Source organism: Paraburkholderia sp. A1RI-2L, from assembly GCF_048957375.1.
Classification (GTDB): Bacteria; Pseudomonadota; Gammaproteobacteria; order Burkholderiales; family Burkholderiaceae; genus Paraburkholderia.
The window spans coordinates 286264-342957 of sequence record NZ_JARBTA010000003.1; the positions used below are offsets into that span (position 1 = coordinate 286264).

Genomic DNA, 56694 nt, shown 5'->3' on the forward strand with positions numbered 1-56694 from the left:
AAAATCTGTATCGTGACCGTGATTGAGAAACAAAACTGAAAGATTGTTGGCGCGTGCAGCGGCGATTGTTGTCGGCGCAGTCATAGAGTGATGCCGCGCGCGACGGTTGTGCTGAGCCGTCTGGTCAGCTAATCTGTGCATATACACAGAAATGCCCGACGCTTTTGCGCGCACTGCGTCCGCTCCTGTGCAACGCTCTGGTGAAGGACACGGCGGGCGCAAGCGATTGCCGCCGCCGTCGCTTCGCACTTGCGCCGGCGGGCCTTGCGCGGCTTGGCGAGCGGGTGTGCATTGGCGCGCGGGGCAAGACGAGTTCGAGCAGCGCTTCGGACCGATGCGTGCCGCTGCCGCCTGTCGCGTGGCTGCGGCGCGAGCGTAATTACGCGCGTGGTCGGAAGTTTCCGGTGATTCACGCATGGACCGCTTTCAGTTGTTCGGCGGCTTTTTTTAATTTTTAAAGTGCATATACACAGGTAATCGTCATGTCGAGTCCTTCCACACCCGCGCCGGCTGAATCGCGGCGCGAGCGCGTCGGCCCGCCCTGGAGGCGCCTCGCGGTGGGCGCGGTGGCGCTCGTGCTCGCGATCGCGGGTGGCTACTGGTTTTTCGTGTTGCGCTTCATACAAACCACCGACGACGCCTACGTGGGCGGCAACGTCACGGTGATGGCGCCGCGCGTGAGCGGTTTCGTCTCCGGGATCTTCGTGCAGGACAACCAGCGCGTGCATGCGAATCAGGTGCTCATGCGGCTCGACGCGCGAGACTACGACGCGAAGCTCGCGCAGGCCGACGCCGAGCTCGCGAGCGCGCGCGCCGCAGTGACGGAGCTCGAAGCGCAGCGCACGCTGCAGGCCGCGGTGATCGGCCAGCAGCAGGCCGAAGTGCGCGCCTCGGACGCGGAGCTCACTCGCAGCGCGCAGGATCAGACGCGCTACCGCGAACTTGTGAAAGACGATGCCGTGTCGAATCAGCTGGTCGAGCGCGCCGATGCTGATTATGCGAAAGCGCAGGCCTCGATGGCGAAGAGCGGCGCAGCGGTGGTGGCCGCGCAGCGCCAGCTCGACGTGCTCGCCGCGCAGATCGCCGACGGCGAGGCGCGCGTGGCGACCGCCGAAGCGAACCGGCGTCTCGCCGCGCTCAACGTCGATTACACGACGATCCGCTCGCCGGTGGACGGTTACGTCGGCAACCGCACGGCTCGGGTGGGCATGCTCGCGAACGCGGGCGCGCCGCTGCTCACGGTGGTGCCGGCCACCGACCTCTGGGTGGACGCGAACTTCAAGGAAGACCAGCTCAAGAAGATCCACGCAGGAGACCGCGCCGACGTCGCACTCGACGCCGCGAGCGGCACGCTGCACGGCACGGTGGAAAGCCTCGCGCCCGCCACGGGCGCGACCTTCAGCGTGCTGCCGCCCGAGAACGCCACGGGCAACTACACGAAGATCGTGCAGCGCGTGCCGGTGCGCATCCGCGTGAAGGTGCCGCAAGGCATGGAAGGCGTGCTGCGGCCCGGTCTTTCCGCCACGGTGACGGTGCATCTGGGCGACGGCGCGCAGACCGGCGCATCCGCGCGGTGAACGAGGGCGCCACGCCATGAACGACACGACTTCCATCATCGAAGTACGCCCTGTAACGGCCGGGCACGAGGCCCGCGCGGCGCACCTCAAGCTCGCGCCGCACGAGCAGCCCATGGCGCAGCGCGCCTTCGCCTTTGCGCTGATGTGCATCGGCTTTTTCATGGCCACGCTCGACATCCAGATCGTCGCCTCCTCGCTGCGCGATATCGGGGGCGGGCTTTGCGCGAGCCAGGACGAGCTGTCCTGGGTGCAGACCGCCTACCTGATCGCCGAGATCATGGTGATCCCCCTGTCCGGCTGGCTCTCGAAGGTGTTCTCCACGCGCTGGCTGTTCGTGGCCTCGGCGGTGGGCTTCACGATCACGAGTATGCTGTGCGGTCTCGCCTGGGACATCCAGTCGATGATCATGTTTCGCGCGCTGCAAGGCGCGCTGGGCGCGGCGATGATCCCCACCGTGTTCACCACGGCCTTCGTGCTGTTTCCGGGCAAGCAGCGGCTCGTGGCGTCCACGACCATCGGCGCGCTCGCCTCGCTCGCACCCACGCTCGGCCCCGTGATAGGCGGCTGGATCACGGACCAGTGGTCGTGGCACTGGCTGTTCTACCTGAACCTCGTGCCGGGCATCGCCGTGGCCGCGCTCGTGCCGAAGTACGTGCATATCGACGAGCCCGATCTCGCGCTCATCAAGCGCGGAGACTATCTCGGCATCGTGCTGATGTGCGGCTTTCTCGGTTGCCTCGAATACGTGCTCGAAGAAGGCCCGCGCAAGAACTGGTTCGGCGACGACGCCATCGTGGCCTGCGCATGGATCTCGGCGATCTGCGGCTTTCTCTTCGTCGTGCACGCACTCACCGCGAAAGATGCGGTGGTCGACCTGCGCGCGCTCGCGGTGCGCAATTTCGGCATCGGCAGCCTGCTCTCGTTCGTCACGGGCATCGGCATTTTCGTGGCGGTGTTCCTCACGCCGCTCTTTCTCGCCGAAGTGCGCGGCTTCAACTCGCTGCAGATCGGGCTTTCGCTGCTCTCGGTGGGCGTGTTCCAGATGCTCGCGCTCGGCGTTTATGCCTTCGCTACGCGCTTTTTCAGCCTGCGGGTGTTGATGCTGTTCGGCCTCGTTTGCTTCGGCCTCGGCTGCTATCTGTACGTGCCGATCACGCACGACTGGGGCTGGCAGCAATTCCTGCTGCCGCAGGCCCTGCGTGGCGTGGGCCAGCAGTTCGCGATTCCGCCGATCGTCACGATGTCGCTCGGCTCGCTGCCGCCCTCGCGGCTCAAGTCGGCAAGCGGCCTGTTCAACCTGATGCGCAATCTGGGCGGCGCAATCGGCATTGCGGTCAGTTCGACCATGCTCAACGACCGGCTCAACTTCCACTATCTGCGCCTGAACGAGCACGTCGTGCAAGGCGTGCCACAAGTCCAGACCTTGCTCGCGGGAAGCACGGGCCACTGGGCCTCCGTAGCAGGCAACACGCTCGACGCGTCACAAGCGAGCCTTGCGCAACTGCATGCGCTCGTGCTGCGCGAGGCGCAGGTGATGACGTTCTCCGATACGTTTTTCGTACTCTCGCTGTGTTTCGTGGTTGCCATTGCCTGTGTGGCGTTCTCAAATCCGATCCATGGGGCGCCGCCGCCCGATGCTCACTGAGTTCATGAGGTTTCCTGTGCAATCGATAAACCAACGTTTCCGGAGCTCGGCACGCATGGGACTCGCGGCGCTAGCGGCGGCCGTGTTGGCCGCCTGCGCCGTGCAGCCCGCGCAGCACGCCGACCTGCCTGCCGCCGTGCAGGCGACGGCTCCTGCCGCATGGCGCATCGACGCGCCTGCGGATGCCATCGACGTGCGCGCGTGGTGGGCCCAGTTTGGTGACCCGACGCTCGACGCCCTGCTGTCGACCGTGCTGAGCGGCAATCTCGACCTGCAAGCCGCCGCCGAGCGTGTGAAGCAGGCGCAATCGATCACGACGCAGAAGCACGCCGCGCTGCTGCCGCAACTGGACTTCACGGCGCGCGGCGCGTACGCGCGGCAGAATACGCCGCCGCCGCTCGGCTACGTGAAGCAGGCGGGCGCGGGTCTGGCGTTGGGCTGGTCGCCCGACGTATTCGGCGGCGAGCGCCTCGAACTGCTCGCGGCTCAGGCGAATCTGGTGGGCCAGCAACACGCACTGGACGCAGTGCGGCTCGCGCTGGCGGCGGACACCGCGTCGGCGTATGTGGACTTGCGTTGGGCACAAGCCGAATTGAAGATACTCCAGGATAACGTATCGATCAGGCAACGCACGTGGCAGCTGACTCAAGACCGCCTGAAATACGGCCTTTCGACGCAACTCGACGTATCGCGCGCGCAAACGCAGTTGAGCGAGTTGCAGGCACGCATTCCGCGTGCGCAGGCGAGCGTCGATCATCAACTGAACCTGATCGCGGTGTATACGGGGCGCACACCCGAATCGGTTGCGCAGCTTGCGCTGGCTGAGCCCGCGCCGATTCCCGCCGCGCCCGCGAGCGTGCCGCAATCGCTGCCCTCGGAGGCCCTGCTGCGCCGCCCCGACATCCAGGCCGCTTACGCGACCGTGCAGCAGCGCGCTGCGGAAGTGGGCGTCGCGCGCGCGGAGCGCTATCCGAAGTTCACGTTGAATCTCACGGACGGCGTGCTCGCTTCGTCGTATCTCGGCCTGCCCACGCTTACCGACAATCTTTTCAGCGCGGCACTCAGCGCCACGAGCCCGATCTTCAACGCGGGCCGCATCACCGCCGACATCGAGCAGAGCGAGAGCCGCATGCGCGAGTCGCAACTGAACTTGCAGCAGACGATGTTGCAGGCGCTGCGCGAAGTGGAGGACAGCCGCGGCGACCTCGTGAGCACGGCGGGACAGACGCAGCAGTTGCGCGACGCCGTGGCGTCTTCCGGGCAGGCGCTCAAACTCGCGAATCAGCTATACAAGGGCGGCGCAACCGACTTTCTCGACGTGCTGAGCGCGCAGCAGACCTGGCTTGCCGATACCGATCTGCTCAACGACGCGCAGCGCGAGCGCGCGCTCGCGGCGGTGGCGCTCTACCGGTCGCTGGGTGGCGGCTGGAGTCAGAGCGGCGAGGTGGTCGCGGCGGGCGCAAGTATGGCGGCCACGCGCGCGGCTCGAGGCGGATGACCATGCGCGCCGCCGTGCGAATCTGCGTGCGGCCGGAGCAGTCGTTTGGGTCATGGCGCTCATGTACCCGCGCGCGCTGTAGCGCGCCATTGCGCGGGTGTCATCCCCACGTGTCGCTTGAAGCTGCGCTGAAACGCGGCATCGGACTGATAGCCCACGAACTCGCCGATCTCGGCTACCGGCTGGCCACCTTGCGCGAGCAAGCGGCCGGCGAGCGTCATGCGGATGTCGGTGAGCACCTCGGTTGCGCTGCGCCCGATTGCTTCGTCGAAGTGGCGCGCGAACGTCGCGCGCGACATGTGGCACAGCGCGGCGAGCTCCGGCAGTGTCCACGGCTTGCCGGGCGCATCGAACATGGCGTCGATAGCCGGTTGCAGGCGCGGTTGCCGTGCGAGCGCGAGCAGGCCGCGCGGCGGCACATCGGCACGGCTTGCATAGCGCAGCGTGAGCGCGAAGAGCGCACCCGAAAGATGGTTGACGAGCGATTCGCTGCCGGGCTGCGCGTCGAGCGCCTCGTCGCGCAGCAGCGCGATCAGGCGCACGAGACGCTCCGGCGGGTTGTCGCCGGCACTGGCGCTGTGCACCACGAGCCGCGCGGGCAGATTCTCGCGCAGCAGGCGCTGCGGCACGGCGGGCAACAGGAAGCTGCCGCAGAGCACATCGGCGGCGCGGTTTTCGGCAAGGTTGGTTTCGACCGCATGACCGTGCTCGAAGCGCCGTTCGACAGCGGCCGGCGGCGCGCCGCTGCCATCGTGCAGCAGATGGGGCGCGCCCGAGGGATACAGCACGATGTCGCCCGCATGCAGGGCCGTGGGTGCGCCGTGCGCATCCTCGACGATGGCCTTGCCGCTCAACATCACGTGATAGCGGATCTCGCGCGCGTCGGCGGCGGGCTGATCGATGCGCCACGGCGCGCCGAAGTGGCAGCGCACGTCGAGGCGGCCCGCGACGGGCATGAGCGTGAGCAGGCGGCTGAGGATGTCCATGGGCGGCATGGATGAGACGAATGGGCATGAAGTCGCGTCATTCTGGCATTAAAAGCGTGGGGGCGCGCGACTAAAGTGACTGCATGCCATCGACGATGGCTACGCAACGCAGTCAGTGCAATTCAACTCAAGGAGTCGATTATGTCCCGTCTTTCCGCCATTCGTCCCGAAGCCGCCACGGGCGCAGCCGCCGAAATCTTCGCGAAGATCCGCAAGGCCATCGGCAAGGTGCCGAACGCTTATGCCACCATCGGCACGCACAGCCCCGAAGCACTCGGCGCGATGCTGGCCGTTGATGCGGTGCTGGCCGGCGGCTCGCTTACGAAGCCCGATATCGAAGCCGTCAAGCTTGCGGTGAGCGAAGTAGCGGGCTGTGACTACTGTATCGCTGCGCATACGCTGGCAGGCAAGGCCGCGGGTCTTTCCCCCGAAGCCATGAAGCAGCTTCGCGCCGGCGCTGCAACCGGCGACGCGAAGCGCGATGCGCTGGTGCATTTCGTGCGCGTGCTGGTGCGCACGCACGGCACGGTTGCCGAAGCCGAGGTGAATGCGATTCGCGACGCAGGCTATACGGAGCGCCAGATCGTGGAGATTGCGCTTGCCATCACGTCGATCACATTCACGAACCTCGTAAACCGGGTCAACGATACGACGCTTGATTTCCCGGCAGTGGCGTAATCGCATAGCGACGCTCGCGCGCTGGAATTTCGCACTGCCTGGATGGCGTGCCATAAAACGTGCCACGAATCACGGGCATCGATTCGGCGAAAGCAGCCTGCCACCCGGTACGTACCGTCATCGGCGCATACAATGGCGCGCAAAAAGGCGTGCAGGCGACGGAACTGGGCGCGATTTGGTCGTGACGTTTTGCATCGGCGGCGGCCAGGGTATCGCGCTCGTGCTCGAGACAGTATGATGGCCGGGCGCGGACGGGGCCGAGCGAGGCGAGCAGGGCGCATGATGGACGAAGCAAATCGAGGTAATCACAGATGGCAAAGCGAGTGGCACGTGAGGAATGCAATTGTTTCGCGTTGCGGCAGGCGGCGCGCTTCGTTACGCAGCTTTATGAGCGCCATCTTTCGCAGGCGGGCGTGACGGCTGCGCAATTCACGATTCTTTCGCGTCTTGCGGGCCGTCCGGACGCCACGGCTGCGGAACTCTCCGACGACCTTGTGATGGACCGCACGACGCTCGTGCGTGCGCTCAAGCCCTTGCAGCGCGACGGCCTCGTGCTCGCGTTCGCGGCGGAGCACGACACGCGCACACTGGTCTATCGTCTTTCGGCGGACGGCGTGCGCCGCTACGAGAAGGCGCACTCGCTGTGGCTCGACGCGCAGGCTGAATTCGAGCAGCACATGAAGCGCGACCGCGCCAAGGCGCTGCGCGCAGAACTCTTCGCGCTTACCGGCGCTGCGGGATGAACGTTCGAGGTTCACCCGGCGCACTGGGTGGGGTCGGAAGGTTGTCGCCGGCGTCCAGACGTACCGGGTAAAACCACGATATTGTGGTGGGTCAGATGGTGGTCCAACAATTGCACGAACGCCCACGTCCAATACAGATAAGACTTTGACGGGAATAGCAGGCTTTCGAATGAAAATCCTCATCGCGCGCATGAATCACGAGACCAACACGTTCTCGCCGGTCGCGACGCCGCTGGCCGCGTTCGGCGGCAACGCCCCCGCGTGGGGCGAGGACGCGTATCGCGAGAACAAGGGCATGCGCACGGCGATGTCGGCGTTCATCGACGCGGCCGAGCGCGAGGGCGCGCAAATCGTCACGCCGGTGTCGGCATCGGCGAATCCGAGCGGGCCGGTGGCCGCCGATGCCTATGCGGCGATCTGCGAGGCGATCGTTGCGGCCGCGCCGGGCTGCGACGCGGTCTTGCTCGACCTGCATGGCGCAATGGTTGCGGAGCAAACGCCAGACGGCGAAGGCGATCTGCTCGAACGCGTGCGCGCGACCTTGCCCGATGCGCCGATCGCAGTCGCGCTCGATCTGCACGGCAACGTCACGCAGAAGATGATCGAAAACGCGGACGTGATGGTGAGCTTCAAGACCTATCCGCACGTGGACATGTACGAGACGGGCGAGCACGCCGCGCGCCTGCTGTTCGCGCGCGTGAAGGGGCGCGCGCGCCCGGTGCTCGCATGGCGGCGTCCGCCGCTGCTCACGTCGACCCTGCGCAGCGCGAGCGCCGATGGCGCGATGCGCCGCGCCGTCGAGGCCGCGCGCGCTGCCGAGGCCGAGGGCATGCTGGCCGTATCGGTGCTCGCCGGCTTTTCTCTCGCGGACATTCCCGCGCCGTGCATCAGCGTGGTAGTGGTGGGCGACGGCGATGCCGCAGCGGCGGAAGCGGTGGCCGAACGCATTGCGCGGCAGATCTGGGACGAGCGCGGCGAGTTCGTCTATCGCAGCCCGCCGCTCGCGGAGTCGGTCGCGCAAGCGGCGCGGCTCGCGCAGGACGCGCACGATGCCGAAGGCACGGGCAAGCCCGTGCTCCTGCTCGATCACGGCGACAACTGCATGTCGGGCGGAACATGCGACACGATGGATCTGCTCGAAGCGGCACTCGCGCAGGGGCTGACGGGCATGGTGAGCGGTCCGCTGTGCGATCCCGAGGCCGTTGCCGCGCTGATCGAAGCGGGCGTAGGCGCGCGCGTGACGCTCGGCATCGGCAACAAGCTCGCGCGCGAGGGCGCTGCGCCGCGCGCGCCGTTCATGGTCACCGGCGTCGTGCGCGCCATTACCGATGGCGAATACGTAATCACCGGCCCGACCTATACCGGCCAGCGTGCGTATATGGGACGCGCGGCGGTGCTCGACACGGGCGCGGCGACGCTGGTCGTGACCGAGCGCACGCATGAACCGTGGGACCTCGGCGTGTTCGAGAGCGTAGGCATCGATCCGCGCCGCGCGCGCTTTCTGCTGCTGAAGTCGCGCATGTATTGCCGGCCGGTATTCGTGCCGATCGCGGCGGGGCTGGTCGAATGCGACAGCCGTGGCGTCACGGGATCGGACTATGGGCTCTTCCGCTACACGCGGCTCGGGCGCCCCGTCTATCCGCTCGACGAGGACACCGCGTGGCGCGAGCGCTGAATGCGTTCAGCCCGGTCGATACGCGTGCGAATCTCTACGACGATATCGCGAAGCACGCTTCGGCGAGGCCGGGCAAGAAGCGCAGCGTGTAGAAGGCCGCAAGGGTCTTCACGAACACGAAGTACGCCGAGAGCGGGCCCCCCGTCACCATGATGCGGCCGATCCAGATCTTCGCGCCGAACCAGGTGCAGCGCGAGATTACTTGGTACTTCGAACAGAAAACAGCCGATGAAGAAAATGCGGTGGTTTCCGCCGCGTCTCCCTTGTCCTGTTATCAGGTACGTCAGTGCTGCCGCGCCGGTCCTCGGGGTGACCAGCGAGAGCATCCACAAATGAGTCGAATTGGATTTTGCATGCAATATACATTTTTATAAACATGCGGCTCCTGCTAGCCCCACGTTAGACCTTAGGCTGAATGGACGATGGCGCGGCAGGGGCGTCCCACTAACTTGTCTACATTCGGCGCGATGCCGAATCGCCACTGGCTCGAAGCCACGAATGCCCCGCACGTTTGAATCGGGAGACGGTCCATGAAGCTGACGAAAAAGGTGTGCACGCTTACCGTTGCGGCACTCGCTACTGTCGCGGCCGTGAGTTACTCGATGGGCGCGCCCGATCAGGATCGGTATGCCGCCGGCGCATCGCCGTGCCGTCCGGCCGATGCCAGCGGGCAGCCCCAGGGCTGCGCGCCGCTCGACCGATCCCGTCTGACCATTGCCGCGCTGCACGGCATGTGACGCACGCCGCGGTCCCGGCGTGTGATTTCTGCCTGATCTGAAAACCCGCCGGGAGCGCATTGGCGCGCTCGGCAGATTATGCTTTCCGCGAGGCAAACGACTTGGCCCGCCTCGTCCGCGAGTGCTGGACGAGGTGGGCCGGTGCTTGCCGCTTTAACGATGCAGGAGCCAGTCGACGATTCTGCCGGCCGCGTGCTCTGGCGTGTCGGCGGTCGTGTCGATGCGGATCTCGGGATGCTCGGGCGGCTCGTACGGCGAGTCGATGCCGGTGAAGTTCTTCAACTCGCCGCTGCGCGCCTTCTTGTAGAGCCCTTTGGGATCGCGCTCTTCGGCCACGGCGATCGGCGTATCGACGAAGATCTCGACGAAGCCGTCCGGTCCCGCGAGCGCGCGCGCCATGTCGCGTTCGGCACGGAACGGCGAGATGAATGAGACGAGCGCAATGAGCCCGGCGTCCATCATGAGCCGCGCCACCTCGGACACGCGCCGGATGTTCTCGACGCGATCGGCTTCGGAGAAGCCCAGGTCCTTGTTCAGGCCGTGTCGCACGTTATCGCCGTCGAGCAGATACGTGTGCTTGCCGAGCGCATGCAGCTTTTGCTCGACGAGGTTGGCAATCGTCGACTTGCCCGCGCCCGAGAGCCCCGTGAACCACACTACGCGCGGCGTCTGATGTTTGAGCGTAGCGCGTGCGCCGGCGTCGACGACCGTGGCCTGCCAGTGCACGTTCTGCGAACGCCGCAATGCGAAGTGCAGCATGCCCGCGCCCACGGTGTTGTTGGTGAGCCGGTCGATCACGATGAAGCCGCCCGTTTCGCGGTTTTCTGCATACGGATCGAACGCCACGGCGCGGTCGAGATTCAGGTGGCACACGCCGATTTCGTTCATCTCCAGCGTGCGCGCGGCCAGGTGCTCGAGCGTATTCACGTTCACGCGGTATTTCGGCTGCTGGCAGGTCACGCCCACGGTGCGCGTGCCGATCTTCAGCAGATAGGGGCGGCCGGGCAGCATCGGCTCTTCGTTCATCCAGACCAGCGTGGCTTCGAACTGGTCGGCGACGGCGGGTGGCGCGTCGGCGCGCGCGATGACGTCGCCACGGCTGATGTCGATTTCGTCTTCGAGCGTGAGCGTGATGGCCTGGCCGCTGCGCGCGCTGGCCGCTTCGCCTGCAGCAGTGATGATCGACGCGACGCGGCTATCGCGGCCCGACGGCAGTACGCGCACGCGTTCGCCGCGGCGGATCTCGCCCGCCGAAATGTTGCCCGCGTAGCCGCGGAAATTCAGGTTTGGACGATTCACCCACTGCACCGGCAGCCGGAACGGCTGGTTCAGGCGCGCGTCGTCTTCCACGGGCACGCTTTCCAGATACGCCATCAGCGAGGGACCGCTGTACCACGGCGTATTGGCGCTGGAGTCGGTGACGTTGTCGCCCGCGAGCGCCGAAAGCGGAATGCTCACGATGTCGTGCAGCCCGATCTGCGCCGCGAACGCGCGATATTCATTCGTGATCCTTTCGAATATCTCCCGCGAATACCCGACCATGTCGAGCTTGTTCACGGCGAGCACGATGCGGCGAATGCCGATCAGCGAGACGAGATAGCTGTGGCGGTGCGTTTGCGTGAGCAAGCCCTTGCGCGCGTCCACGAGAATCACGGCCACGTCCGCCGTGGAAGCGCCCGTGATCATGTTGCGCGTGTACTGCTCGTGGCCCGGCGTGTCGGCCACGATGAACTTGCGCTTGTCCGTCGCGAAGAAGCGGTAGGCGACGTCGATGGTGATGCCTTGCTCGCGCTCGGCCGCGAGGCCGTCCACGAGCAGCGCAAAGTCGAGATTGCCGCCCTGGCTGCCGACCTTCTTCGAATCGGCTTCGAGCTGGCTCAGCTGGTCTTCGAACACCATCTTCGATTCGTAGAGCAGGCGGCCGATCAGCGTGCTCTTGCCGTCGTCCACGCTGCCGCAGGTGATGAAGCGAAGCAGGCTCTTTTCCTGCTGCGCGCTCAGGTATCGCGCGATGTCGTCGGCGATCGCGGTGGTGACTGTGGACATTAGAAATAGCCCTCCTGTTTCTTCTTTTCCATCGATCCTGCCGAGTCGCTGTCGATCAGCCGGCCCTGGCGCTCGGACGTCTTCGCCAGCAGCATTTCTTCGATGATGCCGGGCAGGGTGTCGGCCTCGCTTTCGATCGCGCCGGTGAGCGGGTAGCAGCCGAGCGTGCGAAAGCGCACGTTCTTCATGTGCGGGACTTCGCCTTCGCGCAGCGGCAGGCGCTCGTCGTCAACCATGATGAGGGTGCCGTCGCGTTCCACCACCGGGCGCTTCTTCGCGTAGTAGAGCGGCACGATGGGAATGGTCTCCAGATAGATGTATTGCCAGATGTCGAGCTCGGTCCAGTTGGAGATGGGAAAGACGCGAATGCTTTCGCCTTTGCGTTTGCGGGCGTTATAGAGATGCCAGAGCTCAGGGCGCTGCATCTTCGGGTCCCAGCGGTGCTGCTCGGAGCGCAGCGAAAACACGCGCTCTTTCGCGCGTGATTTTTCCTCGTCGCGGCGCGCGCCGCCGAACGCGGCGTCGAAGCCGTAGTGGTCGAGCGACTGCTTGAGGCCTTGGGTCTTCCACACGTCGGTGTGGACCGCCGAGCCGTGCGTGAACGGGTTGATGTCCTTTGCGACGCCTTCCGGGTTCACGTGAACCAGCAGGTCGAGGCCGAGGCGCTGCGCAGTCTGGTCGCGAAACTCGATCATCTCGCGGAACTTCCACGTGGTGTCCACGTGCAGCAGGGCGAAGGGCGGCTTGGCGGGGTAAAAGGCCTTCATGGCGAGATGCAGCATGACGGAGCTGTCCTTGCCGATCGAATACAGCATGACCGGCTTCTCGCACTCCGCCACGACCTCGCGCATGATGTGGATGCTCTCGGCTTCGAGGCGCTCCAGATGGGTCAACGTCGGGCTCAACATCGATAGTCTCCTGTTTTTCATGCATCGCTCGCGGTTCGGGTTGATCGACGGGGGAATCGAAACACGCGGCTGCATGGAGGAGAACTTACCGGTTTGGGGGCTGTGAATTCTTCGTCCGACCGGACTAAAAGATCCGGCGGTCCGCGATCGGACGGGCAGGATCAACTTGCGGCGAGTTGCTGCGTGAGCGCGGGATCGTTGGCGGGGCCGAGCACGCAGCTCACGCCTGCCGGGTCGTAGATTCTCGCGACGCAGGCGTTGCAGCTATTGCACGCGGAGCGCGTGACGGTGCCGTCGCGAAAGTGCGTGACCAATGCGGGATCGTGGATCAACGCCCGCGCGAGCGCCACGCAGTCGAACCCTTCGGCCATCAACTGCCCGACGCCGTCGATCGACAGAACGCCACCGACATAGGCAAGCGGCATTTTCACGGCATCGCGTATCGTTCTGGAATCCTCAAGGAAATAGTGCTCGCGGAAGCGCAGATCCCGCGGCGTGCGCGTTTCCAGCACCTTCACCCCGAAGCGCGCGAACGCATGCGGCGCGGCGGCCTTCATCGCTGTAGTGGGCATGGGACTGCCGAACAGTACCCAGGGGCTTTCCACATTGCGCCCGCCGCTCAGCGTGAGGAGATCGGCGCCGGCCGCTTCCAGCAGGCGCGCGGTCACCGCCGAGTCGTGCGCGGTGTTGCCGCCCGGCACGCCGTCGTTCACGCTCAGCTTGCACGTGACCGCGAGTTGCGCGCCCACGGCGTCCTTGACCTGATTGAGCACGTGCACGGGAAAGCGGCTGCGCTGCTCGACGCTGCCGCCAAAGCCATCGTGGCGGCGATTGCTGAGCGGTGAGAGAAACTGGTTGAGCAGATAGCCGTGGCCCATATGGATTTCCACGGCGTCGAAGCCGCTCTCGCGCGCGAGTTGCGCAGCTCGAGCGAACTCGGCGGCCGTGCGCACCATGTCCACCTCGCTCATCGCGCGCTGGAAATACACGCCGTAGAGCATGCCGAATGCGTTCAGTCCTCCGGACGCCGAACCCGGCGCACGGCTGCCGCCGTGGCGCATCATCGTGAACGAGCCAGCATGCGTCAGTTGCAGGCACGCGGCAGCGCCTTCGCGATGCACCGCATCGGTCAGCGCGCGCAAATGCGGCACGATGCCTGCGTGCATATGCATTTGATGCGGGAACGTCAGGCCGTCGGCGGCCACGGCCGCATAGGCCACTGTCGTCATGCCGATGCCGCCGGCAGCCAGGTCGCGATGGTGTTTGAGCAGCGCCTGGGTGGGCAGTCCGGCGGGTGTCATGCCCTCGTTGGCGCCCGCCTTGATGAAGCGGTTGCGCAGCGTGAGCGGGCCGAGGCGCACGGGAGAAAATGGCGAGGGCGGCGGGTCGCCAGCGTGTTCTATGTGCATGTTGCACTCCGTGGTGATATCAGAAAGCGTCCGGGCGCACCGTCGCGTCGTGGCCGCCGTCGATAAAGAGCACGCTGCCGTGCATGAACCCGGCCTGTTCGCCGCAAACGTAGTGGATCAGCGAAGCGATTTCGCCGGGCTCGGCGCGGCGCCCGACCGGTGGCACGAACTGGCGGATGGCCTCGCCGTAGCGCACATCGCGCAGGCCCGCTTCGAGTAGCGGCGTTTGCACCGCGCCCGGTGCGACAGCGTTCAGGCGCACGCCGGCGCGGCCCCATGAGTCGGCGCGGCGGCGCACCGCGACGGCGAGGGCGTGCTTGGAGCTGGCGTAGGCAAGGTAGCCGGACTGGTCGGCGGGGCTCGCCTCGACGAGCGCGTGCACGCGAGCCTCGTCGCCATCGAGAAAGGCTTCATGCAGCGGATGACCGCTCCACGGCTGCAGTACCGCTGAGTTCGACGACACCACCACGGCCGCCGGCTGGCTGCCGCGCTTGAGCGCTTCGAACAGGCCGTCGAGCAGCGCAAGCGCGCCGAAGTAGTTGACGCTTGCGACCAACGTAGCGGGCTCGGCCTGCGGGCCCAGGCCCGCGCAACAAACCAGCGTATCGATGGCGCCGCCGCTGCGCGCGAGCACGGCGTCGAGGGCGGCTGCGCGGCCCGCGGCGTGCGAAAGGTCGGCGCATACGTCGGCGCGCGCGCTATCGACGCCGATCACGTGCATGCCGGCATCGGCGAATTGACGATGAACGGCCGCGCCGATGCCCGAGGCGCTGCCGGTGATGACTGCGGTTTTCATGTGTGGGCTCTTCGGTTGGAGTGGCGGGATGAGGGGGAAGCGCCGCGCCTGGTCCGCCGACCGTGCGCGCGGCGCATGAGCTGGCTGCGTGCCTGGCAATCAGGCGGTTTGTGCCGCGCGGGCCGCGCGGTACAGCGTTTGCGCGCGCTGCTTGAGCGCGTGTGCGACGGCGGAGAATCCCTGACGCACCCATTCACCGTGCTGCGCCATCACGGTGGGCGCGGTCGGCCCGAGGAACAGATCGGTGGAGTGATAGCGGCAACGCGCTTCGTCCAGCACCTCAATGATCTGGTCGCGGCGTGCCGCGTCGGGATTGTCCGCGCTTGAAATCATTTCCCACGAGAGCAGTTTCGGGTGGTCGAATGCGGCCAGGTGCTCGACCACGTGGAGCAACTCGCCGTTGCGCGTGGGGTCGGGCAGATACAGGTTGACCGGCTCGCCCATGCGCAGCGTCGATTCGACTTTCACGGTATAAGGGTTCCACTCGGGATAGCGCGGGAGATCGATCAGGATGTCCCAGACGAACGATGCGGGCGCATCGATTTCGACTTTGTCCGAGATGACGAGGTAGGGCGAGTCGGGCATGCAAGGCTCCTTGGGGTGGAAAGGGGTTGTGCGAGGCGTGCCCGCCTCACGCGTCGACATCGTGTCACCCGAAGGGCCGCGCCTTCCTCGTCCGGACGGACTAAAGGCGGGCAAACCCCAGGAGGCTGTGGCGTGGTGGTGATCGGGGAGGCAAGCCGGGTGGCCTGGTACACGAAAATGCTTCGTATAAGAGGCGTTTAAGAGAATCAGAGTCCATTTGTCCTACATTTACGAGGCACAAGGAGATGATCCGCGGATTGCACCCTGCAAATATTCCTGAACGGTCACTGGGTCGATTGTGCGCAGGTCGAGCCCGGCGGCAGCCGTTGCCAGTGGAATTCCTGGTGCCGTCCATCGATACGCAGGTCCGACAACTCAAAGCCCTTCAACCGCCAGAGGATCATCATGCCGCGCCGGACACGCCCCACCCATGAAGAGCAGAATGCCCTGCGCACGGCCTTCCACGAAAGGATCAATCGGGGTGACATGAGCATTCCCGAGGCGACGAAGGCGATGCGCAAGATGACTGGCCTGACTCAGGCGGAATTTGCCGCGCACCGTGGCGTGAGCCGCCGTGTCATTCAGGACATCGAGCGAGGCACCCGGAATCCGACCGTCGACTCTCTTAACAGCATTGCAAAGCTATTCGGCTTGCAGGTCGGGTTCGTTCCGGTCCGGCACAACGAACCCCGCAGCGCCCCCCTTTCTTCGTCCACGAACTGAGTGGTCTGGGCGCTCCGCGTGCACACCCATTTTCCCGGTGATTTATCCATCGATTTATTTATGTTTTTTTTAACCACCGGCGCAGGTAGGCTCCATGCCATTGACTAGCAAAAGGGGCACATCATGTCCGGAGCGCCTGCGTCCCGCGCACCGTCGGCCAAATCGCTGAAGATCGACGCGATCCGGTTCATGGCGGCGCTCTGGGTGATGCTCTATCACTTTGGTCCGCCGCCGTTCAAGGCATTCTTTCCGGCCTCGCTGGCGGGTGTCGGCGGCGCGTTGTGGTCCGGCTCCGTGCTGTTGTTCGCGGGACCGGCTGCCGTGATCGTTTTTTTTGTTATTTCCGGCTATTGCATTCACAACGCATATCACCGCGACGCCACGCTGCGGCCCATTAATTATTTCGCATCACGCTACGTGCGTATTGGGTTGCCGCTCGCCGTTGTTGCGCTGCTCTGCCAGCCGCTCGGCAATGCGGCCAATCTGCTGGAATCGGTGCTCTGGTCCCTTTACTGCGAGATCGGCTATTACACGATTTACCCGTTGCTGCGCAGCCGCTTTCGCTATGTGGGCGAGATGATTGTCGGCGTGGCGCTGGCCGCTGCGGTGATGGTCTGGTACCGGCACACGCATACCCAACTCGTGTGCGCGCACTGCGTCTACGAAAACTATGGCGTGGCGGGTACCGCGTTCCTGTATCTGCCGGGCTGGCTGCTCGGCTGTCTCGTGGCCGAGATGCACCGCACCGCCCTGGACGGCCGCTCGAGCTTTCGCGCGTCGGCGCTCACGGCGGGCATTGCGCGATGCATCGGGGCTGTGTCGGGCTGGCTCGCGAAGCATCTGGCTGCTGCGCGCGTGGTGATCGTGGCCGCTGGGTCGTGTACGTTCCTGCTCGCGTCCACCTCGCATATCAAGCCGGCTTTTCTGCCGTTCATCGGGCCGGATATCACGCTGCCGGTGTTTCAGTTCGTCGTGGCTGGCTGGATCGCAGCAGAAACGGCCACCCAGGGTAACAGTGCGTTCTGGCGATATGCGGGCGCGCTCGGAGCGTGGTCGTATAGCCTGTATTTGTGCCATAAGCTGGCGCTTGCCATTCTTGGCGTGACCGGCTATCCGCAGGGGCAGACGCTCGCATGGCTTGCAACTGTAGCTGTTGCGAGCGCAACGAGCTATGCGTTTTATTGCGCCGTCGAACGGCCGTCGCACAAGCTCGCGCATCGCCTGCGAAAATTCGTTGCCAAGGCGCCTGCGCAATCGGTGGCCGATTGAGGGAGTGGGGCGCAAACCCCACGAATTAACGCACTCACACCATCGACACCACGCTGTTGAGCAGCGTTTTCACGAGCACGGCCTGGCGCGTCGCGCCGGTCTTTCCGAAGATGCCGCGCAAATGCGCCCGCGCGGTATTCTTCGCGATTCCCAGCGCTTCCGCCGCTTCGTCGAGCGTCAGCCCATCCACGAGCAATAGCGCCAATTCCGTTTCCGTCGGTGTGAGCCGATAAAGCGAGCGCAGCATCGCGCGCGAATGCTGCGGCGAAGAAGCCGGGTCGCGGATGAAAACAGCCACGGCCGGACGGCGCGCGCGTTCATCGGTGCGGTAGTTCAGTGGAATCGGCCGCAGCAGCACGCTGAGCGGGATTTCGCCGGAGGCCCGCGACAGCGTGGTGGCCTCGATGCACGAGGTCGCGGCCATCAGGTGGTGATGGATCGCCGCTTGAATGGCCTTCTGCAGGCGGCGATCCTCCACCGGGCAGCGCGCGCGCAGCCCGTCGTTCACGAGCGTGATGCTGTCGGCGGCGGCAAACAGGCGGTTGGCCGCGCCATTGCTCTTCATGCTCTTGCCGTGTTCGTCCAGAATCACGGTGCCCACCAGCATGCGGTCCATTGTGCCGGCGTACAGCGTGCGCTCCGATTCGAGCACGTCGAACGTCGAATGCAGGTCGACCGCGCGTTGCAGATGCGGCAGCAACACGGCCACGAGCGCTTTGTCGGCTGCATCGTAATCGTGTGCGTCGTGGCGACGGCTCACGAAAAAGGCGCAATCCACGGCATCGTGCGTGCGGATGTTGGCCACGAGGATATAGCGCAGGTCGAGCGCCTTCAGGTATTGCTGATAGAACTTGTGCTCGCACCATGCCTGCGAGCCGAAGAGCTCGTCGGCCGTCACCGCCTGGCCCGGGGGCACGGTGGCGAATGGGCAGATCGAGTAGTAATGCTCACTATAGGAGGGCTCGCCGGGCAGCAGCGGGCCATGGACCGAAGCGTTGACGATCAGGCCAGGATGCCCCGATACCGGATTGCGCAGCACGAGCGTCACGAAGCTCGCATCGAGCCGTTGGCGGATGTATTCGAGCATGCCCGCCCAAGGCGTCGCTTCCACCGGCCCACGGTAGACGAGCGCCAGCAGCGCGCTCACGTCGCGCGGTGCGAGGCCGGCCGCCTCGAAGCTGGTGGGGGCAATGCCTTCGCAGTCGGCTGCTATTTCCGTCGACACGTTGTTTGCCTCCGTGGCGTTGCGGCGGGTTTCGGCCTTCGGTTCGAGTAGCTGTCTGTGACGATGATAGGCACGCGCGCGCTGCCCGCATCGTCCTTTTGAGGTAGGCGGGGCGGACAGGCAAACCCTGGGTAGTCCACCTGGACGAAGAACGCCGCGCATCGGTGTCGGTATCGTCTCCCAACGGCACAACGGAGGAGACAGAGCATGACGACGCCAACCGGCGAAGCACAGTTGCTATCGGGCGAGACATGGGCAGCCTTTTGCGAAACACTGCGGCGCAGCGGCGAGCAGATCCTGCGACCCGAGGCGCCTCAAGACGCGTTCACGCGCGCCGAAGGGTTCCGCTATCTGAGCCGGCTTTTGCGCATTGGGCTCGAAATGCACGTGGAATTCGCGGATGCGGATTTTCCGGGTTTTTTCTCGCCCTCGCACGAGACCGCCAAAATCGGCGCCGATAATCCCGACAATCTCTATCAGTACGCGCGCCTCAACGGGGCGCACGAATACCGCGTGAGCGGTCATCGCGGCACGGTCGCGTATCTGAGCTTCGGCACGCAGAAAGGCGGCTACGAAACCGATGGCAAGATGCTGCAGACCGGCTTTATCGACGCGGACCATATGCGCGTCGAAGCCGATGGCAGCTTCGAAATTGTCCTGAGCGCCAAACGGCACGAAGGCCGGGAGGGCCGAGGGGGCAACTGGCTGCCGATGGACCCGGCCACCAACGCACTGGTCGTGCGCCAGACGTTCCTCGACCGCAAGACCGAGAAGCCTGCGCAACTGAAGATCGAGCGCATAGGCGCATCGAGCCAGCCCGCGCCGCTCGACCCGATGCGTTTGCATAACGGCCTCCAACGCGCTGCCGCATTCGTCGAGCAGACCTCGCGCATCTTTGCCGACTGGGCGCAGGGCTACCAGGCGCATGCGAACGCGCTGCCGCCCGCCGATCAGGCCGTGTGCCAGGCCGCGGGCGGCGACCCGAACATTTTCTACTACCACACGTACTGGGCGCTCGCAGACGACGAGGCGCTCGTGATCGACGTAGCGCGCGCGCCAGAATGCGACTTCTGGAACGTCCAGGTGAATAACTACTGGATGGAGTCGCTCGATTATCGCTATCACTGCATCTGCCTGAACAAGCACTCGGCGCAACTGCGCGAGGACGGCGGCGTCACACTGGTGCTGAGCGCGCGCGACCCGGCCGTGCCGAACTGGCTGGAAACCGCGGGCCATCGCGAGGGCACTTTATGCCTGCGCTGGGTGGGCGCGCAAACGCCCGTGCATCCGGTCACGCGTGTGGTCAAGCTCGAAACGCTCAAGGAGACCGCATGAACGCCGCCGCTCCCATCGCGCCGCGCCGGGACGCTCAGCACCTCGTCAGTCATCTCATGGAGGCCGCCATCGAGCGCTCAGGAGGTCTGAGCAATTTTGGCGAGGGAAGCTATCGTGTGGCACTCGAGGTGTTGCTCGACGCGCTCGCCGGGCAGGCAAACCTTTCGCCGCAAGGCGAAGCGATGATGCACGAAAAGGTGCGCGCGCAACTCGTGAACCGGCTCGTGATCGAAGATTATTGCCAGCGACATCCCGAGATTCTCGCGCGGTCCATCGACGATCCCGTCGTGGTCGTAGGACTGCCGCGTACCGGCACGACGTTGTTGCAGCGCCTGCTCGCCACCGACGCGCGCTTTCATTCGGCGGCGTGGTGGGAAACACGCTACCCTGCGCCGCTGCCCGGCGAACCGGCTGGCGAGAGCGCGCGGCGCATCGCTATCGCGCGCGCCGAAGTGGAGCAGATGATCCGGCATATCCCGCAGATTCTCGCGATCCATCCGCTGGACGCCATGCAGCCCGACGAAGAATTCATGCTGATGGAGCATTCGTTCCTGTGCGCTATGGACTCGTACGTGAATGTGCCGCGCTACACCGCATGGCTCGCCCAGCAAGACCATACCGAGGTGTACGTGTATCTGAAGAAAATGCTGCAGTTCCTGCAATGGCAGAAGGCGCAGCGCGGCGATCCGGGCGCGCTGCGCTGGGTGCTCAAGACCCCGCAGCACCTGCACGCGCTCGAAGTGCTGTTCAAGGTGTTCCCGCGCGCGAAGGTGGTCTTGACGCATCGTGACCCCACCGCAACCATTGCGTCGATGGCGAGCATGGCGCATACGCTCTGGAAGCTCTACGCCGACGAACCCGACGCACGCGAGGTCGGACGGCAATGGAGCGCGCAGATGCAGCGCGCCGTGCATCACGCGATGGAGGTTCGCGCGAGCGTGCCGGCGGAGCGCTTTCTCGATGTGCGCTTCGAGGACACAGTGGCCGATCCGCTCGGCGTAGTCGAGCGGGTGTATGCGTTTGCGGACATGACGTTCCCCGATCACGTGCGCGCCGGCATGCAGGCGTGGCTCGCGCAGAACGGGCGCGAAAAGCGTGCGCCGCACGACTACACGCTCGAGCAGTTCGGCCTGAGCGTCGAGCAGTTGCGGCGCGATTTCGCGCGCTATCGCGAGCGTCATATCGGAGCCGGCCATGGCGGGTGATCTCCAGTATCTGCTCGACGGCGCGGATATCGGCGATCTGCTGATCGATTACGGCACGGCCATCGATCGGCGTGATTTCGCCGTGCTTGAGCGCCTCTTTATCGAAGACGCCGCCATCGATTATCGCGCCACCGGCGGACCACTCTGCACGCTGCGCGAAGCCCAGCAGTTCCTTGCGAAGGCGTTGCCGCAATTTCCGCGCAGCCAGCACATGATGGGCAATATCCGCATCGAAATCGACGGGGAGACGGCGCGCGCCTGCACGATGTGCCACAACCCGATGGTGTGGCGCGCGCCCGACGGCAGCGAACGCGTGATGTTCTTCGGCATCTGGTACGCGGACGCGCTCGTGCGCACGCCCGAGGGCTGGCGCATTCGCCATCGCGAACTGGAACTCGGTTATTCGTACAACTACGAGGGGGGACTCTGAAATGCTTTTGAACAACAAGGTGGTGATCGTGTCCGGCATCGGGCCGGGGCTCGGCGTGAAGCTCGCAGTCGAAGCAGCGCGTGAAGGCGCTCGCGCGGTGGTGCTTGCCGCGCGCACGGCTGCGAAACTCGATGATGCGGAAGCGCGCATTCGCGAGCTCAATGTGGACTGTGAAGTCTTCAAATGCGTGACGGACATTACGGATCGCGCGCAATGCAGCAAGCTCGCGGAGGCGACGGTGGCGCGCTTCGGCCGCATCGACGCGCTCGTGAACAGCGCCTTCGTGCACGGCAACTTTCCCGAGCCGGTGGACGGCGCGGATCTCGACGGCTGGCGCGCGGTGTTCGACACCAATCTCGTGGGCACGATGACGATCACGCAGGAGGTGGTGGCGCGCATGAAGGCGCAGCGCAGCGGCGCTATTGTGATGATCAACACCCAGGCCGTGCGCAAGCCGTTCGTGGGCGAGGCGGGCTACGCGGTGTCGAAGGGCGCGCTTGCCGTGGCGGTGAAATACCTCGCGAAGGAGCTCGGCCCGCACGGCATTCGCGCGAACACGATTCATATGGGCTGGATGTGGGGCGCGCCGGTGCAGGGCTACGTGCGGCATGCGGCGGCCGAGCACGGCGTGCCCGAAGAGCAGATCGTCGCGCCGATTGCGGCGAACATCGCGCTCGGCGCGATTCCGAATGACGACGATTGTGCGAAGGCCGCGCTCTTCCTCGTTTCCGATTACGCGAAGGCCATCACGGGCGCTGCGCTCGACGCTAACGGCGGGGACTTCATGCCATGAGCCATGCCGCATTCATGACGGAGCGCGCGGGCATCGCGCCGCCCATTTACGCCTTCAACGGCGATGCGGACGGGCTCTGTGCGTTGCAGCAACTGCGGCTGACCGAGGGCGTGCAGGCGCGGCTGATCACCGGCGTGAAGCGCGACATCCATTTGCTCCAGCGCGTATCGGCGAAGCACCGCGAGCAGGTCACCGTGCTCGATGTTTCGCACGACCAGAACCGCGATGACGTCCAGCGGCTGCTCGACGAAGGCGCGTCGCTGCGCTATTTCGACCACCATTTCGCTGGCGAGCTGCCTATGCATCCGCGCTTCACGGCGCACATCAACACGGCGCCGGACGTGTGCACGAGCGCGCTCGTCAATGGTTACCTTGGTGGACGACATGTGCGTTGGGCAATCGTGGGCGCGTATGGCGACGCGCTGACCACGCTTGGCGAAGCGCTCGGCCGCGCGCATGACATCGATGCCGAGACACTCGGGCAACTCGCGCAACTAGGTCTGCTGTTGAACTACAACGCCTATGGCGAGACAGTCGACGACCTGCATTTCGCACCAGAAGCGCTGGCCGATGCGCTGCTGCCGTTCGCCGATCCGCTCGCGTTCACGGCGGCCGATGGCACGAATGGCGCCGGTGGCGTGTTCGCGGCGCTGAGCGACGGCTATCGCGACGACATGACGAAGGCGCGCGCGCTGCGTGCCGAGCGCGACGTGCCGGGTGCGCAACTGATCCGCCTGCCGGACGCGGCATGGGCGCGCCGTGCAACGGGCACGCTTGCCAACGAGCGATTGCAGCACGAACCGGACCGTGCGCTCGCGGTGCTTTCGCCGAAATCGGGCGGCGGCTTCGTCGTGAGCTTGCGGGTGCCGGCCGGCTGTGCGACCGGCGCTGACGACTTCTGTCGCCAGTTCGAAACGGGCGGTGGGAGAAAGCGCGCGGCGGGCATCAACCACTTGCCCGAGGCTGAATTCGATCGTTTCGCCGCGCGCTTCGAGGCGGTGTTCAGAGTGTGAACGAAGTTGTCGTGGCGAGCGGCCTCAATGCTTGCCCCAGCGCCAGCGGGGCGGCTCGCCCTTGAGCCAGCACACGGCAACGAGGACGACGCTGTACAGCACGATCAGCGAGATGAAGGCGGCGCGATGCTGGTCGGGCGGGGCCAGGCGCACGGTTGCGCCGATCAGCGCGAAGTAGACGAGCAGGACCGCCCATCCTTGCCAGCGCGTCGGCAGGCCCCATCCCCAGCCATAACGTTTGGCCCGAAACCAGTAGTTCGGTGTGGGTGACATGATGCGATCTCCGGTTGCAGCGCGTTGCCCCTTGCTGGTCAAAGGCGGGCCGCGCGGTTGATGTCCATGTGCCTATTGTCTGCGATTTCGCCGCGCATGGACGAAGCGACGATCTATCATGCCGGGATTGCCATCCATGTTGGGCCCGCCATGCGTATCGCTCCCTTGCCGCCTCTTCAATGTCTGGTCGCTTTCGAAGCCGCCGTGCGGCACGCGAGCTTTACGCGGGCGGCCAGCGAATTGCACCTGACACAAAGCGCGATCAGCCGCCAGATCCAGCAGCTCGAGGAATTTCTCGGGCGCTCGTTGTTCGTGCGCGAGCATCGTTCGCTGCGCCTCACGATCGCGGGCGAGCAGTATGCCGCGCAAATCCAGCGCCTGCTTGCGCAATGCGCCGACGCCACGCGCGACGTCATGAAGCATTACGGCGATCTCGAACTGACCGTTGCGTGCTCATCGGGCGTGTCGGTGCTCTGGCTCACGCCACGGCTCCCGGCATTTATCGCGGCCCATCCGAACATCAAGCTGCGCCTGATCGTGCGCGACGGCCTCGCGTCGATGTCGCCGGCGGAATTCGACGTGGGCGTGTATTACGTGCGCCAGCAGGCGAGCGCCGCCTATACCGCGCGCCGGCTCTTTCACGAAGAGGTCTTTCCCGTCTGCTCGCCCGCGTATCTGGCGGGGCGCACGCTCGATGCCGGCGACCTCGCGAACGAGACATTGCTGCTGCTCGAAGACGGGCAGCGCCAGTGGATGTCGTGGCCCGAATGGCTCGGCCTGAACGGGGTGGACATGCCCAAGGCCCCGCGCAGCATCACGATCAACCACTACCCGCAAATCGTGCAGATGGCGATCCTGGGCCAGGGAATCGCGCTCGGTTGGCGCTATATGATCGACGCGTGCCTGAACGCAGGCCTGCTCATGCGTGTCTCGACGGCAATGGCCAGCCACGGCGGCGGCTACTACGTGCTCTCGCCCAACGATCGCGCGGAGAACCAGGCGGCGCGCCTGTTCACACGCTGGCTGTTCGAGCAGGCCCAAGCGCAAATGCCGGCGCAGTCGCCCCCAATGAGCACGGCGTAGAAACCTCTCGCATGCGCCTGGCGCATGCATGCATGCGAATCTTTCGTTCGGAGATAAGCGCGAGTGTCCTTAGCATGTCCTCCATGCGGGCAAGCCCCCGCTTCGATCAAAAAGGGAGGAGACGATGCAAGGAACGCTTTCTCAGGGAACGGCGCCCTCAGTCCACATAGCCGCGCGGCAGCGCCGCCGCGCCATTATCGCGACCGTGCTGGGCAACGGCCTCGAATGGTTCGACTTCACTGTCTACAGCTTCTTCGCCGTCATCATTGCGAAGCTGTTTTTCCCCACTGGCAACGAGCTGAGCTCCGTGCTGCTCACCGTAGCGACCTTCGGCGTGGGCTTCGTCATGCGCCCGGTGGGCGGCATCGTGCTGGGCGTCTACGCCGACAAGGCAGGCCGCAAGGCCGCGCTCTCGCTCACCATCTTGCTGATGGCGCTGGGCACGGCCATCATCGGCCTCGCGCCCACCTACGACCAGGCGGGCCTCGCGGCGCCGTTGCTGATCGTCGTTGCGCGGCTGCTGCAGGGATTTTCCGCCGGCGGCGAAATGGGCGGCGCCACGGCGTTTCTCACCGAGTACGCGCCGCCCGGCAAGCGCGCGTATTACTCGAGCTGGATCCAGTCGAGCATCGGCTTCGCGGTGCTGCTGGGCGCGGCCACGGGCACCTTCGCCACTACCTTCCTCGACGCCCAGGCCCTCTATGGCTGGGGTTGGCGCGTGCCTTTCCTGCTCGGCATTCTGGTCGGACCGGTGGGCTATTTCATCCGCAGCCAGATGGACGAAACGCCCGCGTTCAGCGCTATCGAGGAGCAGGGCAAGGAGCATTCGCCGCTCAAGGAAGTGCTCGCGCGCTTTCCGCGCGAGACGTTCGCGAGTTTTTCGATGGTGATTCTCTGGACCGTGTGCACCTACGTGCTGCTCTTCTATATGCCGACTTATTCGGTGCGCACGTTGCACCTGCCGCAATCGACGGGCTTTTTCGCCGGCATGATGGGCGGCCTCATGATCATGTGCTGCTCGCCCGTGGTCGGCAAGCTTGCCGATATCTGGGGCCGCCGCGTGTTTCTTTGCGGCTCGGCGTTCGCGATCCTGGTGCTCGCGTGGCCCATGTTCACGTGGATCAACCGGGCGCCGGGACTGATGTCGATGCTCGTGTTCCAGACGGTGTTCGGCGTGTTGATCGCCGCTTACACCGGGCCGATTCTCGCGGCTTTCGCCGAGCTCTTTCCCACCAGGGTGCTCTCGACCGGCCTTTCGGTTGCCTACAATTTCGCGGTCACGATCTTCGGCGGCTTCGCGCCGTTCCTGATCACGTGGCTGATCGCCCGCACGGGCAGCAACATGGCGCCCGCCCTGTACGTGATCGTCGCTGCGGCGATCAGTCTGGTCGGCACGTTTTTCATCAAGGACGTACGGCACGGCGCAGGGCGTGCGGGCGCGGCAATTCAATAAGGATGACGAATATGTCCATAACCGTAATTCACGGCGGTAACGTACTCGACCTCGTTCGCGGCGTGCTGCTCGACCATCATCATGTGGTGATCGACGGCGAGCGGATTGTCGAAGTCACGGATCGCCCGGTCGATTATCCCAACGCCCGCGTGATCGACGCGCGCGGCAAAACCGTGATGCCGGGCTTCATCGACTGTCACGTGCACGTGCTGGCCTCCAATGCCAATCTGGGCATCAACGCCGGGCAGCCGAATATCCTGGCGGCCATTCGCGCATTGCCGATCATGCAGGCCATGCTTTCGCGCGGTTTCACGAGCGTGCGCGATGCCGGCGGCGCAGACTGGGCGCTGATGCATGCCGTGGAGACGGGGCTCGTGCCGGGGCCGCGCATTTTCCCGTCCGGCAAGGCGCTTTCGCAAACGGGCGGCCACGGCGATTTTCGTCCGCGCGGCGACCTGCTCGAACCTTGCTCGTGCTGCTTCCGCACGGGTGCGATTGCGCGCGTGGTGGATGGCGTGGAAGGCGTGCGTCTGGCGGTGCGCGAAGAAGTCCAGAAGGGCGCCACGCAGATCAAGATCATGGCGTCGGGCGGCGTGGCCTCGCCGGTGGATCCCATCTGCAATACCCAGTACTCCGAAGATGAAATTCGCGCGATCGTTGCCGAGGCCGAGGCGGCCAACACCTATGTGATGGCACACGCCTATACGGCGCGTGCGATTGCGCGCGCCGTGCGGTGCGGCGTGCGGACGATCGAACACGGCAATCTCGTCGATGAGCCGGCGGCGCGCGTCATGCATGAGCACGGCGCATTCGTGGTTCCCACGCTCGTCACCTATGACGCGCTCGCGCAACACGGCGCACAGTTCGGGCTGCCGCCCGATTCCGTGGCGAAAGTCGCAAGCGTACAGCGCGCGGGGCGCGAATCGCTGGAGATCTACGCGAAGGCGGGCGTGCCGATGGGTTTCGGCTCAGATCTGCTGGGTGAAATGCATGCGTTCCAGTGCGGCGAATTCCGCATTCGCGCCGAGGTCCTCGGCAATCTGGAAGCGCTGCGTTCCGCGACGAGCGTGGCCGCCGATATCGTCAACATGAAGGGCGAGTTGGGCGTGATCGCGCAGGGGGCGATTGCCGATGTGCTCGTGCTCGATGGCAATCCGCTCGCTGATATCGGGGTGGTGGCCAACGATGGCGAGCGCGTCGAGCTGGTCTTGCAACGCGGGAAGGTGGTAAAGGGCGGTTAGGATTCGGGTGGAATGATGCTAAAAGGGCGGCGTGCAGCAAATGCACGCCGCCCTTTTTTATTGCAACACATTATGTTCGCCTCACTTCAAATGACCTTGGAACACCCTTAATAAGTGAATTGCCGCCGTATTGATTTTTGTGTCACGAACACGAAATGACTGCCGCATATCATCTGAATGGCATGAAGCATGCTTCGTCGCGCAAGCGCAGCGCGCGCGTCCAGCGCGCCGGGAATAATGCTTCATGCTAGGCTGCGCGTTCATCTGGCCGAATGCATGGGATCGGGGAAACACTTGTCGTGTTGTGCGTCGCATCATTCTTCAATAAAGCCTCAACGGATAAAAGGACTCTCATGAAAACCACTCAACAGCGCAATGGCCGGTTCGGCGTTGGTTTGCGAGCGGCGTCTGCGGCGCTGATGCTCGCCGGGCTGATGCAGGGCGCTCACGCAGCAACCGAAATCCAGTTTTGGCATGCGATGGAAAGCCAGCTTGGCGAGCGCGTGAACGAGATCGCACAGCAGTTCAATGCGTCGCAAAGCCAGTACAAGATCGTGCCGGTTTTCAAGGGCACTTACGACCAGACGATGGCTGCAGGCATTGCCGCGTATCGCAGCGGTGACGCGCCGGCGATCCTGCAGGTGTACGAAGTGGGCACCGCCACGATGATGAGCGCAAAAAAGGCGATCGTGCCGGTGTACGACGTGATGACGAAGGCCGGCGTGGCGTTCGACGAGAAGGCGTTCGTGCCGACCATCGCGAGCTACTACAGCGACGCGAAGACGGGCCATCTGGTGTCGATGCCGTTCAACAGCTCGACGCCGGTGCTCTACTACAACAAGGACGCATTCAAAAAGGCCGGCCTGAATCCGGACGTGCCGCCGAAGACCTGGGCCGAACTTGCCGACGATGCCGCGAAGCTCAAGGCGTCGGGGATGACCTGCGGCTTTACGACCGGCTGGCAGGGCTGGATCCAGATCGAGAACTACAGCACATGGCACGCTGCGCCGATCGCAACGCGTAACAACGGCTTCGACGGAACCGACGCCCAGCTCGAAATCAACAAGCCGCTGCAGATCGCCCACATCGCCTTCCTGCAGAACATGGCGAAGCAGGGCACCTTCACCTACGTGGGCCGCAAGGACGAAGCCACCGCCAAATTCTATAGCGGCGACTGCGGCATCATGATGGGCTCGTCGGGAGCACTCGCGAACGTCCGGCAGTACGCGAAGTTCAAGTACGGCACCGGCATGATGCCGTACGACCCGAGCGTGAAGGGCGCGCCGCAGAACGCGATCATCGGCGGCGCAAGCCTGTGGGTGCTGGGCGGCAAGAATGCCGATACCTATAAGGGCGTGGCGCAGTTTCTGTCCTATCTGACGTCGGCGCCCGTTGCTGCGAAGTGGCATCAGGACACCGGCTATCTGCCGGTCACGAGGGCGGCCTACGACCTGACGCGTCAGCAGGGCTTCTACGACAAGAATCCCGGCGCCGATACGGCGACCAGGCAGATGCTGAACAAGCCGCCTCTGCCGTACACGCGCGGCCTGCGTCTGGGCTACATGCCGCAGATCCGCACGGTCGTCGACGAGGAACTGGAGCAGGTCTGGGCAGGCAAGAAGACGCCGCAGGAAGCGCTGGACAGCGCGAACTCGCGCGGCAACGACTTGCTGCGCCGCTTCGAGAAGACAGCAAACCCGTAAGCGGATACCTCGATACATGGAACGCCGGACGAGTTTTGGAGCGGGGTGGCTGCCCTGGCTGCTGATAGCGCCGCAGCTCGCGATTACGGTCGTATTTTTTCTGTGGCCCGCGGGCGTCGCGCTCTGGCAGTCCACCTCGTCCCAGGATGCGTTCGGCATTTCCACGGTATTTGTCGGGCTCGCGAACTTCAAAGCCCTGTTTGCAGACCCGCTGTACCTCGCTTCATTTCGCACGACGCTGGTTTTCAGTGCGCTCGTCACCGCGATTGGGCTCGTGGTGTCGCTGTTTCTCGCGGCGATGGCCGATCGCATCACGCGCGGCAAGCTCGTCTACCGGACATTGCTGATCTGGCCTTATGCGGTCGCGCCCGCGATCGCTGCGGTTTTATGGGGATTCCTGTTCAATCCGAGCATCGGCATCGTCACGTTCGTGCTGGCAAAGGCGGGCATTACGTGGAATCACGCGCTCAATGGCGGCCAGGCGATGGCGCTCGTCGTGGTGGCGTCGGTCTGGAAGCAGGTGAGCTATAACTTCCTGTTCTTCTACGCGGGCCTGCAAGCCATTCCCCGCTCGTTGATCGAGGCGGCTGCGATCGACGGCGCGGGACCCGTGCGGCGTTTCTTCGGTATTGCGCTGCCGTTGTTGTCGCCGATCAGCTTCTTCCTGCTGGTCGTCAACCTGGTGTACGCGTTCTTCGACACGCTTCCGGTAATCGACGCCGCGACCGGCGGCGGACCGGGACAGGCCACCAAGACGCTCGTCTACAAGATTTTCACCGAGGGCTTTCAGGGACTCGACATCGGCAGCTCGGGCGCACAGTCGGTGGTCATGATGCTGATCGTTATGGGGCTGACGGTGGTGCAATTCCGCTTCGTCGAACGCAAGGTGAAATATTCATGATTGAGAACCGGCGCGGCTTCGATCTGTTCTGCCACGCGATGCTGATTGGCGGCGTCGCGATCATTGCGTTTCCGGTGTACGTGGCTTTATGCGCAGCGACGATGAGCGAGTCGGAAGTATTCACCGTGCCGCTGCGTCTGGTGCCGAGCACGCACCTGGTCGAGAACATCGTCTCGGTGTGGACGTCCGGCAGCGGCAATGCCGCCGCGCCGTTCGGCCGGATGCTCGCCAACAGCCTCGTGATGGCGCTCGTGATTTCGGTTGGCAAGATCGCCGTGTCGATCATATCGGCGTATGCGATCGTGTTTTTCCGGTTTCCGCTGCGCACGGTGTCGTTCTGGGTGATCTTCTCGACGCTCATGCTGCCGGTCGAAGTGCGGATCTTTCCGACCGTTCAGGTCGTGTCGACGCTGAACATGTTCGACGGCTACGCGGGCCTGACGCTGCCGTTGGCCGCGTCGGCCACCGCGACGTTCCTGTTTCGCCAGTTCTTTCTCACGTTGCCCGACGAACTGGTCGAGGCGGCGCGTATCGACGGCGCAGGTCCGATGCGCTTCTTCTGGGACGTGCTGCTGCCGCTCTCGAAGACAAATATCGCGGCGCTTTTCGTCATCACTTTCATTTACGGATGGAACCAGTATTTGTGGCCAATCCTGATTACGAATTCGCAGTCGATGACGACGGCGGTCGTTGGCATCAAGAGCATGATCGCGAGCGGGGACGCCGCGACCCAATGGCATCGCGTGATGGCCGCAACGCTGCTCGCAATGCTGCCTCCGCTCGTCGTGGTGCTGACGATGCAGCGCTGGTTCGTGCGTGGGTTGGTCGATTCAGAAAAATGAGTGTAAAAGGGAGGGGCATGAGCGGATTCGCAGCAGATGTTCCAATGGTTCGATCGACGCTGGAGGGCGACGCATGGCGGCCCTGACACTCGACGGTGTGCACAAGAGCTATGACGGCAAGCACACGGTGCTCCACTCGGTCAGCCTCGATGTGGCCGATGGCGAGTTCGTGGTCCTCGTCGGCCCTTCGGGTTGCGGAAAGTCCACATTGCTGCGGATGGTCGCCGGGCTCGAGAGCCTGACTGGCGGCACGATCTCCATCGGCGATCGCGTCGTCAACACGCTGGAGCCCAAGGACCGCGATATCGCAATGGTGTTCCAGAATTACGCGCTCTATCCGCACATGAGCGTCGCGCAGAACATGGCGTACGGACTCAAGATCCGCGGCATCGAACGTGGGCTGATCGAGCAGCGCGTCGCGAACGCTGCGAAGATTCTCGAGTTGGACAAACTGCTCGATCGGCGGCCTCGCGACCTTTCCGGCGGCCAGCGCCAGCGGGTCGCGATGGGGCGCGCGATCGTGCGCGAGCCGTCGGTGTTTTTGTTCGACGAGCCGCTCTCGAACCTCGACGCAAAGCTGCGCGTGCAGATGCGCTTCGAGATTCAGCGGCTGCATCAGCGGCTGAAGACCACGAGCCTGTACGTGACGCACGATCAGGTCGAGGCGATGACGCTCGGGCAGCGGATCGTGGTGATGAACGGCGGGCACATCGAACAGATCGGCGTGCCGAGCCAAGTGTACGAGGCGCCAGCGAGTGAATTCGTCGCGAGCTTCATGGGTTCGCCCGCAATGAACCTGCTGAAAGGGCGTCTTTCGAGCGACCTGTGCTGCTTCGAGGTCGCGGGCAACGGACCGCACCTGCCGATCGGCGCGGACGGAGGCGCGTTTCAGCTGGATGCATCCGTTCTCGCCAAGCTGGTACCTGGAGGCGAATACACGCTGGGCGTGCGTGCCGAGCACATGACGCCCGCTGCCGGCCTGCGGTCGATCGCCGTGGAGGTCGAAACGTGCGAGCTGCTGGGCGCCGACAACCTCGCGCACGGCCGGTTCGGCAATCAGGAAATCGTGTGGCGTCTGCCGGCGGCGCATCGGCCGCAGCCGGGCGAACGGATCAACGTCGCATGGCTGCCGCAGCATTTGCACTTCTTCGATTCGGCGACCGGATTGCGCGTGTGACGAGCGACTCGAATACGCCTTCTACGGCTGGAATCTCCAACGCCCTCATAAAGTCCAGCAGGTCTTGAACGTGGCGTTATTGATTCGTTGTGTGTACAGAGATAAGGCAGATACATTGGCATACAACGTTCTCTTATGACTCGGCTATAAATCCGTTGCAGCCCTCTAACACCATCAAAAAGGAGAAGTGAGTCATGTCAGATCCCGTCAATGTCCGCCGTCGCCGCCTTCTTGGCACCGCGCTGGCGAGCGTCAGCCTCGCGGAACTCGGTATGAGCAGCATTGCGCGCGCGCAGTCGTCGGGCGCGCGCACGGGTAGCGGCGTGTCATTCGGGCCGATCCAGCAGATCGATGCCGGCGTGCTCAACGTAGGCTACGCGCAGGTGGGGCCGGAGAACGGCATTCCGGTGTTGCTGTTGCACGGCTGGCCATACGATATCCATAGCTATGCCGAGGTCGCGCCGCTGCTCGCGGGGGCAGGCTATCGCGTGATCGTGCCATATCTGCGCGGCTACGGATCGACGCGCTTTCTCTCAGCGGATACGCCGCGCAACGGGCAGCAGGCCGCGACCGCCGTCGACATCGTCGCGCTGATGGATGCCCTGAAGATCGATCAGGCCGTGCTTGGCGGCTACGACTGGGGGGCGCGCACGGCCAACATCATCGCCGCGCTGTGGCCCGAACGGGTCAAGGGGCTGGTTTCGGTGAGCGGCTACCTGATCGGCAGCCAGGCGGCGAACAGGAAGCCACTGCCGCCGGAGGCGGAGTTTCAGTGGTGGTATCAGTATTATTTCGCGACCGAACGCGGCGAGCGGGGTTACGCGGAAAACCGTGAAGCATTCAACAAGCTGATCTGGAAACTGGCGTCGCCCAAATGGAATTTCGACGATGCGACCTACGCGCGCTCAGCTGCGGCGTTCGAGAATCCGGATCACGTGGCGGTCGTCGTCCACAATTATCGGTGGCGTCTCGGCCTCGCCCAGGGTGAATCGAAATACGACAGCATCGAGCAGAAACTGGCCACCGCACCCACTATTTCGGTGCCCACGATTACCCTCGAAGGCGATGCCAATGGCGCGCCGCATCCGCAACCGGCCGCTTATGCGAAGAAGTTTGCGGGCAAGTATGTCCACCGCGATATTGCCGGCGGCATTGGTCATGACTTGCCGCAGGAAGCACCCAAGGCATTTGCCGAAGCTATTTTGCAAGTGACGCATTTGTGATGCGGGTTCGTCGCGATTATTCGTAAGGATGTAAAAAAAGCACCGTTGCCGGTGCTTTTTCTTTCAGAATAACGTATCACCCGTGTTTGCCATCCACTCCCAACAGATCCCGTATCGTCTGCTCGGTCACGTCGTAGCGCCCCTCGCCAACGCGCTTGTAAGCCACCTTGCCGCTTTTATCGATGAGATAAAGCGCGGGCCAATACTGGTTTCCATACGCATTCCACGTCGCATATTGGTTGTCCTGAACGACCGGATACTGAATGCCGAACCGCGCAATGGCTTTCTTCAGATTGCCCGTGTCGCGCTCGAACGGATATTCGGGCGTATGCACGCCAATCACCACTAGCCCCTTGTCGTGATAGCGGGCGTACCAGTCCTTCACATAGGGCAGCGTGTGCGCGCAGTTGATGCAATCGAACGTCCAGAATTCGACTAATATCACCTTGCCGCGCAATTGCTTGAGGTCGAGCGGCGCGCTGTTGAGCCAGGCGCCGGTGCCAGTGAAGTCGGGCGCGATCGCGCCGGTTTGCACGGGCGCCGGTTCGGACTCGGGATTCGGGTCGGATGCAAAAGCCGCCCAGGCACCAGTGGCGGCCATCCCGGCGAACGCGGCGAGGGCCGCCGCAATCTTCAGTCGATCGAACATGAGGACGTCTCCTTGATGAAGTGTTCGACCATAGTGGGGTGCACGTGTATCGGGCAGATGTCTGGCCCGCTCGCCCACGAAACAGCGTGTGTCGCGGAGCGCGCCAGATACATGGCGATACAACCTCGCATGTGCGGTCGCGATGCACAACCCGTACTCCGTTCGCCGCCGCGAGAGCTCCATTTGTTCCGCCGTAACGACTTACGCCCCCGGACCAATGAGCTTGCCGGCCCGTAGGCCTTCAGCCAGTTGCGCAGGGAGTGCATCGACATACCCAAGCCGTGTAGTTCGTGGCGTCGCTCTGGGACTCAGCATGTATGGTTCAAAGGCGAGGAGAACTTCATCAAGAAGGGGGCGGGGCCGGGCGCTGGAGTGTTGACCATCCATGCCATGAATCCCTCACGTCGCGAGAGGTCTGCACGCTTGATGAGGTTAGCGAGATCGTGCGAAGGACAGCGCTTTGGCAATCTCCGCTATGAGCTGCTTCTGCTGATACGGTTTGCGCAGCCGTGGAATATCCATGTTCGTGTTCTGTGGCAGATCTGCGTATCCTGTGGCGATGAGAACCGGGAGACCGGGTCTTAGCTCACGTGCAGCGCGCGCCAGCTGCGCGCCATTCATTTTGGGCATTGAGTAATCGGTGATGAGAAGGTCCACTTTCTGCTCGTTCCTGAGGACGTCCAGCGCATCCTCGCCCGAATTGGCGCCGATGACCTCGTGTCCCAGGTCTTCGAGCAGATATGCGGTACTCGTCGAGATCAGCGCATCGTCGTCTACGAGCAAAATGGTGGCGCGCCCAACAAGCTGCGCACTTTCCTGAGAGGCCCTTTCGGGGGGCTCCGGCGCGCAGGGCGCCCGCGAGGTGACCGGCAGCCACAGCTCAGCCTGTGTGCCGTGGCCGGCCTCGCTGTTGAGCCGTAACGCGCCGTTCAACTGGCGCGCCAGGCCATGGATCATGGAAAGGCCGAGTCCCGTGCCTTTGCCGACTTCCTTCGTCGTGAAAAAAGGCTCGGTGGCCCTGGAGAGCGTTTCCGCATCCATTCCACACCCGGTATCGCCCACGGTGACGCGCACATAGTCGCCCCCGGTGAGATCCACGCAACCGGTTGACGAAACCGCGTCGACGCGGACCATGATCGTCCCGCCGTCAGGCATCGCGTCACGCGCATTGACGACCAGATTGAGGAGAGCAAGTTCGATCTGGTTGGCATCGACAAGCGTGAGTGGCAACTGGTCGGGCAACCCGAACTTCAGTTCGATGCCCGGCCCCACAGAACGCTCGAGCAGGTCGGTCATTCCACGAATCAGGCTGGACAAGTTACTCGGTTCTATCCGGAGGTCTTGCTGCCTGGCGAATGCGAGCAGACGCTGGGTCAGTGACGCGCCGCGCTGGGCGCCCCGAAGCGCACCATCGATCAGGCGCACGACCCTTTCCCCGGAAAGTTGCTTGCGTAATAGTTCGAGGTTGCCCATCACCGCCATGAGCAGATTATTGAAGTCGTGGGCCACGCCACCCGTCAGCTGCCCGATCATTTCCATTTTTTGAACCTGGCGCAGCGCTTCTTCCGTGCGCTCGCGCTGGCGGGCTTCCTCGAGGACGGCCTCATGTGCGCGCTCGAGTTGCGCCGTGCGCTCGAGCACCTTCGCTTCAAGCGTCTCATTGAGGCGCCGCAGGTGTTCTTCAGCGGTTTTTCTTGCGGTGACGTCGGAGCAGACGCCAACGAGACGCATGGCGTTATTCGTCCTGTCACGCACTAGCCGGGCTCGAAGCTCCCCCCAATGGAGCGTGCCGTCAGGCCAAAAGTTGCGGCATTCGCAAGCGAGGTCACAGCCCGTCCCCATGCTCTGACGCACGGCCTCGCGCACCCGGGCCCGGTCGTCGCTGTGAACGCTCGCTTCCAGGTCTCCATAGGTAAAGGACCGGCCCGGCGGCTGGCCGAATACGGCCCTGCAGGCTGCGGACGCGTTCAACCTGAACATGGGCAGGTCCAGTTCCCACGCGCCAAGCTGGCCCGCGGTCAGCGCCGTCCGCAGTCGTGCCTCACCTTCGTGCAGATCTTCAATGAGGGAACGCGCTTCGTATTGCCGGGAACGTCCTCGTTGTGCGGTTCGCACCACGCTGATAAATGTCATCGGGTGAAACGGGCGTTCGAGAAAGATGACGTTGCCGAGCCGCTTCGAGAGGCTTTGCGCGCCAGGGTACGGATCAGAAAATCCGCCGTGCTGCGTCAGGACGATAAACGGGAAGTCCGACCAGCTCGGTTGCCCCGCCACCCAGGCCGTGACGGCAGCGAGATCGGCGCCGCGCAGTGCCTCTTCCGTCACGACCGCACAGCAGACTCCGTCGCCCAGCAGCGCTGCGAATTGCGGCAGATCCTGGCAAACAATCGACTCAATCCCGGACTGCTGCAAAAGGGTAGCCGCGACGGCTGCATCTCGCCCGAGCGGCGCCAGGATCAACGCAGGACAGCCATTTCGCTTAGACGTTGCCATCGCCAGTGAGCCCGGGGTGCAGCAGCGGTCCGATGTTTCCGACGAAGGACGGCACGCCGTGCAATACGCCCTGGAATTCTTCTAGTGGGGCGCCCACTGTCAGCCCGCCCTGGCCGATGCGAAACTCGCGGATCGTTTCTTCGTGGCGACCGGTGCGCTTCTTGATCACGGACACCGCGCGGCGCACCCGGCCAAGCGCCTCGAAGTAGCGCAGGAGGATGACCGTATCCGCGAGGTAGGTGACTTCCACCGGGGCCTTCATGTCGCCGACCAGGCCATGCTGCGCAACGGTGAGGAAGGTGGTCGCACCCTGGCGGTTCAGATATTGCAGCAACTCGTGGATGTGAACCACAAGCGCGTTTTCTTCTGGCATGGCTGCCTGATAGCCATTGAGGCTGTCGATCACCACCGTTTTCGCCTGCGCCTCATCGACGGCGGCGCGCACGCTGCAGGCAAACTCTCCGGGAGACATCTCCGCCGCATCCACCTGAGCGATGTGCAGGTTGCCCGCCTCGAACATGGTCTCCAGGTCGAATCCCATCTTTCGGGTGCGATCGAACAGCAGCCCCAGTTCCTCGTCAAAGACGAACAGGGCGGCTTTTTCGCCACGCTCAAGCGCCGCGGACACAAACTGCAGCGCGAAGGTCGATTTGCCCGCCCCGGCGGGCCCGAGAATCAGCGTACTGGACCCCTGTTCCACGCCGCCGCCGAGCAGCGTATCGAGTTGCGCGACGCCACTGCTGACGCTCTCGCGCGCGAGCCGGCTGCGATGTTCGGCGGCGACGAGGCGCGGGAAGATGCGAACGCCCCCCGTTCTGATCGCAAAGTCGTGATAGCCGCCGCGGTAAGCCTGGCCACGGTACTTCGAGATTTTCAGCCTGCGCCGCTCGGCTCCATAGTCCTGCGCGAGTTCATCCAGCTTGATAACGCCGTGGGCGATGCTATGGACAGTTCTATCGGTAGCTTCCGAGCTCAAATCGTCGAGCAACAGAACCGTTGCGCCGTACCGCGAAAAATAGTGCTTCAAGGCCAGGACCTGTCGGCGGTAACGCAGGGAGCTTTGGGCGAGCAGACGAATCTCGGACAGGCTGTCGAGGACAACGCGTCGTGGCTTGACGCGTTCGAATGCGCCCAGGATTGCCTTGATGGTCTCGCCCAGTTCCAGGTCGGACGAGTACAGCAGACTCTGCTGCTGGTTGGCATCAACCAGGCTCTCCGGGGGAGTCACCTCGAACACCTCGATGTTCTCGTCCAGACGCCATCCGTGCGAGAGGGCCCCATTGCGCAATTCCTTTTCCGTTTCGGAGAGGGTGATGTAGAGGCCCGGCTCGCCCGCTTGCGCACCGGTAAGGACGAATCGCAGGGCGATTGTCGTCTTGCCGGTCCCGGGAGCACCCTCCAGCAGAAAAAGGTGTCCTTCAGTGAAGCCCCCGATCAGAACATCGTCGAGTCCGGGAACGCCGGTCCGGGCTTTGCGCACGCATTCCGTCTCAGCGCTCATCAATCGCTCCCAGCTGTTTAAGGATTTCCGGGGAAAGACGGTGCCGCGGTATCGCGGGGAGGACGTTCACCAGCGAAACCTGGGCGCGCTCAAGGTCGTACTCGCACTGCAGATGTAGCCAATACATCGAAGGCACACCGGACAGTCTCGCGAGACGGGCAGCCGTTCCCGGGGTGAACGCTGACGTGCCGCCGAGCAGGCGGTGCAGGGATTGGCGCGAAACGCCCAGTTCCCGCGCGGCCTGACTGATGGTCAAACTCAATCCCGGCAGCACGCAGTCACGCAAAATCGTCCCCGGATGGGGCGCCTGGACGACCCCGGCGGGAAGTTGGCCAGTTGGCATTCCGACTCTCCTGTAAAGTGCCACGTGACGGAAGCAATTCGCGAACCTGAAGGCATGCAGCGGGAATCGTCCGGGAAGCTGGTGCCGCCTGGTTTGCTGTTGACTGATGTGGCCCCCTCAAGGTCGGGCCGTTTTGAACCGTTATTCCGTGGTGAGAAGCGGCTTGCACTCTGGGCGCGCTCTTTTTAGTATGCGGAAACCAGTGCCACATAGGCTCCTCCCCGCCCGTAAAAGACAATGAAGACTCGGGAAACAGCCCCTTACGCCATCGTGGTGGGTGGCATCCTGATCGCCTGCGCGCTGGTCGGCCTTTGCGTCTTGCAATTGCTGCAAAGCCGGCAGGATGCGCTTGACCGGGCGAGCGAAACCTCGCGCAATCTCGGTCTCGTCGCCGAGCGCGACATCGAGCGCAACTTTGAGCTTTATGATCTGTCGCTGCAGGAGGTGGCACAAGGGCTGCAAAGGGCGGACGTGATGGCGTTGCCGCCGCACTTGCGGCATGATGTGCTGTTCGATCACGCGATGACAGCCAAATTTCTCGGCTCGATGCTGGTGATGGATGCCGCCGGCAACATCGTGCTGGATTCGGCCAACGACGTGCCGCGCAAGGGCAACTTTGCGGACCGCAAATCCTTCACGGTCCAGCGCGACAATCCGAACGTCGGTCTCTATGTTAGCGATCCGTACGACTCGCGACTACGCAACGGCACACCCAGCATCGCCCTGTCGCGACGACTCTCGCATCCGGACGGCACGTTTGCCGGCATTGTGCTGCTGGCGATCAATCTCGAGTATTTTCACAGCCTGTTCTCCGGCCTGTCGCTGGGCCCGCATGGCTCGATGTCGTTGATTGGCAAGGACGGCATCATGGTCATGCGCCAGCCGTACGACCCGCGCATTCCCGGGCGAGATATCAGCAAGGCGAGCACGTTCCGTCGTTTTGTGTCTGCGACGGAAGGGACGTTTATCGAGACGGCATCGATTGATGGCGTTCGACGGCTTTACTACTTCAAGAACCTGCCGAATCTGCCATTGATCATCATGGTCGCGGAAGCCGAACAGGATATCTATGCAGCGTGGCGTCATCGCGCCCTGACGATTGGCCTGCTGGTGGCAGCGTTTGGCGCAGCACTTATTGCGCTGTCCGTGCTACTGAGCGTCCAGTTGCGTCGCCGCATGCGGGCAGAATCGGAACTGGTGCTGCTGGCCCGGACCGATGGTCTCACCGGACTCAACAACCGCCGCACGTTCGGCGAGATCCTCGAACAGGAATGGCGCAGGGCGCGTCGCGCGCGCAGCGTGTTTTCGCTGTTGTTTGTCGATGTCGACCGCTTCAAGGCGTACAACGACACGTATGGTCACCAGGCAGGGGACGATGCGCTGGCAGCCGTCGCGCGGTGCATCGGCGAGAGCATCCGGCGTCCGGGCGATATCGCCGCCCGCTATGGCGGGGAGGAGTTCGTCGTGTTGCTGCCCAACACGTCAATGACCGGGGCCTTTGCGATCGCGGAGAAAATCCGTGCCGCGATCAGCGGACTCGCCATCGAGCACGTGAGCAGCGAGTATGGGCGCGTGACTGCCAGCATCGGAATGGCTAGCTGGACGCCGGAAGAGGATGGCGACGCCGGCGCGGTGATCAAGGCGGCCGACGAGGCGTTGTATGACGCGAAGACAACCGGCCGGAACAAGATTGCTTCGTTCCAGACGACCTCCTGACCGATGGGCGGTGAAGGGCATCACGCAGGCGGCGGGGCCGACTCCAAGGACCGGATCGAATCGAAGCTGAACTGATCGCATGCGAAGCGGCCGCCACCTGTTCGCCAGGAATCGCCTGATTTCGCGCGATAGTATGGTTAGTTCGAGCGCTGCGGAAGTCCGATTGGACCGCTTCAGGCTGTCCATGTAGTTGGTGACAGCTACGGTTGTTATGCAGGGCCGCCAGTGAAGCGTTCGAATGAGAAAAGCGATAAATCCGCACGACTCACACCTTTTGTGAGGCGCTCGGCCAGTGCCTCGCCGATAGCGCTGGCAAACTTGAATCCGTGTCCGGAAAAACCGGTTGCGACCAGGACGTTCGGGCAGGCTGGCACGGCATCGATGATGAAATGCTCGTCCGGCGTGACGTCGTATTCGCAGATCCTTCCCGTTCGAAGCGCTCCGGCTCCCGGCAGGAATTGCTGCAGGAACGCCCGCAGATCACCGAGATCGGTCGGCTCGGACCCGAACGGGGTGAGCTCTGCGTCTGCCGCGATGTGCTGTCCCCCGTCATGCCTGCCGACCTTGAGTCCCTCGCCGCCCAGGTCGGGGAAGCCGTAGAACTGGCCGGTCGCCGATGTGAACGCGAAGCCGGGGAAGCGATCCGGGCCGAAGTCCGGCGCGGGCTCGAACCAGGCGAAGCTCTTGCGTACGCGAGTCACAGGAAGCGCCATGCCCAGCGGGGCCAGCAACGTGCGCGTCCATTTGCCCGCACACACGATGAGCGCTTGCGCGGAGTACCGTTCTCCCTCGCGCGTCACGACATCGACGCTATCCGGCGCACGCCATTCGATGCCGCTGACCGTCGCGTTCGTACGCAGCGCCACGCCATGCATGGAAGCGAGTGTCCGGTAAGCGCTGAGCGCACGTTCGCAATACAGCACGCCAGCGTCGGGTTCGAAGTGAACGATATGCTCTTTGGAAAGTCGCCATGCTGGCCATCGGCTGCGTGCCTCGCCGCCGTCGAGTGTCTCCAGCGTCAGCCCGTACCGGATGGCGCTTTGCCTGACCTCATCCAGAAAGTGGTCGCCGGGCAGACCGATGTTGGCCACACCGGTGCGCGCGAAGAGGGGAGTAGCCGTCTCGAGCTCCAGTTCGGTCCAGAGCTGCTGCGCCCGCAACGCCAGCGGGACATAAGCGGCACCCTCTCCGTAGGCATGACGGATAAGGCGCGTGCTTCCATGATGCGAACCAATGTCATGAGGCGGATCGCCGGCGTCGAGCATGAGCACCCCGTTGCCGGCTTTGGCGAGGTAATACCCGGCAGCCATGCCCATCGAGCCAGCGCCGATGATGATTGTGTCGAAGGCGCGCGCGTTGACGTGCAGAGAGGGCATCAGGGATGTATGTCGTGTCGAAGAGTGAGGCAGCAAGCGGTTCCCGCCGCGAGGGCGGAGCGCATTTCATGGTCGTCGATCATTGTCGTCGATTAGTGGTTGCCGGTCGAGCGCGGCGGCCGGTGATCTAGAGTGTCTCAGGCGCGCGGGGCGAATCGGTATCGACGCCGCGCACGGCCTGCTGCGCTTGCATGCGGTCCTGCCGCATGGCTTCCGCCAGGTCCTGCTCAGTGATGGGCGTGAAGTGCGAGCCCCACTGGTCTGAGTGGCGTGCCCACGGTATCGCCGGGCGCTCGAACGGCCAGACGTGGTAGTAGAGATATAACAGTGAGTTGTCGTCGGCGTGCTGCGCCAACCCCGCGAAGCGGTAGATGCCGCCGTCGATGTGCCGAAACAGTTGCCCCCACTTCGGGGCGCTCATCAGTGCTGCCAGAATCTGGTCGCTCATCGCTCAATCCTCGGTTGTGTTTTCGGAATCCGCGGTCACGAGCTCCGTCTTCCCCGGTCGCGCCATGGCCGCCCTTTGCGTTCTGCCAGCGTCGATGTTGGTGCAGCGCGCGCTGCATTACCGTGCAGTCGCGCACATGTAGTTTCGCGCCCGGGTTGGCGCCAGGCTCACGCACGTCCGGCGTGGCAAGGCTGCGCGACCTCGCAGTTCTTGCGCAGTCGACGGATGCGTAAGTATGTGAACAGTCGTCGCTTTTCCAGACAAAGCGCCAGATTTTGCACGATTCGAAGGTCAAAGCCTGCCGCCCATGTCGAATATCCGCACGTGGCGCACGTCCTCGTCGATTGAGGAAGAGGCGCTTTATGTTCTCTCAGTGCGGAGGCTCGCCGGAATCGGTTTCCTTCCATATCTGCTCGTATTCATCCAACCCCGCGTGGGATACGATACGCATTAGGCGCGTGCCAGCGTTGCGCGACTCTTGTTTTTCGTTTTGCTTTCAACGATTGACTGCCGGCTTTCTTATTTCAGGCCGCCCTTCCTTTTCATTGCCAGCCCAATTTCATGCTCAGCGCCATCGCCTTGTTCGGCATCTTGATCGTATCTTGCCTGATGAGCGTTGCCATCCTGGGTTCGCTGCTTCGGACAGCCGTGGCGGGAGTTGGTCGTTGGTGTTTCGCTTACGCGCTATTGGCTTCGGCTTCGTCATGGGTGTTGGTCGTCGGCAATCAGCCTGGTCCGGGCGCAATCCTGGGCGTCCTGCTCCTTACGCTGGGCGCCGTGATGCTGCTTGTTCAGGGCATGCGTCAGTTTTTCGGCCTTAGTCCTGTACGTCGTGACGAGTCAGTGGCGATCGTGATCGTCGTTGTAGCGCTGGCGTACTTTACGTGCGTATCGCCTGATCTCCATGCGAGGGTCACGCTGGCATCCATTGTGTTTGCGTATGGACGCATCACCGTGGGTACGTTGGCCCTGCGTCACGCGCCGAGGGACGGCACGCGCTACGCGCATCGATTCCTGGCTGCAGCGGCTTACCTTGGCGCGTTGGTACACCTCGCGCGGATAGTTGCGGCAGCGTCCGGTGTCGTGCCGCCCACTACATTCCTGCAACTGTCGCTCTGGAACGTTCTGCTGCTCGGACTGGCGGTCGTCACGTTACCGTGCATGTCGATCGGCATGGTGATGCTCGCACACGATCAGCTCGCCCGAAGGATGGAAAAACTCGCGACCATCGACGAACTGACGGGCGTACTCATGCGGCGCGCGTTCATGTCCAGGGCGAACCTGCTGCTTTCCGAGGCGCAGGAAAAGTCCAGGCGGCTGTCCATCGCGATCCTCGACGTCGACAATTTCAAGGCCGTCAACGACGGCTTTGGCCATGCAGTCGGTGATCGTGTTCTTGCGCGCGTCGCATCGGTGGTGTCCGACGGGCTGCGGTCGTGCGATCTTTTGGGACGGCTGGGCGGCGAAGAGTTCGCGATCTTGTTTGCAGATACCCGCAAAACCGATGCCGCGCGAATGGCCAACGCACTTCGGCTTGTTGCCGAACGATCGCCTGACGATGGCGTGCGCTGCACGTTCAGCGTCGGGGTCAGCGAGATCTTGCCTGGCGATACGCTGGAGAGCGCAATGGCGCGGGCAGACGCGGCACTCTACATGGCGAAAGCGGCAGGCCGCAATCGCGTCGTGGTGGCGCCCGAGACGGACGAACTCGATACGCTGGAGTTCGTGAGGGTGCGGGACGGTAGCGGTTAGCGTCATCCGGAATCTCCCGGACATTTCGGGCGCTCCGCCAAATACATGCGTGCGCGGCTTGTGCGCGAGCGCGCGCAGCATGAGCGCCCAATGGGCGTGGTATCGAACGCTGGCGGCTTTCAATGCGTCATTCGCCGCGTTAAAGCGGTGCAGCTTCGCTGCATTGCGATATCCGGGCTTGCCTTGTGCGATCTGTGCGCGGGGGACATGCTCGATGCCCATGCCTACCGATCGCCCGCTGCGCTACGTGAACCCCACCGCGCCCGGCAGAAAGCCTTGGCCGAGGGTCACGCAGCTGTCTGGCCCGAATCGCGGCAGGTTCAATGCGCCCCTGGCGGAACTTGAAGGCGGGGCGTGCATTCTCTCTTCAGTTTGAGCGGGCCTCGGCCGCGAGGTCCGGGGTCGACCTCCATGTCCGCGTCACAGGAGGGGGCACGTGTGCTGCATGCCGCATCTCGACCACTATCGAGCGTTGCTTCGCGTCGGCGAAGAAACGCTCGAGCAACTCACGGACGTCGTGATCAATGAAGTCGGCACGCGTGGTGTCGACGATTACCGTGGCACGGTCAGGAATGCGGGTGAGCATCTGCTTGAGCGGCACCTTGCCGAGGAACGACACATCCTTGCGAAACGAGAGCAGAAAATGGTCGTCGTGCTGCGCGAGCGCAATCGGCCGATGCAGGTTCGCCCACAGTGCCAGCCCGACGCTGCAGAGCACGCCAAGCATGATCCCGGTAAGCAGATCGGTGGCAAGGACACCAGTGACAGTCACAATGAATGGCGCGAACGGCGCTGCGCCCTGTTTCGCGAGTCCCACGAATAGCGAGGGTTTGGCGAGCTTGACGCCTGTATGTATCAGAATTGCGGCCAGGCTTGCGAGCGGAATCAGGTTGATGACATCGGTGAGGGCGAACACGCTGACAAGCAGCAGCACGCCGTGCACGATTGCTGAGAGCCGGCTTTGCGCACCGGCGTGCACGTTTGCCGAACTGCGTACGATGACCGATGTAATTGGCAATCCTCCAACGGCGCCCGCGATGAAATTGCCGACGCCTTGCGCCTTCAGTTCGCGGTCTGGCGGTGCCGTGCGTCGCAGCGGGTCGATCTGCTCGACGGCTTCGAGACTCAACAAGGTCTCGAGACTTGCAACGACGGCCAAGGTCAACGCCACGATCCAGATCTCCGGAGAGGCGAGAAGTGCGAAGCTCAGCTCAAAGTCGCCAAATTTCAGGGCGTCGCCCAGTGCCGCTAACGACCCGATTGCAGGCAGTGCCACACGGTGTTCGACCGGGAGCGCAAACGTAGGCCCGAGCGCGCCGCAAACCACTGTGACACTTACGCCGGCAACCACAACGGCAAGCGGTGCAGGCACGAGCCGCACGAGCGAAAAGCGTCGCAGGGCACTTGTTTCCCACGCCGCGAGGATGGCGAGCGAAAGCGCGGCAACGATGCATGCGATGGGAGAAATCGACTGAAGTGCAGCCAGGAATGATTCGGTGCGGTGCGCTGACGCAAGTCCCAGTGCGAGCGGGATTTGCTTCACGACCAGCAGCAGACCGATTGCGGCGAGCATGCCTTTGATAACGGGCGTGGGCACATAGGAGGCGAGCCGGCCGGCTCTCAGCATGCCAAAGCCGAACTGTATGACGCCCGAAAGCAGCACCGCGAGCAGAAATGCGGAGAAGCCGCCAAGGCGTGCGATGCCATCCACGACGATCACAACGAGTCCCGCGGCGGGGCCGCTCACACTCAAGCGCGAACCGCTGAGCGCGGCGACGACGATGCCGCCGACAATACCAGAAACGAGACCGGCTAATGGCTCGGCGCCGGAGGCTCTTGCGATGCCGAGACACAAGGGTAGCGCGACGAGAAAGACGACGGTGCCGGCAGCGAAGTCGCGCGCAAGCGCGGACAGAGAAGCTCTTGAAGTCATGACGGAAGCAGGAAGAAGAGACGGGTGGAAAACGCGAGTGCGTGCTTTGTGCGAGTGCCGGGCCACGACGGCCGACGCACGCCTGAAGGGGACACGCAATTGAGAATGAATGATCAGGTTGCCGCGATTGCCAACGTTGTTGTCGCATCGTAGCCCGAAGCGAGTTCGCGCAACTGGCCGTCGCTGAGCGAAAAGATCCATCCGTGCACGAGCGGTGCGGGTTCGCTCTCACGCACGAGTGGATGTCCGCGCAGCAGGCGCACCTGCTCGATCACGTTGAGTTCGGCAAGATGGTTGATGCGAGCTTCTTCCGACGGCAGGCGTTCGAGGGCCGCGCGATGCGTCTGCGCGAGCGCGCAAAGCGGCTTGATGCGCCGGTTCACGTGCGGCAGAGCGCCGGCGGGTGGGAGCAGCGAGGCGCGTACGCCGCCGCATCCGTAATGGCCGCAGACAATAATGTGTGCGACCCGGAGTACGCGCACCGCATATTCAAGCACGCTCATGTTGTTGTCGTCGTCGGGGTGGAACAGGTTGGCGATGTTTCGGTGGACGAAGAGGTCGCCTGGTGCGCAGTGGGTGACGCTTTCGGCCGGTACGCGGCTATCGGAACAGCCAATCCAGAGCACTTGCGGCTTCTGTCCGGCGGCTAGCGCGCTGAAGAACTGCGGGTCGCGTCGGGCAATTTCCTGCGCCCAGGCGACGTTGGCTACGAGCATGCGTTTCGGAAGATTCATGGGTCGAGGCTCCAATGAGCGGCGGCTCCGCTCAATTCTTACGTATTGCTTTCTACCAGAAAAAAACTGGACGCCCGCGAAAAATAAATCGAAACCATGCGCAGTGAATATAAAAAGCAGATTGGCCGTGTTTGCGCGAGTACGCGGGAAATTAGCGGCAGCTAACGACCATCGGGATCAATCTTGCTGTGGCGCTCTGTCGAAGAGGGCAGGGCGCGCTTGGGCGCGGTTGGCAAGCGTATGCATATCCGCTGAAACCCACGAACGCTATGCGGTGGCGGGCATGTGGTGCGTCTGGTTTGCCGATGGCGCAATCTGTGCGTGCTTTCCCTGCCTGCCTGCCTGCCAGCCGGTCGGCAAATCTTGAGGAGGCGCCTTCACATACGGCTGGCCCTGATGCCGGCCGTGATGCCGAATGGCCTTTCAATGGATGACCCAATGATGGGCGCAACGGTGACGGAATTAATGCGGACGACGCTTGATGCCCACATCGATCATTTTCCGACCCGCTCGCGCGTTGCTTCAGTCACCGCGTCGCGCACGCAGGCGGTGAGCAGTTCCGAGGCTCGCGTGTGCGGCACACGCGCGGGTCGTGCAATCACGAGCGGCTGAATCACGGTGGCTTCACGTATCGGCCGCTCGGCAACGAGCGGCGTCTTCTCGGCCGCGGGACTTTGCGTAATTAGCAGCGACACGCCCAGCCCGCTTGCCACCATCGCGCGCACGAGTTCAATGGACGTCGCCCGATACTGCACGTTGGGCGACAGGCCGTGCTGCCAGAATGGGGCCATCAGAAAGTCGCGGCTCTGCGGCAGGTCGATCTGGATGAATGGCTGCTCCGCGAGTTCGTGCAGCGAGATCGCGCGCCGGCGCTTCGCGAGCGATGACGCGTAGGGCAAGAGCGCGTACGGCTTGAGTTCGGCGAGGCACTCGCGCTCGATGTCCCCGGGCAAGCCCACGTCGTACATGAGTGCGAGATCGATCTGGCGCTTGCGCAGCCACTCATCGAGTTGCGCCAGGTCACCTTCGCGGAACTGCACGGTGAGACCCGGAAAGCGCGCCTGCGCGAGCTTGAGCACACGCGGCAGATAAACCGGCGCGATCGTGCGGAACACGCCGATCTGAACGAGGCCGCCGTCGCCTTCGCCAACGTCGTCGGTGGCGAACGCCAATGCCGAGGCGAGCAGGTGGCGCGCCTCGGCCAGCTTTCGTTGTCCGAAATGCGTAAGCGTCATGCCGGTGCCTGCGCCGCGCGCGAAGAGCGGCGCGTCGAACAGCGCTTCCAGCTCACGGATCGCCACTGAGATTGAAGGCTGCGACACGTTCAACTGTTTCGCCGCAGCGGTCGTGCTGCCGGTTTCCGCGGCCGTAACGAAGCAGCGCAGCAGCCTGAGCGATAGGGCCATACGATTTTCATATAGCGGTTAATTTATTCCAGTATTTTATCTTATTGCCTCCAAAGCCGAGAATTAATTCACCCGCCGAATTGGCTGGCTGTTCTGGAGGAAGACGCTGTGACACTGCTCGCGCTGCCGCTCGACGGCATTCGTGTGATCGATTTTTCCCGCGTGCTCGCGGGCCCGCTATGTTCCGCGCTGCTCGGCGACCTGGGCGCCGAAGTCATCAAGATCGAGCCGCCCGGCGGCGACGACTACCGCGCAATCGGCCCGTTTTCTGGAGGAGAGAGCGGTCTTTTCAGTGCGATGAACCGCAACAAGCAAAGCGTCGTGATCGATTTGAAGCGCGACGAAGGCCGCGCGCTGGCGCAGGCGCTTTGCGCGCAGGCCGATGTCGTTGTCGAGAACTTCCGCCCCGGCGTGGCCGAGCGTCTCGGCATCGACTATGCGCAGCTCGCCGCGCACAATCCCGCGCTCGTGTATGCAAGCGTCTCGGGTTTCGGCCAGACCGGACCGGAATCGCATCGGCCCGCCTACGACATCATTCTGCAAGCGATGTGCGGACTGATGGACGCGACCGGTTTGCCCGATGGCGCACCAACGCTTGTCGGCGATTCGGTCTCGGACGTCGTGAGCGGCATCTTCGCTTCGTGGGGCGTGCTCGCAGCGCTGCTAGCGCGCGAGCGCACCGGCAAGGGTACGCACGTAGACGTGGCGATGTTCGATGCGACGCTTAGCCTGACTGCCGCGCAGGTCGCGCGTTATGCGACGACCGGCATCGCGCCGCAGCGCGTAGGCAACCGGCACCCGTCGTCGGCGCCGTTCGGGGCCTATCGCGCGAAGGACGGCTATTTTGTCGTGGCGGTGCTCAACAATCGTCTTTTCGAGCGCTTCGCGCACGCGCTTGGCCAACCCGCGCTGGTCGACGATGCACGCTTTGCGAACGACGCGGCGCGCTGCGAAAACGAAGCGGTGTTGCGTGCGTGCATCGAAGCGTGGTCTGGAATCCGTAGCATCGACGAGGTGAATACGCTACTGAGCGAGGCGGGCATTCCTGTCGCACCGATCCAGAACATCAGAGACGCGCTGGAGAGCGAGCAAGCGCGCGAGCGTGGCCTGCTGGTCGAGACGTCGTCCAGCGGCGGTGGCACCATGCGCCTGCCGAGGCAGCCGGTCCAGTTCTCGGCCTGGCCCGCCACGCGCACGACGCGTGCGCCGCGCCTGGGCGAGCACACGCTGGCCGTTCTGCAGCGGCAGCTCGGCGTCGACGCAACGCACATCGATGCGCTGTGCGCCGCCGGCGTACTGGGTGTCGACAAAACCGTAAGCATGCCAAACGAAACGATTCAGGAGATGAATGATGCTTAAACGAATGGGTGTCACCGCGGCCGATCTCGAGATTGCCGAGGCGATCCGTCGCTTTGCGCACGCAGAGTTGGCGCCGCACGCGGCGCAGGTGGACCGCGACGAGATTTCCACTACGCGCTATGTGCCGGCGCTTGCCAATCTGGGCGTGATGAGCATGAACTTGCCTGAGCGCTGGGGTGGCATTGGCGCCTCGCCCGCAGCGATCATTCTTGCATTGGCAGAGATTGCGCGCGCGTGCGCGTCGACTTCGTCGATGATTGGCGCCCACTACCTCGCCACTGATTCGATCCTGATCGGTGGCGACGATGCGTTGCGCGCGCGCTATCTGCCCGACGCGGCGACGGGCGTCAAGCTCGGCGCGTTCGCGTTGACCGAGCCGCAAGCCGGTTCGAATCCGGCTGGCATGACGACCCAGGCGGTGCGCGATGGTGATGGCTACCGGCTGCGCGGTGTGAAGCACTTCATTTCGAATGCCGGGGCGGCGCAATTTATCGTGGTCTACGCGAAGACCGCGATGGAGCTCGGGACGCGCGGTATCAGCGCGTTCGTCGTGGATGCCGATACGCCTGGCGTGTCGGTGTCGTCGGCTGAAATGCTGATGGGCATTCGGGGCGCACCGGCGCACGAGGTCGCGCTCGATTGCTATGTGCCGGCGGCAAACCGGCTGGGCGAAGAAGGCACCGGCTTTCGCACGGCGATGAAAGTGCTCGACAACAGCCGCCTGGATGTGGCGGCGACCAGCCTCGGCATTGCAGAAGCGGCACTTGGCGACGCGATGGAATGGGCGAAGACGCGCCACGTCAACGGCGAGCCCCTTGCAGCGAAACAAGGCCTGCAATGGAAATTTGCCGACATGAAAACGCAACTGGAAGCAGCGTGGCTCCTGACGCTTCAGGCGGCGACGCGGCGCGCGGCGGGCGAGCCGTTCACCGATGCGGCTTCGATGGCGAAGCTCTACGCGTCGGAGATGGTGGCGTTCGTCACCGACGCGGCGCTGCAGATACACGGCGGCTATGGATTCACGCGCGAGATGCGCGTCGAGCGGCTCGTGCGCGACGCGCGGATTCTGCGTATTTACGAAGGGTCGTCGGAAATTCAGCGCACGGTGATTGCGCGGTCGATTCTGGCATAACGACGGTCAATGGACGGAGGGCGAAAATGAAAGTGCTAGTGGCGGTCAAACGCGTTGTCGATGCCAATATCAAAGTCGGCGTGAGGCTCGACGGCACCGGCGTCGACATTGCGAACGTAAAGATGTCGATGAACCCGTTCGACGAAATCGCCGTGGAAGAGGCGGTACGCCTGAAGGAAGCGGGCGTGGCGACCGAAGTGATCGCCGTGTCGGCAGGCGTGACGCAGGCGCAGGAGACCCTGCGCACCGCGCTCGCGATCGGCGCGGACCGCGCCATCCTGATCGAGTCGAATGAAGACCTGCAGCCGCTGGCGGTGGCCAGGCTGATGAAGGCGCTGGTCGACAGGGAACAGCCTTCGCTGGTCATCCTGGGCAAGCAGGCCATCGACGACGATTCGAACCAGACCGGCCAGATGCTGGCCGCGCTGGCCAACCTGCCGCAGGCAACGTTCGCGTCGAAGATCGTGGTGGCGGATGGCAAGGCAACCGTGTCGCGCGAAGTGGACGGCGGTGCCGAGACGCTGTCGCTGAAGCTGCCGGCCGTGGTCACGACGGATCTGCGCTTGAACGAGCCGCGCTACGTGACGCTGCCGAACATCATGAAGGCGAAAAAGAAGCCGCTGGAAACGATCAAGCCGGAACACCTCGACGTGGACGTCGCGCCGCGCCTGAAGACACTGAAAGTCAGCGAGCCGCCGAAGCGCGCCGCTGGTGTGGTGGTGCCGGACGTGAAGGCGCTGGTGACGAAGCTGAAAACCGAAGCCAAGGTGCTTTGAGCAAACCACGGATACAGAGCAAATGACGAATCTGGTAATTGCAGAACACGACAATGCGTCGATCAAGGCCGCTACGCTGAATACGGTTGCAGCGGCGCTGAAGATCGGTGGCGACGTTCACGTGGTGGTCGCGGGTCACCATGCGCAGCCTGCAGCGGATGCGGCAGCGAAGATCTCAGGTGTGTCCAGGGTGCTGCTGGCCGACGCGCCGCAACTTGAAGCAGGTCTTGCGGAGAACGTCGAAGCGACGGTTCACTCGATTGTGCAAGACCCGGCGAAGAACTACACGCACATCCTCATGCCGGCGACTGCCTGCGGCAAGAACATCGCGCCGCGTATCGCCGCGAAGCTGGACGTCGCCCAGATCAGCGATATCACCGCAGTCGACAGCCCGGACACGTTCGAGCGCCCGATCTATGCAGGCAATGCGATTGCGACGGTGCAATCTCAAGATCCCATCAAGGTCATCACGGTCCGCGCGACCGCGTTCGATGCGGTTGCAGCCGAAGGCGGCAGCGCGAGCGTGGAAAAAATCGAGGCTGTGGCGGATTCCGGCCTCTCGCTATTCGTGAGCCGTGAAGTCACGAAGCTAGACCGCCCGGAACTCACGAGCGCGAAGATCATTGTCTCGGGCGGCCGCGGTCTGGGCAGCGGCGAGAACTACACCAAGGTTCTGGAGCCGCTGGCCGACAGGCTGAACGCAGCGCTCGGCGCCTCGCGTGCGGCAGTCGATGCAGGCTACGTGCCGAACGATTACCAGGTCGGCCAGACCGGCAAGATCGTCGCGCCGCAACTGTACGTCGCGGTGGGCATCTCGGGTGCGATCCAGCATCTGGCCGGGATGAAGGACTCGAAGGTCATCGTGGCGATCAACAAGGATCCGGAAGCGCCGATTTTCAGCGTCGCCGATTACGGCCTCGTCGGGGATCTCAACGACATCGTTCCGTCGCTTACCGAAAAAATCTGAACAACGTACGCCGCTTTGTTCAACGCCTGGTGCGCCGCGGTTCGCAGCGCACGCGGGCACGACCCTGCAGCAGCTACCTTTTGGAGATGAGCACAAAATGGACCGTACCGCATCACGGAGTGCAAGAACCGCCATAGCAGAGCGTCGTTCGATCGACTACATCCCCGATGCCGAGCGCCACGGCAATCTTTGCAGCCAGTTTTCGCTCTGGTTCGGTGCGAATCTGCAGATAACGGCAGTCGTGGTTGGCGCGCTCGCCGTCGTGCTGGGTGGCGACGTATTCTGGTCGTTGATCGGGCTTCTCGTCGGGCAGATTCTCGGCGGCGCGGTCATGGCCTTGCATGGTGCGCAAGGCCCGCAACTCGGCCTGCCTCAGATGATTTCGAGCCGCGTGCAGTTCGGTGTCTATGGCGCAATCATTCCGCTCGTGCTGGTCTGTGTGATGTACGTGGGTTTCTCTGCGGGCGGCACGGTGCTGGCCGGTCAGGCCATCGGCGAACTGCTCGACGTGAACAACACCGTTGCGATCCTGATCTTTGCCGCCGTGGTGATTCTGCTCACCGGGCTAGGCTATCGAATCATTCACGCAATGGGCCGCGTATCGAGCATTGTCGGCACACTGGCCTTCCTGTACCTCTTCGCGAGCCTCCTGACCGGTCACGCATGGAGCTCGCTGATCGCCAACCGGCATTTCACCGTCGCCTCCTTCCTGCTCGCCGTTTCGCTCTCAGCGTCCTGGCAGATCGCATACGGTCCCTACGTCGCCGACTATTCACGCTATCTGCCGAAGTCCACCTCGACGCTCAAGACCTTCTTCGCCGTATTCAGCGGAACGGTGATCGGGGCGCAGGTTTCGATGACGTTCGGCGTGCTCGCCGCCGCGCTCGCGGGGAACCGTTTCTCCGGGCATGAGGTGGCGTTCATTGTCGGCCTCGGTGCGACGGGTACCATCGCTGCGATCCTCTATTTCACGATTGCGCTTGGCAAGCTCACCATCACCACGCTCAACGCGTACGGCAGCGTGATGTCGGTGGCGACGATCGTTACCGGTCTGGGCCAGCGCCGCGAAGTGTCCCGCCGTACCCGCCTCGCATTCGTGATTCTCTCCGTGAGCGCGTCGAGCGCACTCGCGCTTGCCGGGCAGCATTCGTTTCTGAAGGCATTCTCGTCTTTCCTGCTGTTCCTGCTGGTGTTCTTCACGCCGTGGAGCGCGATCAACCTTGTCGACTACTATTGCGTCACGCGTGAGCGTTACGATGTGCCCGCGCTCTTCGATGCGAATGGCCGATACGGGCGCTGGAATCCGGTCGGTATAACCGTCTACGTTGCAGGTGTGCTGGTGCAGATGCCTTTCGTTGCCACCGGCTTTTATACCGGGCGTTGGGTCGAGTATCTCGGCGGCGTGGATATTTCGTGGATCGTCGGCATCGTCGTGCCGGGCGCGCTGTACTACGCGGCGACGCACTTCGCGCCTTCGCGTGTGCCAGACCAGCTCATCCTGCCTGATACGCTGAGCGATGAGGCAGGCGCCAGGGAAACGCTGATTTAGCGTGCTGGCACGATCGCGCGGGGCTGAAAACGAAAAATGCGTAGCCCAAGGGCTTCGAGGCGGCAAGTGGGAATTGTCCCCTTTGGCTACAAAAATCGGGGAACGGGTCTCTTTCATAGCTCATGGGCTAAAAGGCATTCCCGCTGCGTGGGCCTACACCGCCCCTCCGACTCCGAAAGCGAGCAGCAATTTTTATCCGGAAATGTCATAGGACAATATTCTTCGCGTCCTGTTTTGCCGCAATATAGACGATGGAAGCCACAAAAACCGGTGGCAACCGGATACGCGAACCGGAAAACGCGGAGGTCGTCGGTGATCGAGCAGTGGCGGGAAACCCTGCGCGCGGTGCATGGCGTGGAATCGAAATACAAACGGCTGGTCAAGGCTATCGCGAGCGACATCGAGAGCCAGACTTTGCCGGCTGGCGCACGCCTGCCGCCGCAGCGCGACGTCGCGGCCGAACTGGCGATCAGCGTGCAAACAGTGACCAATGCGTACAAGGAACTGGAGCGACAGGGGCTGATCCGCTGCGAGGTAGGACGCGGCAGCTTCGTGGCTGCGCGCGTTACCGAGACCATGTCGAGCTACATGCTCGATACCGCCGAGCGATCGGTGGTCGATTTTTCGATTGCGCGGATCATTCATACGGCGGAACACGACGCGATGTGGCGCAAGGTGTGCGCCACGCTTTCAACCATCGACGATCAGCCGTGGATTCGCGCGTTTCGCCCGATCGCGGGCTTCGAACACCACCGGCAGGCGGGCGTCGCGTGGCTCGCGTCGCTGGGCATGCCGGCTTCGGCCGATACGCTGCTTGTGACGAACGGCACCGCGCACGGCATTTTTCTCGCGCTGGCGTCGACGGTCGGCCCCGGCGATACGGTGTTGTGCGAGAGCCTGACCGATCACGGCGTGATCGGATCGGCCAACGTGCTGGGCTTCACGCTGAAAGGCCTGGAGATCGACGAGTACGGCATTCATCCCGAACATTTCGAGGAAATGTGCGACAGCGAGCGCATTACCGCGCTCGTCTGCACTCCGACGCTGAACAACCCGACGGTCGCGCTGATGCCGGACTCGCGGCGCCGCGCGATTGCGCGAATCGCCGAGCGCTACGGCGTGTACATAATCGAGGACGATGTCTACGGCCCGCTTCCCGCCAAAGCGGCCACGCCGATCTCCAGCCTGATTCCCGACCTGTCGTTTTACTGCACGAGCATGACCAAATCGGTGATGGCGGGCTTGCGGATCGGCTATCTGGCGACGCCGCGCAGGCTGGCGCTGCGCGTGGAGAGCGTGCTTCGCGTCAGCAGCTGGATGGCCACCTCACCGATGGCGGAAGTGGCCACGCGCTGGATCGTGGACGGGACGGCGGCGCGGCTCGTCGAGATCCAGCGCGAACGGCTTGGAAAGCGTCAGGCTCAGTTGCGCAAGATGCTGGGCAAATACGTGCTCGGCGCGCATCCGCAGGCGCTCTCCGCGTGGCTGCGCGTGCCCGATCACTGGCGCACCGATCGCCTCGTGAGGGAACTGCGCAATCGCAATATCGCCGTGACTTCACCCGATCCGTTTCTGGTGCGCGACGCCGATCGGCCCAACGCCGTGCGCGTGTGTGTGGGCGCCGAGGTGGGCGAAGAAACCTACAACAATGCGCTGGAGACCATGCTCGATGTGTTCGAGCAATACCCGCAAGTACACGATTTCGTGTAATCGTCGCGCGCATTGCGACGCGCGAACTGGAAATGTACCAGGACAATAAAAATCGCTTTTTAGAACATTAGACTGGGCTGGATTGAGCACGATGCAGCCACCCATGAGCCAGCAAGGCGGGCGTAGCCGCATCGGATTCGAGACCTTCGAACCCTTTCGCGCAGAGCCGAGTCGATGTCCGCTTCGATATCCCTTACTTCGCAGGCCGGTCTTTCATTGGCCGATGTCTATCGTGCGCGGCGGCGTATCGAGAGGCGCGTCTGCCGCACGCCACTCGTTGAATCGCAGGGCTTGTCGCATCTTGCGGGCGTGCCCGTGTATCTCAAGCTCGAAACCGTGCAACCCACCGGCAGTTTCAAGGTGCGTGGCGCCACCAACGCACTCGCGCGTCTCGCCGAGGCCGGTTGCCGCAAGGTCGTGACCGCTTCCACCGGCAATCATGGGCGCGCGGTTGCGCATGCGGCCCGCGCGCTCGGCATCGACGCGATGGTCTGCATGTCGGCTCTCGTGCCGGCCAACAAGGTCGACGCGGTGCGCGCGCTCGGCGCACAGGTTCAGATCGTCGGTAAAAGCCAGGACGACGCCGAACACGCAGCGCGGCTTCTGGTGCGCAACGAAGGCTATGCGTATGTGCCGCCGTTCGATGATCCGCATGTGATCGCCGGGCAGGCAACGATTGGCCTGGAAATCGTCGAGGCGCTCCCCGATGTCGCGAACATCGTCGTGCCGCTTTCGGGTGGTGGCCTCTTTGCCGGCGTCGCGTTCGCCGCCAGGAGCGCGAACGCCGCGATTGGCCTCACCGGTGTGACGATGGCGCGCGGCGCGGCGATGCAGGCGAGCCTCGCGGCCGGCAAACCGGTTCTCGTCGACGAAGTCGAAACGCTCGCCGATTCGCTCGGCGGCGGCATCGGGCTTGAAAACCGCTACACCTTTGGGCTCACGCGCGATCTGATCGACCAGATCGTGTTGCTCGACGAGGCATCCATTGCGCGCGGCATTGCGCACGCGTACTGGCATGAAAGGCTCGTTGTCGAGGGCGCGGCAGCCGTGGGCATCGCCGCCTTGCTCGATGGCAAGCTCGAAGCCGGGCGTCTCGCGCACGGACCGCTCGTGCTGGTCGTGACCGGCGCGAACATCGATATGGACCTGCATCGGCGCGTCGTTGACCGCAGCCGTGCACCACGTGACTCACGCGAGGCCCCATGACTTCCATCACACTCCTCGGCGAAGCCGAACTACGTCAACTCGTCCCGCTCGATCTCGCGGCGGTCGATCAGGTGGAAACGGCGTTTCTATCGCTTGCCACCGAGGCCGTTGCCATGCCGCCGATCCTGCGGCTCGACCTGCCGGACCACAACGGTGAAATCGACGTGAAGACCGCTTGGCTGCCGCGCTTCGACAGTCTCGCGATCAAGGTGAGTCCCGGGTTTTTCGACAATCCGTCGCTCGGGCTGCCAAGTCTGAACGGGCTGATGCTGGTGCTGTCGGCGAAGACCGGTTTGACCGAAGCCGTGTTGCTCGATAACGGTTATCTCACGGCGGTGCGCACGGCGGCTGCCGGTGCGGTGGCGGCGCGCTGGCTCGCGAAGCCCCACGCGCCGCACGTCTCGGTGCTTGGCGCGGGCGAGCAGGCACGCCTGCAATTGCAGGCGCTGTCGCTGGTTCGCCGCATCGAGCG

50 protein-coding genes and 1 pseudogene (1 of these 51 only partly in view) are annotated in these 56694 nt (G+C 63.7%); 32 read left to right on the forward strand and 19 right to left on the reverse strand.

Annotation, left to right across the window (positions count from 1 at the left end; translation table 11 throughout):
* The first annotated feature begins 482 nt into the window (after window positions 1-482).
* From PWP93_RS24430 to PWP93_RS24440, 3 genes are all read left to right on the forward strand, one after another.
* On the forward strand, window positions 483-1577 hold the full coding sequence (locus PWP93_RS24430; RefSeq protein ID WP_421046359.1) for an HlyD family secretion protein: 1095 nt from the start codon (window positions 483-485) through the stop codon (window positions 1575-1577).
* 112 nt (window positions 1578-1689) lie between these two features.
* Window positions 1690-3222 (forward strand): DHA2 family efflux MFS transporter permease subunit, encoded by a 1533-nt coding sequence (locus PWP93_RS24435; protein WP_421046983.1) that lies wholly within the window; start codon window positions 1690-1692, stop codon window positions 3220-3222.
* A gap of 55 nt (window positions 3223-3277) precedes the next feature.
* Window positions 3278-4720: an efflux transporter outer membrane subunit gene (locus tag PWP93_RS24440; RefSeq protein WP_421046360.1), complete on the forward strand. Its 1443-nt coding sequence runs from the start codon at window positions 3278-3280 to the stop codon at window positions 4718-4720.
* 59 nt (window positions 4721-4779) lie between these two features.
* Here the strand turns inward: PWP93_RS24440 and PWP93_RS24445 are convergent, their stop codons facing one another.
* Window positions 4780-5706, reverse strand: coding sequence for an AraC family transcriptional regulator (locus tag PWP93_RS24445; RefSeq protein ID WP_421046361.1), 927 nt, complete (start codon window positions 5704-5706; stop codon window positions 4780-4782).
* A gap of 141 nt (window positions 5707-5847) precedes the next feature.
* On the opposite strand from PWP93_RS24445, the gene PWP93_RS24450 reads away from it, so the two are divergent.
* The 3 genes from PWP93_RS24450 to PWP93_RS24460 all read left to right on the forward strand — a co-directional run bounded on the left by PWP93_RS24450 (window position 5848) and on the right by PWP93_RS24460 (window position 8802).
* A complete protein-coding gene (locus PWP93_RS24450; protein ID WP_421046362.1) occupies window positions 5848-6384 on the forward strand; it encodes a carboxymuconolactone decarboxylase family protein in 537 nt (178 codons plus the stop codon).
* Between the two features lie 311 nt (window positions 6385-6695).
* Window positions 6696-7127 (forward strand): MarR family winged helix-turn-helix transcriptional regulator, encoded by a 432-nt coding sequence (locus PWP93_RS24455; protein WP_421027613.1) that lies wholly within the window; start codon window positions 6696-6698, stop codon window positions 7125-7127.
* Window positions 7128-7296: 169 nt separating this feature from the next.
* The gene (locus PWP93_RS24460; RefSeq protein WP_421046363.1) at window positions 7297-8802 is read left to right on the forward strand and encodes a M81 family metallopeptidase; all 1506 of its coding nucleotides are present in this window, start codon (window positions 7297-7299) and stop codon (window positions 8800-8802) included.
* Window positions 8803-8851: 49 nt separating this feature from the next.
* On the opposite strand, the pseudogene PWP93_RS24465 reads toward PWP93_RS24460, so the two are convergent.
* Window positions 8852-9041 (reverse strand): annotated as a pseudogene (locus PWP93_RS24465) (MFS transporter); the annotation flags it as partial.
* A gap of 291 nt (window positions 9042-9332) precedes the next feature.
* On the opposite strand from PWP93_RS24465, the gene PWP93_RS24470 reads away from it, so the two are divergent.
* Complete coding sequence (locus PWP93_RS24470; RefSeq protein WP_421027615.1) at window positions 9333-9539, forward strand: hypothetical protein; 207 nt, start codon at window positions 9333-9335, stop codon at window positions 9537-9539.
* Between the two features lie 153 nt (window positions 9540-9692).
* Here the strand turns inward: PWP93_RS24470 and cysN are convergent, their stop codons facing one another.
* From cysN to PWP93_RS24500, 6 genes are all read right to left on the reverse strand, one after another.
* Entirely contained in the window at window positions 9693-11585 is a 1893-nt protein-coding gene (cysN, locus tag PWP93_RS24475; RefSeq protein WP_421046364.1) for a sulfate adenylyltransferase subunit CysN, read from the reverse strand.
* On the reverse strand, window positions 11585-12493 hold the full coding sequence (gene cysD / locus PWP93_RS24480) for a sulfate adenylyltransferase subunit CysD (RefSeq protein ID WP_421046365.1): 909 nt from the start codon (window positions 12491-12493) through the stop codon (window positions 11585-11587). Before cysD ends, cysN begins: the two co-directional genes overlap by 1 nt.
* Window positions 12494-12654: 161 nt before the next feature.
* Window positions 12655-13902 carry an NADH:flavin oxidoreductase gene (locus PWP93_RS24485; RefSeq protein ID WP_421046366.1) on the reverse strand — a complete coding sequence of 416 codons (1248 nt, stop codon included), beginning with the start codon at window positions 13900-13902 and terminating at the stop codon, window positions 12655-12657.
* 19 nt (window positions 13903-13921) lie between these two features.
* Window positions 13922-14698: an SDR family oxidoreductase gene (locus PWP93_RS24490; RefSeq protein WP_421046367.1), complete on the reverse strand. Its 777-nt coding sequence runs from the start codon at window positions 14696-14698 to the stop codon at window positions 13922-13924.
* A 99-nt stretch (window positions 14699-14797) separates the two neighbouring features.
* Window positions 14798-15283 carry an SRPBCC domain-containing protein gene (locus PWP93_RS24495; protein ID WP_421046368.1) on the reverse strand — a complete coding sequence of 162 codons (486 nt, stop codon included), beginning with the start codon at window positions 15281-15283 and terminating at the stop codon, window positions 14798-14800.
* A 284-nt stretch (window positions 15284-15567) separates the two neighbouring features.
* Entirely contained in the window at window positions 15568-15771 is a 204-nt protein-coding gene (locus PWP93_RS24500; RefSeq protein ID WP_421046369.1) for a hypothetical protein, read from the reverse strand.
* Between PWP93_RS24500 and PWP93_RS24505 the strand changes: the two genes are divergently transcribed.
* Entirely contained in the window at window positions 15770-16006 is a 237-nt protein-coding gene (locus PWP93_RS24505; RefSeq protein ID WP_421046370.1) for a helix-turn-helix domain-containing protein, read from the forward strand. The two genes, PWP93_RS24500 and PWP93_RS24505, sit on opposite strands and share 2 nt — an antisense overlap.
* A 123-nt stretch (window positions 16007-16129) precedes the next feature.
* Window positions 16130-17275, forward strand: coding sequence for an acyltransferase family protein (locus PWP93_RS24510; RefSeq protein ID WP_421046371.1), 1146 nt, complete (start codon window positions 16130-16132; stop codon window positions 17273-17275).
* Window positions 17276-17309: 34 nt separating this feature from the next.
* Here PWP93_RS24510 and PWP93_RS24515 read toward each other — a convergent pair whose 3' ends face one another.
* Window positions 17310-18500 carry a helix-turn-helix transcriptional regulator gene (locus PWP93_RS24515; RefSeq protein WP_421046372.1) on the reverse strand — a complete coding sequence of 397 codons (1191 nt, stop codon included), beginning with the start codon at window positions 18498-18500 and terminating at the stop codon, window positions 17310-17312.
* Window positions 18501-18707: 207 nt separating this feature from the next.
* Here PWP93_RS24515 and PWP93_RS24520 point away from each other — a divergent pair, with 207 nt between their 5' ends.
* The 5 genes from PWP93_RS24520 to PWP93_RS24540 are packed head-to-tail and all read left to right on the forward strand — an operon-like array spanning window position 18708 to window position 23276.
* A complete protein-coding gene (locus tag PWP93_RS24520; protein WP_421046373.1) occupies window positions 18708-19835 on the forward strand; it encodes a DUF1214 domain-containing protein in 1128 nt (375 codons plus the stop codon).
* 56 nt (window positions 19836-19891) lie between these two features.
* Window positions 19892-21040 (forward strand): sulfotransferase family protein, encoded by a 1149-nt coding sequence (locus PWP93_RS24525; protein WP_421046984.1) that lies wholly within the window; start codon window positions 19892-19894, stop codon window positions 21038-21040.
* A complete protein-coding gene (locus tag PWP93_RS24530; RefSeq protein ID WP_421046374.1) occupies window positions 21030-21470 on the forward strand; it encodes a nuclear transport factor 2 family protein in 441 nt (146 codons plus the stop codon). Before PWP93_RS24525 ends, PWP93_RS24530 begins: the two co-directional genes overlap by 11 nt.
* A 1-nt stretch (window position 21471) precedes the next feature.
* Window positions 21472-22263 carry an SDR family oxidoreductase gene (locus PWP93_RS24535; RefSeq protein ID WP_421046375.1) on the forward strand — a complete coding sequence of 264 codons (792 nt, stop codon included), beginning with the start codon at window positions 21472-21474 and terminating at the stop codon, window positions 22261-22263.
* Window positions 22260-23276: an acetyltransferase gene (locus PWP93_RS24540; RefSeq protein WP_421046376.1), complete on the forward strand. Its 1017-nt coding sequence runs from the start codon at window positions 22260-22262 to the stop codon at window positions 23274-23276. The genes PWP93_RS24535 and PWP93_RS24540 overlap by 4 nt, the downstream gene beginning before the upstream one ends.
* A 24-nt stretch (window positions 23277-23300) precedes the next feature.
* On the opposite strand, the gene PWP93_RS24545 is transcribed toward PWP93_RS24540, so the two are convergent.
* Window positions 23301-23549: a hypothetical protein gene (locus tag PWP93_RS24545; protein ID WP_421046377.1), complete on the reverse strand. Its 249-nt coding sequence runs from the start codon at window positions 23547-23549 to the stop codon at window positions 23301-23303.
* 150 nt (window positions 23550-23699) lie between these two features.
* Here PWP93_RS24545 and PWP93_RS24550 point away from each other — a divergent pair, with 150 nt between their 5' ends.
* The 8 genes from PWP93_RS24550 (at window position 23700) to PWP93_RS24585 (ending at window position 33172) form a co-directional block, all read left to right on the forward strand.
* Complete coding sequence (locus PWP93_RS24550; RefSeq protein ID WP_421046378.1) at window positions 23700-24632, forward strand: LysR substrate-binding domain-containing protein; 933 nt, start codon at window positions 23700-23702, stop codon at window positions 24630-24632.
* Between the two features lie 124 nt (window positions 24633-24756).
* Entirely contained in the window at window positions 24757-26085 is a 1329-nt protein-coding gene (locus PWP93_RS24555; RefSeq protein ID WP_421046379.1) for an MFS transporter, read from the forward strand.
* Window positions 26086-26096: 11 nt separating this feature from the next.
* Window positions 26097-27326, forward strand: a complete 1230-nt coding sequence (locus PWP93_RS24560) for an amidohydrolase family protein (protein WP_421046380.1) — start codon at window positions 26097-26099, stop codon at window positions 27324-27326.
* A gap of 419 nt (window positions 27327-27745) precedes the next feature.
* Complete coding sequence (gene ugpB, locus PWP93_RS24565) at window positions 27746-29029, forward strand: sn-glycerol-3-phosphate ABC transporter substrate-binding protein UgpB (protein ID WP_421046985.1); 1284 nt, start codon at window positions 27746-27748, stop codon at window positions 29027-29029.
* Between the two features lie 16 nt (window positions 29030-29045).
* The gene (gene ugpA / locus PWP93_RS24570; RefSeq protein ID WP_421046381.1) at window positions 29046-29930 is read left to right on the forward strand and encodes a sn-glycerol-3-phosphate ABC transporter permease UgpA; all 885 of its coding nucleotides are present in this window, start codon (window positions 29046-29048) and stop codon (window positions 29928-29930) included.
* On the forward strand, window positions 29927-30772 hold the full coding sequence (gene ugpE, locus PWP93_RS24575; protein WP_421046382.1) for a sn-glycerol-3-phosphate ABC transporter permease UgpE: 846 nt from the start codon (window positions 29927-29929) through the stop codon (window positions 30770-30772). The genes ugpA and ugpE overlap by 4 nt, the downstream gene beginning before the upstream one ends.
* A 73-nt stretch (window positions 30773-30845) precedes the next feature.
* Window positions 30846-31949: a sn-glycerol-3-phosphate import ATP-binding protein UgpC gene (locus PWP93_RS24580; RefSeq protein WP_421046383.1), complete on the forward strand. Its 1104-nt coding sequence runs from the start codon at window positions 30846-30848 to the stop codon at window positions 31947-31949.
* 194 nt (window positions 31950-32143) lie between these two features.
* Window positions 32144-33172 (forward strand): alpha/beta fold hydrolase, encoded by a 1029-nt coding sequence (locus PWP93_RS24585; RefSeq protein ID WP_421046384.1) that lies wholly within the window; start codon window positions 32144-32146, stop codon window positions 33170-33172.
* Between the two features lie 76 nt (window positions 33173-33248).
* On the opposite strand, the gene PWP93_RS24590 is transcribed toward PWP93_RS24585, so the two are convergent.
* The 4 genes from PWP93_RS24590 to PWP93_RS24605 form a co-directional block, all read right to left on the reverse strand.
* A complete protein-coding gene (locus PWP93_RS24590; protein WP_421046385.1) occupies window positions 33249-33821 on the reverse strand; it encodes a thioredoxin family protein in 573 nt (190 codons plus the stop codon).
* 432 nt (window positions 33822-34253) lie between these two features.
* A complete protein-coding gene (locus PWP93_RS24595) occupies window positions 34254-36314 on the reverse strand; it encodes an ATP-binding protein (RefSeq protein WP_421046386.1) in 2061 nt (686 codons plus the stop codon).
* Window positions 36301-37815, reverse strand: coding sequence for an ATPase domain-containing protein (locus PWP93_RS24600; RefSeq protein ID WP_421046387.1), 1515 nt, complete (start codon window positions 37813-37815; stop codon window positions 36301-36303). Before PWP93_RS24600 ends, PWP93_RS24595 begins: the two co-directional genes overlap by 14 nt.
* Window positions 37805-38158 (reverse strand): HigA family addiction module antitoxin, encoded by a 354-nt coding sequence (locus PWP93_RS24605; protein WP_421027638.1) that lies wholly within the window; start codon window positions 38156-38158, stop codon window positions 37805-37807. Before PWP93_RS24605 ends, PWP93_RS24600 begins: the two co-directional genes overlap by 11 nt.
* Before the next feature lie 237 nt (window positions 38159-38395).
* On the opposite strand from PWP93_RS24605, the gene PWP93_RS24610 reads away from it, so the two are divergent.
* Window positions 38396-39874 (forward strand): sensor domain-containing diguanylate cyclase, encoded by a 1479-nt coding sequence (locus PWP93_RS24610; protein ID WP_421046388.1) that lies wholly within the window; start codon window positions 38396-38398, stop codon window positions 39872-39874.
* 209 nt (window positions 39875-40083) lie between these two features.
* Here PWP93_RS24610 and solA read toward each other — a convergent pair whose 3' ends face one another.
* Together solA and PWP93_RS24620 are read right to left on the reverse strand one after the other, a co-directional pair.
* The gene (gene solA, locus PWP93_RS24615) at window positions 40084-41250 is read right to left on the reverse strand and encodes an N-methyl-L-tryptophan oxidase (protein ID WP_421046389.1); all 1167 of its coding nucleotides are present in this window, start codon (window positions 41248-41250) and stop codon (window positions 40084-40086) included.
* 127 nt (window positions 41251-41377) lie between these two features.
* Window positions 41378-41698 (reverse strand): hypothetical protein, encoded by a 321-nt coding sequence (locus PWP93_RS24620; protein WP_421046390.1) that lies wholly within the window; start codon window positions 41696-41698, stop codon window positions 41378-41380.
* 561 nt (window positions 41699-42259) lie between these two features.
* Here PWP93_RS24620 and PWP93_RS24625 point away from each other — a divergent pair.
* Window positions 42260-43450: a GGDEF domain-containing protein gene (locus PWP93_RS24625; RefSeq protein WP_421046391.1), complete on the forward strand. Its 1191-nt coding sequence runs from the start codon at window positions 42260-42262 to the stop codon at window positions 43448-43450.
* Window positions 43451-43817: 367 nt separating this feature from the next.
* Here PWP93_RS24625 and PWP93_RS24630 read toward each other — a convergent pair whose 3' ends face one another.
* From PWP93_RS24630 to PWP93_RS24640, 3 genes are all read right to left on the reverse strand, one after another.
* A complete protein-coding gene (locus tag PWP93_RS24630) occupies window positions 43818-45383 on the reverse strand; it encodes a SulP family inorganic anion transporter (RefSeq protein WP_421046986.1) in 1566 nt (521 codons plus the stop codon).
* Window positions 45384-45496: 113 nt separating this feature from the next.
* Window positions 45497-46117, reverse strand: coding sequence for a carbonic anhydrase (locus tag PWP93_RS24635; protein WP_421046392.1), 621 nt, complete (start codon window positions 46115-46117; stop codon window positions 45497-45499).
* A gap of 494 nt (window positions 46118-46611) precedes the next feature.
* The gene (locus tag PWP93_RS24640; protein ID WP_421046393.1) at window positions 46612-47523 is read right to left on the reverse strand and encodes a LysR substrate-binding domain-containing protein; all 912 of its coding nucleotides are present in this window, start codon (window positions 47521-47523) and stop codon (window positions 46612-46614) included.
* Window positions 47524-47631: 108 nt separating this feature from the next.
* On the opposite strand from PWP93_RS24640, the gene PWP93_RS24645 reads away from it, so the two are divergent.
* From PWP93_RS24645 to PWP93_RS24680, 8 genes are all read left to right on the forward strand, one after another.
* Complete coding sequence (locus PWP93_RS24645) at window positions 47632-48882, forward strand: CaiB/BaiF CoA transferase family protein (RefSeq protein ID WP_421046394.1); 1251 nt, start codon at window positions 47632-47634, stop codon at window positions 48880-48882.
* Window positions 48875-50014 carry an acyl-CoA dehydrogenase family protein gene (locus PWP93_RS24650; protein WP_421046987.1) on the forward strand — a complete coding sequence of 380 codons (1140 nt, stop codon included), beginning with the start codon at window positions 48875-48877 and terminating at the stop codon, window positions 50012-50014. The genes PWP93_RS24645 and PWP93_RS24650 overlap by 8 nt, the downstream gene beginning before the upstream one ends.
* 26 nt (window positions 50015-50040) lie before the next feature.
* On the forward strand, window positions 50041-50790 hold the full coding sequence (locus PWP93_RS24655; protein ID WP_421046395.1) for an electron transfer flavoprotein subunit beta/FixA family protein: 750 nt from the start codon (window positions 50041-50043) through the stop codon (window positions 50788-50790).
* A gap of 22 nt (window positions 50791-50812) precedes the next feature.
* Complete coding sequence (locus tag PWP93_RS24660; RefSeq protein ID WP_421046396.1) at window positions 50813-51757, forward strand: electron transfer flavoprotein subunit alpha/FixB family protein; 945 nt, start codon at window positions 50813-50815, stop codon at window positions 51755-51757.
* A gap of 97 nt (window positions 51758-51854) precedes the next feature.
* Window positions 51855-53306 carry a purine-cytosine permease family protein gene (locus PWP93_RS24665; protein ID WP_421046397.1) on the forward strand — a complete coding sequence of 484 codons (1452 nt, stop codon included), beginning with the start codon at window positions 51855-51857 and terminating at the stop codon, window positions 53304-53306.
* A 312-nt stretch (window positions 53307-53618) separates the two neighbouring features.
* Entirely contained in the window at window positions 53619-55016 is a 1398-nt protein-coding gene (locus PWP93_RS24670; protein ID WP_421046398.1) for a PLP-dependent aminotransferase family protein, read from the forward strand.
* A gap of 174 nt (window positions 55017-55190) precedes the next feature.
* Window positions 55191-56222: a hydroxyectoine utilization dehydratase EutB gene (gene eutB / locus PWP93_RS24675; protein WP_421046399.1), complete on the forward strand. Its 1032-nt coding sequence runs from the start codon at window positions 55191-55193 to the stop codon at window positions 56220-56222.
* A protein-coding gene (locus PWP93_RS24680; protein WP_421046400.1) for a cyclodeaminase crosses the window boundary here: on the forward strand, window positions 56219-56694 show its 5' portion. 514 nt of this gene lie beyond the right edge of the window; only the first 476 of its 990 coding nucleotides appear in the window; it begins with the start codon at window positions 56219-56221; its stop codon lies off the right edge, out of view. Before eutB ends, PWP93_RS24680 begins: the two co-directional genes overlap by 4 nt.

What these genes read in the sequence shown, in the direction of transcription:
- PWP93_RS24660 (WP_421046396.1), top strand. Translation starts at nt 50,813, where the DNA reads ATGACGAATCTGGTAATTGCAGAACACGACAATGCGTCGATCAAGGCC.
- PWP93_RS24665 (WP_421046397.1), top strand. Translation starts at nt 51,855, where the DNA reads ATGGACCGTACCGCATCACGGAGTGCAAGAACCGCCATAGCAGAGCGT.
- PWP93_RS24580 (WP_421046383.1), top strand. Translation starts at nt 30,846, where the DNA reads ATGGCGGCCCTGACACTCGACGGTGTGCACAAGAGCTATGACGGCAAG.
- PWP93_RS24630 (WP_421046986.1), bottom strand. Translation starts at nt 45,383, where the DNA reads ATGACTTCAAGAGCTTCTCTGTCCGCGCTTGCGCGCGACTTCGCTGCC.
- PWP93_RS24445 (WP_421046361.1), bottom strand. Translation starts at nt 5,706, where the DNA reads ATGGACATCCTCAGCCGCCTGCTCACGCTCATGCCCGTCGCGGGCCGC.
- PWP93_RS24640 (WP_421046393.1), bottom strand. Translation starts at nt 47,523, where the DNA reads ATGGCCCTATCGCTCAGGCTGCTGCGCTGCTTCGTTACGGCCGCGGAA.
- PWP93_RS24625 (WP_421046391.1), top strand. Translation starts at nt 42,260, where the DNA reads ATGCTCAGCGCCATCGCCTTGTTCGGCATCTTGATCGTATCTTGCCTG.
- solA (WP_421046389.1), bottom strand. Translation starts at nt 41,250, where the DNA reads ATGCCCTCTCTGCACGTCAACGCGCGCGCCTTCGACACAATCATCATC.
- PWP93_RS24585 (WP_421046384.1), top strand. Translation starts at nt 32,144, where the DNA reads ATGTCAGATCCCGTCAATGTCCGCCGTCGCCGCCTTCTTGGCACCGCG.
- ugpB (WP_421046985.1), top strand. Translation starts at nt 27,746, where the DNA reads ATGCTCGCCGGGCTGATGCAGGGCGCTCACGCAGCAACCGAAATCCAG.
- PWP93_RS24495 (WP_421046368.1), bottom strand. Translation starts at nt 15,283, where the DNA reads ATGCCCGACTCGCCCTACCTCGTCATCTCGGACAAAGTCGAAATCGAT.
- PWP93_RS24440 (WP_421046360.1), top strand. Translation starts at nt 3,278, where the DNA reads ATGGGACTCGCGGCGCTAGCGGCGGCCGTGTTGGCCGCCTGCGCCGTG.
- PWP93_RS24525 (WP_421046984.1), top strand. Translation starts at nt 19,892, where the DNA reads ATGGAGGCCGCCATCGAGCGCTCAGGAGGTCTGAGCAATTTTGGCGAG.
- PWP93_RS24540 (WP_421046376.1), top strand. Translation starts at nt 22,260, where the DNA reads ATGAGCCATGCCGCATTCATGACGGAGCGCGCGGGCATCGCGCCGCCC.
- PWP93_RS24435 (WP_421046983.1), top strand. Translation starts at nt 1,690, where the DNA reads ATGGCGCAGCGCGCCTTCGCCTTTGCGCTGATGTGCATCGGCTTTTTC.
- PWP93_RS24550 (WP_421046378.1), top strand. Translation starts at nt 23,700, where the DNA reads ATGCGTATCGCTCCCTTGCCGCCTCTTCAATGTCTGGTCGCTTTCGAA.
- eutB (WP_421046399.1), top strand. Translation starts at nt 55,191, where the DNA reads ATGTCCGCTTCGATATCCCTTACTTCGCAGGCCGGTCTTTCATTGGCC.
- PWP93_RS24555 (WP_421046379.1), top strand. Translation starts at nt 24,757, where the DNA reads ATGCAAGGAACGCTTTCTCAGGGAACGGCGCCCTCAGTCCACATAGCC.
- PWP93_RS24650 (WP_421046987.1), top strand. Translation starts at nt 48,875, where the DNA reads ATGCTTAAACGAATGGGTGTCACCGCGGCCGATCTCGAGATTGCCGAG.
- PWP93_RS24460 (WP_421046363.1), top strand. Translation starts at nt 7,297, where the DNA reads ATGAAAATCCTCATCGCGCGCATGAATCACGAGACCAACACGTTCTCG.
- cysN (WP_421046364.1), bottom strand. Translation starts at nt 11,585, where the DNA reads ATGTCCACAGTCACCACCGCGATCGCCGACGACATCGCGCGATACCTG.
- PWP93_RS24455 (WP_421027613.1), top strand. Translation starts at nt 6,696, where the DNA reads ATGGCAAAGCGAGTGGCACGTGAGGAATGCAATTGTTTCGCGTTGCGG.
- PWP93_RS24490 (WP_421046367.1), bottom strand. Translation starts at nt 14,698, where the DNA reads ATGAAAACCGCAGTCATCACCGGCAGCGCCTCGGGCATCGGCGCGGCC.
- PWP93_RS24620 (WP_421046390.1), bottom strand. Translation starts at nt 41,698, where the DNA reads ATGAGCGACCAGATTCTGGCAGCACTGATGAGCGCCCCGAAGTGGGGG.
- PWP93_RS24505 (WP_421046370.1), top strand. Translation starts at nt 15,770, where the DNA reads ATGAGCATTCCCGAGGCGACGAAGGCGATGCGCAAGATGACTGGCCTG.
- PWP93_RS24600 (WP_421046387.1), bottom strand. Translation starts at nt 37,815, where the DNA reads ATGAGCGCTGAGACGGAATGCGTGCGCAAAGCCCGGACCGGCGTTCCC.
- PWP93_RS24430 (WP_421046359.1), top strand. Translation starts at nt 483, where the DNA reads ATGTCGAGTCCTTCCACACCCGCGCCGGCTGAATCGCGGCGCGAGCGC.
- ugpA (WP_421046381.1), top strand. Translation starts at nt 29,046, where the DNA reads ATGGAACGCCGGACGAGTTTTGGAGCGGGGTGGCTGCCCTGGCTGCTG.
- PWP93_RS24545 (WP_421046377.1), bottom strand. Translation starts at nt 23,549, where the DNA reads ATGTCACCCACACCGAACTACTGGTTTCGGGCCAAACGTTATGGCTGG.
- PWP93_RS24560 (WP_421046380.1), top strand. Translation starts at nt 26,097, where the DNA reads ATGTCCATAACCGTAATTCACGGCGGTAACGTACTCGACCTCGTTCGC.
- PWP93_RS24500 (WP_421046369.1), bottom strand. Translation starts at nt 15,771, where the DNA reads ATGTCACCCCGATTGATCCTTTCGTGGAAGGCCGTGCGCAGGGCATTC.
- PWP93_RS24605 (WP_421027638.1), bottom strand. Translation starts at nt 38,158, where the DNA reads ATGCCAACTGGCCAACTTCCCGCCGGGGTCGTCCAGGCGCCCCATCCG.
- PWP93_RS24470 (WP_421027615.1), top strand. Translation starts at nt 9,333, where the DNA reads ATGAAGCTGACGAAAAAGGTGTGCACGCTTACCGTTGCGGCACTCGCT.
- PWP93_RS24520 (WP_421046373.1), top strand. Translation starts at nt 18,708, where the DNA reads ATGACGACGCCAACCGGCGAAGCACAGTTGCTATCGGGCGAGACATGG.
- cysD (WP_421046365.1), bottom strand. Translation starts at nt 12,493, where the DNA reads ATGTTGAGCCCGACGTTGACCCATCTGGAGCGCCTCGAAGCCGAGAGC.
- PWP93_RS24485 (WP_421046366.1), bottom strand. Translation starts at nt 13,902, where the DNA reads ATGCACATAGAACACGCTGGCGACCCGCCGCCCTCGCCATTTTCTCCC.
- PWP93_RS24510 (WP_421046371.1), top strand. Translation starts at nt 16,130, where the DNA reads ATGTCCGGAGCGCCTGCGTCCCGCGCACCGTCGGCCAAATCGCTGAAG.
- PWP93_RS24590 (WP_421046385.1), bottom strand. Translation starts at nt 33,821, where the DNA reads ATGTTCGATCGACTGAAGATTGCGGCGGCCCTCGCCGCGTTCGCCGGG.
- PWP93_RS24450 (WP_421046362.1), top strand. Translation starts at nt 5,848, where the DNA reads ATGTCCCGTCTTTCCGCCATTCGTCCCGAAGCCGCCACGGGCGCAGCC.
- PWP93_RS24655 (WP_421046395.1), top strand. Translation starts at nt 50,041, where the DNA reads ATGAAAGTGCTAGTGGCGGTCAAACGCGTTGTCGATGCCAATATCAAA.
- PWP93_RS24530 (WP_421046374.1), top strand. Translation starts at nt 21,030, where the DNA reads ATGGCGGGTGATCTCCAGTATCTGCTCGACGGCGCGGATATCGGCGAT.
- PWP93_RS24610 (WP_421046388.1), top strand. Translation starts at nt 38,396, where the DNA reads ATGAAGACTCGGGAAACAGCCCCTTACGCCATCGTGGTGGGTGGCATC.
- PWP93_RS24635 (WP_421046392.1), bottom strand. Translation starts at nt 46,117, where the DNA reads ATGAATCTTCCGAAACGCATGCTCGTAGCCAACGTCGCCTGGGCGCAG.
- PWP93_RS24535 (WP_421046375.1), top strand. Translation starts at nt 21,472, where the DNA reads ATGCTTTTGAACAACAAGGTGGTGATCGTGTCCGGCATCGGGCCGGGG.
- PWP93_RS24595 (WP_421046386.1), bottom strand. Translation starts at nt 36,314, where the DNA reads ATGGCAACGTCTAAGCGAAATGGCTGTCCTGCGTTGATCCTGGCGCCG.
- ugpE (WP_421046382.1), top strand. Translation starts at nt 29,927, where the DNA reads ATGATTGAGAACCGGCGCGGCTTCGATCTGTTCTGCCACGCGATGCTG.